Below are 57671 nucleotides of genomic sequence, written 5' to 3'. Positions count from 1 at the left end.
TGAAAAATGGAGTGGATTACATGGCTTTTAGTTGGAGCAGCTGTCCTTTGGTTAGTTTATCGATTCACAACACCTACTAAAGGAGTTCAAACGATTTCTACAGAAGAAATGAAAATGCAACTCGGCAAGAAAGATAAACAGTATATTGACGTGCGAACTCCAGGAGAATTTAAAGGGAATCATATCAAAGGCTTTAAAAACATTCCATTAAATGAGTTGCCAAAGCGCATGATTGAACTATCAAAAGAAAAAGAAGTACTGGTTATTTGCCAAAGCGGAATGCGCAGCAGCAAAGCTAGTCAATTATTGAAGAAAAATGGGTTTACTACGATAACAAATATTAGAGGCGGCATGAGCAGTTACCGCAAATAAAGGAGAAATTCACAATGAAAACAATGACAACCGAAGAAGTTCAAAAAATAGTAGAAAGTAACCAAGCGATTCACTTAATCGATGTTCGCGAAACAGACGAAGTTGCAGCAGGGAAAATTCCTGGCGCTATTCATATTCCGTTGGGGTTATTGGAATTCCGCATGAGTGAACTAGACAAATCTTCAGAATATATCATGGTTTGCCGATCTGGCGGACGTAGTGGACAAGCTACTCGTTTTCTTGAAGATCAAGGCTATAACGTTGCAAACATGGACGGCGGAATGTTGGATTGGAACGGCGAAACAAACTAATCGTCTGCTGAAGAACTGGCAGAATTTCAAGGAGGAAATTTAATGGTACAAACAGATTTAACATTAGATGCAAAAGGATTAGCATGTCCGATGCCAATCGTCAAAGCAAAAAAAACGATGAAAAATATGGATTCAGGTAAAGTACTTGAAATTCAAGCAACAGATAAAGGTTCAACGGCTGATTTTCAAGCATGGGCAAAAAGTTCTGGACATCAGTACATCGGGACTGAAATTGAAGGCGATGTGTTACATCATTTCCTCCGAAAAGATGGTGCAGGAGCTCCTGAAGAAACCATTACAATACCTGAAATTTCATTGGCAGATTTCACTCGGAAAGTTGAAAACGATGAAGCGATAACGATTTTGGATGTTCGCGAAAAAGATGAATTCGAAGAGGCTCATATTCCCGGAGCAATTCATATCGCATTAGGGGAAGTAGAAGCGCGAATGGACGAACTAACAAAAGAAGAGGCTATCTACATTATTTGCCATTCAGGTAGAAGAAGTGGTATTGCAGGAGATATGATGACTAAAAATGGTTTTAATAGCCTATATAACGTAGTACCTGGCATGAGAGACTGGACAGGGAAAACTGTATAAAAATTTTAACTAAAAATATACCCCTGGAGGTAATTTCGCATGACGGTAACAGCAATGAAAGCAAGTGAAGTAGCAAAAAAAGTAGTAAATAATCAGCCATTATTTATCTTAGATGTACGAAATGGCGATGCCTTTGCAGATTGGAAAATCGAAGGTGGCAATATCCAGTATTTGAATATCCCTTATTTTGATTTGTTGGACGGCGTCGAAGAAGTGGTTTCAGAATTGCCAATAGATAGAGATATCTTGGTAGTGTGTGCAAAAGAAGGATCTTCGGTTATGGTAGCGGAAATGCTGTCAGAAGAAGGCGTTTCTGCAGCGTATCTTGAAGGCGGTATGAAATCCTGGAGTGAACACCTGGAACCTGTAAAAGTTGGAGATTTGAGCAACGGCGAATTGTATCAATTTGTTCGTCTAGGCAAGGGATGTCTTTCTTACATGGTCATTTCTGAAGGAGAAGCCGCTGTAATTGATGCAACTCGCATGGCAACAATCTTCTTGGACTTCGCGCAAGAAAAAGGCGCAACAATCAAGCATGTTTTCGATACGCATTTGCATGCTGATCATATTTCTGGGGGCCGAGCGATTGCAGAAGCAACAGGTGCAACGTATTACTTGCCAGCAAAAGATGCAGAAGGAGTCGTGTTTGACTATGCGGCTTTAGAAAATGGTCTAGAAGTGGCAATTGGAAGCTCGCAACTCGAAATTGAAGCACTTTACTCACCAGGTCACACAATCGGCTCTACTTCGTTTATTGTAGACAAAAAATATTTGATGACTGGCGATATTTTGTTTATCGATTCAATTGGACGACCAGATCTTGCAGGTCTTGCTGAGGACTGGGTAGGGGATTTGAGAGAATCTCTTTACTCACGTTATCAGGATCTAGCAAACGAACTTATTGTTCTTCCAGCTCATTTCATGATTATTGATGAATTAAATGAAGACGGTAGTGTAGCTAAAAAACTTGGCGACTTATTTAAAGAAAACCACGGATTGAATATTTCGGACGAACAAGAATTCCGTGATATGGTTACGAAAAACTTACCGCCACAGCCGAATGCATATCAAGATATTCGCAAAACAAATATGGGTCAGATTACACCAGATGAAGAAATACAGCGTGAAATGGAAATTGGACCGAATCGCTGCGCAGTACGTTAAGTAAAAACAAAAAAATTACAAACAACCTAAAGGAGAGATACTGATGAAATCAACTAAAGTATTAGACGCGAAAGGATTAGCATGCCCAATGCCAATCGTAAAAACAAGAAAAGAAATGAAAGATATGGAAAGCGGAGAAGTTCTTGAAATTTTGGCTACTGATAAAGGTGCACAAGCAGATTTAGCTGCATGGGCAAAGTCAGGTGGACATGAATTAATGGAATCTCAAGTAGAAGGCGACGTCTTTAAATTCTGGATCAAGAAAGGCTAAGAGCTGGATCAAAGGGTATCGTTACGATACCCTTTTCCCTATTAGAAAGGTGATTTAAATGAGCATAGATTTTATCGTTGTTATATTTATCATCGGCTTTGTAGGTTCCTTTATTTCCGGAATGGTAGGAATCGGTGGCTCGATTATCAAGTATCCCATGTTACTCTATATACCAGTAATGCTAGGATATACGGCTTTTAGTGCTCACGAAGTGTCAGGGATCAGTGCCATACAGGTATTTTTTGCGACCATCGCTGGGGTATGGGCATATCGTGGTAGTGGTTATTTAAATAAAACTCTAATTGCTTATATGGGTGGTGCCATTCTCGTCGGTAGTTTTATCGGTGGCTTTGGCTCTACTCTACTATCAGAGCAAGCGATTAATATTGTCTACGCTATCCTCGCGACGATTGCTGTCGTAATGATGTTCATGCCCAAAAAAGGCGTCGATGACATTCCGCTTGATCAAGTGACATTTAACAAATGGCTAGCTGCAGGATTAGCCTTTGCTGTCGGAATTGCTGCCGGAATTGTAGGAGCAGCAGGTGCTTTTATTTTAGTGCCCATTATGTTAATTGTATTGAAAATACCAACACGGATGACCATTGCAACATCGCTTGCCATTACGTTCTTGTCGTCGATTGGTGCGACAATCGGTAAAATTGTCACAGATCAGATTTTATACGGTCCGGCGGCTGTGATGATTGTGGCAAGTATACTCGCAGCACCACTTGGAGCTAAGCTCGGTCAAAAGATGAATACGAAGTATCTCCAATGGATTTTGGCTTTACTGATTTTAGGTACAGCGATTAAAATTTGGACAGATATTCTATAATAGAAAAAGAGGATGCCTTTTCAAAAGGCATCCTCTTTTTCTATTTTTCAGTGCTTTGAGCACTTATGATTTCGATTCGATCGGATGGGTAGGTGTAGTTACCGGTACGTTCAATCTGGGCCACTTCATACATAGTGACTGCTACGTCTTTCGCTTCAACAGGTTTGTATTTTTTCATTTTGCCTTTTAGTACTTTGCTAATGACAGGGCTTAGAAGAGTAGCGGCTTTTTCACCTAAACGAAATTCTTGACGTTCTCCAAGCAACAGAGAAGGCTGGAATATATGCAAGGCAGTCAAGCCCGTTTTCTTCAAATTCAGCTGTAGCTGTCCTTTAGTGCGACTGTAGAAAACTTTTGAGTTGGAGTCGGCTCCTAATGCGGTAATAACCAAAAAGTTTTTTACTTGATGAGACTTTGCCAATTCAGCCATTTTAAGGGGATAGTCATAATCAACTTTTTTGAATGCCTCTTGTGATCCGGCTTTTTTGATTGTCGTACCGAGACAACAATAAACATCGTCGACAGTAAAATAGTCGGCATAGTCATCCAATTTGTCGAAATCGGTAATAATCTGTTCAAGTTTTTCATGTATTAGTTCGAGTGGATGGCGCACCAAAATTCTTACCTGGCTGTAGTGTGAGCTGTTTAAAAGGATATGGAGCAATTCATTGCCAACCAGTCCGCTGGCTCCTGCTAGTAAAGCAGTTTTATTGTTCATCGTAAACGACTCCTTTGTCTATGTGTTTTCGCTTAGAACCTACTATACCCCAATATATAGAGAATTGTCTTTTTGCTTTGAATCTTTGGCTAGAAGAGTACAATGAGATTAAGAATGAACGGAGAGGAAGAAGCGCATGAAACCAGTGATAGTCGCTGAAAAACCAAGTCAGGCCAAGGCCTACGCAGAAGCGTTCAAAACCACGAAACGTGACGGCTTTATTGAAATTACACCGGATGCGATTTTCCCAGAAGGTGCCTATATCACGTGGGGCATCGGACACCTCGTCGAATTAAAAGAACCAAAGGCTTATAATCCGAAATGGGGGAAATGGTCACTGGCTGCACTGCCGATTTTGCCAGACACCTACCAGTTTCAAGTAGCAAGAGGTAAGGCGCAGCAATTTGCCATTATAAAAAAATTGATTTTTCAAACCGATACGGTCATCAATGCTTGTGACGTTGACCGGGAAGGATCCAATATATTTTATAGTATCTATTACCATACGGGAGCTAAAGGTAAAAAGATTCAACGATTGTGGATTAATTCACTAGAAGCTGATGAAGTTAGAAAAGGTTTTCAAGAACTGCGCGATAATCGGCAAGATCTGTTGTTGTACCAAGAAGCGAAAGCGCGTCAAATTAGCGATTGGTTGGTCGGCATGAACGGCTCTCGTTTGTACTCCTTATTGCTTCAAGAAAAAGGCATACGCGAAGTGTTTGCGATTGGACGCGTGCAAACGCCTACTGTTTTTCTGATTTATCAGCGTGAAAAAGAAATTGAAGCATTTGTACCAGAGCCTTTTTATGAAATTGAAGGTCTATTTGATGCGGAAAAAGGACGCTATAAAGGTAAAGTGAAACTAAGAGCGAAGGAGAGAAGAGAAGCAGAAGAACTATTGGCCAAACATGCTGTTGCTGCAAAAGAAGAAGGCGTTGTCACACAAGTAAAAACTACAGAAAAACGTACGCCACCGCCCCAGTTGCACTCTTTATCAACTTTGCAAGCAGTGGCTAATCGGAAATGGAAATACAGTCCTGCTAAAGTTCTGTCTGTTATGCAGGGGCTGTACGAAAAAAAACTTGTCAGTTATCCAAGAACCGATACCCAGCACATTACACCGGGTGAATTTAGTTATTTGGCAGGCCAAGTTGAAAAATATCAGCAATTGATTGAAGCGCCATTTCCGATTGCTTCCAAAGCGCCGAAAAAGCGATTTGTAGACAGTTCCAAAGTTCAGGAGCATTATGCCATCATCCCGACAAAAACCATCCCGACTGCCCGAAAATTAGCGGGACTGGCAACAGACCAGCGTAACTTATATGAGGAAGTATTGCGGACGACGTTGGCAATGTTCCACAAAGATTATCGCTATGCCGAAACCAAGGTGACAACAGATGTTAAAGGGCTGGCGTTTTTCACCACTGGAAAAACAGAGCTTGAAAAAGGGTGGAAAGAGCTATTTCCTTCTGCCAAAGAAACGAAAGAAGAATCGTCTCTTCCTGAATTACGTGAGCAGGAGCGAGTTAAAAGTAAAGTCGATATAAAAGAAAGCATGACAACACCACCAAAGCCGTACACTGAAGGACAGCTAATCGCCATGATGAAAACGTGTGGGAAGTTTGTAGAAGATGTAGGGGATACTGAAATTTTAAAGGAAATTGAAGGACTTGGGACAGAAGCAACGAGAAGTGGCATCATTGAAACAATAAAACGGCATGAATACATCTCAGTCACCAAAAATATTGTTTCGATTACTGGAAAAGGTCGTATTCTTTGTCAATCCATTGAAGGGAATTTATTGTCGAGTCCATCAATGACCGCTAAATGGGAAACTTATCTGAAGAAAATCGGTAAAGGTGAAGGCTCAGCGGAAGTGTTCCTGGCAACCATCGGCAAGTTTATCCAAAAGCTGCTAGACGAAGTGCCGGGACAAATGTTGAAAAACGGATTGCCTGAACAGCTAGCAACACCTGATGCCAAAGATGAGATTGCTCTTTGTCCAAGATGCAAGACTGGCATGATTGTATCGCGAAGAGGTTCGTACAATTGTACCGAATACGCTACTGGTTGCAAGCAATCATTTCCCGCAACGTTCTTGAAAAAGCGGTTAACTGCTAAACAAATTGAATACTTGTGCACGAGAGGCAAGACGCCAGTTATTAAAGGGTTTGTTTCAAAAAACGGTAAGAAATTTAACGCTAAGTTGGTATTAGAAGAAGGTAAGTTGAAAATGGAGTTTTGAAAACCTGTTTCGTTAATTCAACTCGTATCGTAATCGGAAAGTTCGATTGGTTGCAATGAATTAGCGCTTTATCTAATAATGAATACTAAAGAAAAAGCCAGACATCAGCAGGAAAGGAAGTTTCATATGAAATATAATTTTGATGAAATCATTAATAGAAGAGGCACCTACTCTTTAAAGTGGGACGGAGAAGAGTTGATTAAGCAATTCGGATTAACAGAGAGATACGATGAACATACCATTCCATTGTTTACCGCCGATATGGACTTACCTGTTCCACAACCTTTAGTAGATGCTTTGCACAAAACAGTGGACCACCGAATTTATGGCTATTCTGTTTTTCCGGATGAGTATTTCGGTGCGATTCAATCGTGGTTACAAAAACGGCATGACTGGAGAGTGGAAAAAGAACACATCGTTTACAGTCCAGGAACAGTTCATGCGCTGAACATTGCGGTAAAAGCATTTACTAAACGAGAAGATGGCATCATCATTCAGCGTCCTGTTTATCCGCCGTTTACTTCTGTAATTGAAGGGAATGGCCGGAAAGTCATCAATAATGCACTACACGTAGATGAAGAAGGTTATTATTCGATTGACTTCGAGGATTTTGAAGCGAAAGCAAAGGCTGACCATACGACAATGTTCATTTTATGCAATCCGCATAATCCAACAGGTCGAGTTTTCAATAACGAAGAGTTGAATAAAATGGCAGCGATTTGTCATGACAATAATGTCTTAATCGTAGCCGATGAAATCCATGGAGATCTATTGCGTCGCGGCAATGAGTTTATTCCTATGGTGAAAGCGGCTGACCATGCTGACCACATTATTACGTGCACAGCAATTAACAAAACCTTCAATGTGGCTGGGTTGCATTGCACCAACGTCATTATCTCTGACGAAGAGCTTCGTACTCAATTCGCTACTGAAATGGGTATGCAATTGGCATCTCCCTTTGCGATTGCGGCTTTGATTGCGGTTTATAACGAAGGAGAAGACTGGTTGGATCAGCTGACTGACTATGTCGATGACACAATGACGTATGTCAAAGAGTTTTTGGCTGAGCGCATGCCAGAAGTAAAAGTAGCTATTCCTGAAGGAACCTATATTATGTGGTTAGATTTTAGTGGTTACGGCATAACAGCTGAAGAAATTCATGATCGCATATACAATAAAGCCAACGTCCTACTTGAAGATGGCAGTATGTTTGGTGAAGAAGGAGAGTTCTATCAACGGATTTGTACCCCTTCTCCGCGCCCACTGATAGAGGAAGCTTTGGAAAGAATAGCAAAAGAATTTGAAGACATTTCTGGAAAAAGATAACGAGGCAACCCCGTAGTAAATCATAAGTGGGTGCTGATTTCTTTATCTTTAACACGATATTTAGTATGATGAGGGTACTTGAGAAATAAGAGCGTGTTAATCTAAGATGTAGTTTCAACTAGCAACGGTGCTTTTTTCATGTTATCGCTATCTTTATATCTTGGTTAAATAGTTCAGACAATAGAGCTGAAGTAAAAGCCGAAAAGAATGCCTTGAAACAGAGGCAATTCTTTTCGGCTTTTCTAGTTTCTGAAAAAGAAAGGAAGTGGTCATCATTTATTACTTTGTAGATCATAAGAAAAAGAAGATTCACCAACGACAGTTTGCTGGAGATCGGTGCGATTTTGTGGAGACACCTGTAGAAAAAAGGGAATTTACTGACCAAGTCGAATATGTTCAACAGCTGAAGAATAAAGATTTATACGAAATGTGTAAATATTGCCAGCAAGCTCAAAGCATTAGTAGCTAGAAAGGCCGTATTTATGAATAAGCCAGACAAAAAACCATAGACAAGTCCATATTACCTGAGTTTGTCTATGGTTTCATAAGTTGGAAGTTGTTATTTGGCAGGTTCTAGTAATAACAAAGTATAGCCTTTATCAGTGGTGAAGTTCCAATCAAGAAACACTTCTGAAATAGGTTGCTTCAAAATGGCTTCAATCCGAGTTTGTAACAGTAAGCGCCGTTCTAAAGGACGCTTAACTAACTTCAATTCTTCAGTAAATCCTCCACGAATGAGTTCTTTTTCAATTTCGACAAAAATTCCGGTACGCTCGATCAATAATGTGCGGTTGTTGAGCCAGTACAAATCCGTTTTTTCAGGAGTTTTTTGTGCTTTTCGACTAGCTTCCTCCACTTCCTCGAGAACACTTTCCACTTGAACAGCTGAATCCCACTCAAAGTCGGCTGCTGGCGATTTATCGGTCATGACAGCAAGAATCATTCCCGTCTGATCATCTAAATTCCAATCTGCGTAGACATCTTCAATATCCAATGCACCAATTTGCCATAAATCCACTTTTATATCTACAGCCAGTTGATTCATCAAAAGATCACGTGTTTCTAATACTCTGCGATGTTCTTGTTGGTTCAGTAGAATTTTTTCAGGAGGAGATAAAAATCCACGCAGGTGGATCGTGATAAAGGGCGGCTTGACGGTTACGAATACTGAAGTAGGACCTTTTCCGAAATGATTACGCAATAAAGTGGAAATGTAGCTGCCAACTTCAGTATGAATTGTTTTTTCGGTAGGCATGACGTAGTCTCCTTTTTTAGCTGTAGCAATATAAACGACAATCTTTCTTTCATACATCTAATTAAAAGTAGATGGAAAAAGAGTAGTCTGTCTAGTGTGCTTTATTATACGGCAATTGCGTTGTCGTGTACAAAACGATTGCAGCGAATAAAAAAGAGTTACATACGCAGAAATATATAAGGTTATTAGTTTAATAGAAGATCACATTTCATATTTTCCTTTTAGTGGAACAAATAGCACGTGGTTTAAAAGCGTGCTGTGAATTTTGCCTTCAGCATCTTTTTCAATCAGTTGAAGTTCTTGGCTAGCAGAACTTCCTACTGGAATCACCATTTTCCCTCCATGATTTAGTTGTTCAAGTAGTTCTTTCGGAACTTCAGTAGCTGCAGCGGTAACCATTATCCGATCAAAGGGAGCATGCTCTTTCCAGCCCGCGCTGCCATCCCCTAAGTTAAAATGAATATTATCAAGACCTAATTGGGCTAACCGGTCTTTTGAACGATGATGCAACTCCTCAATTCTTTCGATTGTGTATACAGCTTTGGAGAAAGTAGCAAGTAGCGCGGTTTGAAAACCCGATCCAGTTCCAAGCTCCAATACTTTTTGGCTGGGTTCAAGGTCAAGTGCAAGTGTCATTTCGAGCACGAGCGATGGTTGTGAGATTGTTTGTTCAAATCCAATAGGCAAGGCATAGTCAAATGTAGCAAGGTCTTTGTTGGTATCCATGAAAAAGCTGCGATCCATTTGTCTGAAATAGGTGATGATTTCTTTTCTTCGTTCGCTCATCACGTTCACCCCCTTTCTCGTATTGTGTTTTTAGTAAACAAAGCGATAGCTGAGTCATGCATTTTCTGAACAGTCTTGTTACATTGAGTTTAATGAAAAACGAGCAAGCTGTATAGGAAGTAGACTGGAATTTATCCAGAAAAAGAGAGGGCGATTCGTATGGGTTTTCAACAAATGGTTATGAGGTCAATTGAAGAAGGTATTCATCAAAATGATCAGAGATTGGAACTTGCTACTTTTGGGATGGGCTGCTTTTGGGGACCGGAAGCACGCTTTGGTAGCATGCCAGGAGTGGTCCGAACCTGTGTGGGTTTTACTGGCGGAACAACACCAACGCCTACGTACCGGCAAATGGGCGATCACACGGAAACAGTTCATATCAGTTTTGATCCACGAGTCATCAGCTATGAAGCTATCCTTCGAGAATTCTGGCAAAATCATTACCCAAATCGCGATAATTATAAAGGGAGACAATATATTTCTTTAGTCCATTACCATACAGAGCAGCAGCGCAAAACGATTGAAAACATTCGAAAAGAAATGGAAACACAACTCCGTGAGCCAATTGAAACGGAAATTGCACCTTTTGGTGAATTTACGTTAGCTGAAGAACGCCACCAAAAATATTATTTGAAACGGTACCCAAAGGCTTTAGAGCAACTGGCAGAACTTTTTCCTGAAAAGGAATTATTAACAGACTCGACTTTTGCTGCTCGGCTAAACGGTTTTGTAAAAGGCTATGGAACAAAAGACAGTGTGCGAGAAGACATAGCGCAGTGGCGTATCGGAACCGTTGAAAAAAAATGGTTGACTGATCTTTTTTTGAAGTTGAAATGGTAGATGGGCTTTTACCTGAGATTGGATTTTGTCAGAAACTGTAGGAGATTAAAGCGCTAACCCATATAATAGAAAGAAAAGAGAAAAGTAGGAGATGCCTAGTGGATCAAACAACATTGCTGTTAGCTTTACTGCCAATTGTCGTAATTCAATTTGCACTAATGATTTTTGCTTTAATCGATTTGATAAAAAACCCCAATCCGAATGGTCCGAAATGGATGTGGGGAATCCTGATTGTGATCGTCAATATTTTAGGACCGATTCTTTACTTTGTAATCGGGAGGAGAAACTATTGAATATAGTGGAAGTGGAAAAACTAACAAAGCGTTACGGACAACAAGAGGTTGTGAAGCAACTTTCTTTTGTATTAGAAAAAGGCACTGCTACCGCTTTAATCGGTCCGAATGGAGCAGGGAAAACGACAACCTTGTCGATGTTAGCCAGTTTACTGTCTCCTTCAAATGGAACAATTACACTAGCTGAAAATTTGACCATCGGTTTCCTTCCTCAGTATCCTCAATTTTTTCCGTGGTTGACAGCGTTAGAATTTGTGGAAATGGCTGCGAAAATAAGTGGGATTGAAGCGAGAAAAGCGAAATTGCAAGCAACTCGCACCTTGGAATTTGTGGGACTTGAGACGGCAATGAATAAAAAGACAGGCGCTTTTTCAGGGGGAATGAAACAACGCCTTGGCCTTGCGCAGGCTATTGTCCATCAGCCGCAACTTCTTTTGTTGGATGAGCCGATTTCAGCTCTAGATCCGACGGGACGACGTGAAATCATGGATTTATTGAAATCACTACAGCAGGACACAACAATTCTGTACTCTACTCATATTTTAAATGATGCAGAAGAAATGACTGACCAGTTGTTGTTTATGAAAGATGGGTGTTTGATTGAGCAAGGATCTCTAAGCGAAGTCAAGAATCGGCATGCCGCCCCGCACATTCGCATACAGTTTCAAAATCAGACTCAAGCGTTAGACTTTGCTAGGAGACAGTCATGGGAATCTGAGGTGAAAGAGAGTTTTGTGTTTTTGCCTGTTCATGAAAACTATCCAAACATGCAGCAAGTTCTTCGTATTCTGGCTTCTGAACAACAGGGCATTATAGGGGTTGAATCACAAGCGGCTTCGCTAGAAGAAATCTTTTTAAAGGTGGTCGCTGCCAAATGAAGCAATTTCTTATTTTAACGCAAAAAGAGTGTTTGGAAAATATACGGAATTATAAAATTTTCTGGATACCCGCAGTTTTCATTCTTTTAGGGATTACCGAGCCTGTAGTCAATTATTTCCTTCCTCAAATCTTGGAGTCCTCCGGCGGTTTACCAGATGGCGCAGTGTTAGAATTACCAACACTTATGCCAGAACAACTATTGATAGCAGTCATGGAACAATTTCAAACGATTGGTATAGCTGTACTGATTTTAGCTTATATGGGAAGCATAGCTGGAGAACGAAAAAGCGGGACAGCCACTTTGCTGTATGTTCGACCACTTTCTTTTTCAGCTTATTTTCTAAGCAAATGGTCAGTCGCATCTGTTGTTTCCTTGGGTAGTGTCTGGCTTGGCTTTCTGGCGGGCTATTACTACACATTCCTTTTTTTTGGAGAAGTTGGATTTGGCAAGCTTGTTCAACTAATGGGAACTTATAGCATTTGGGTAGTGCTCATTCTAACGATTGTTTTAGCAGCAAGCGCCGTTTCACCAAATGGTGGAATTGCAGCGGCGGTTGCATTTGCAATATACCTGATCTTGCAATTAACGGATAGCTTATTCGGTACGACTTGGTCGATTTCACCGGTGAAAATCCCACAGTACGGAGCGGCTTGGTTAACGGGATCTTCCGATGGAGGTAGTCTCGTAGGAGCTATAGGGATAGCTATTTTATGTATTTTTCTTTTAAGCGTTTTAGGTAGTGTGGCAGCACGAAAAAATAAAGCCAAGACCAAAGTTTGAGTTGCCACTCACCAATCTACTGAGAAACTTGCACGTTTTTTAGTACAACGAGTAGCATGGATTAAAGGAGTGGGAACAAATGCTACATCATGTAGAACTCAATGTTTCAAATCTAACTGAAGCTAGGTCATTCTATAGCGAACTGCTACCACTACTGGGCTATGTATTATTTCAGGAGTGGGAACAAGGGTTCAGCTACAAATCAGGTCCTACCTATCTTGTTTTTGTTCAAACACAAGAGGAATTCTTACAAACGTCTTTTCATCGCAAAAAAACCGGATTGAATCATTTGGCGTTTCATGCAATTTCATGTGCGCAAGTAGACGAAATGACTGAAAAAATGAGACAATTGGGTGTGCGAATTTTATACGAAGACCTTCATCCCTATGCAGGTGGACCAAATTGTTATGCAGTTTTTCTAGAGGGACCTGATCGTTTGAAAATCGAAATTGTAGCACCGATTTAAGTAGATTAAAAGATGGAGCCGACTCCAATTGTTCGAATGAGAATTGAATAGAGGTTAGTTTATGAAAAAAATGATCGGACTTATGTTGTTAGTGTTACTAGTGGGGAGTGGCATTTGGGTCAGTAACAAGTGGGTGCAAACTACGGAATACACGGTAGCTTCTAAAGAGTTGCCAGTTGCTTTTGATGGAGCAACTGTTGTTCAGGTATCGGACTTGCACAATGCCACCTTCGGAAAAGATCAATCTTCACTGATTGAAAAGGTATCGGCAGCCAATCCGGACGTCATTTTTTTGACGGGCGATCTTATCGATAGTAATCGTTATGATTTGGAGGCTAGCTTGGTGTTAGTTGATGCGCTTGTGGAGATGAGTAAAGTGTATTACGTGACGGGAAACCACGAAGTGGCTTCCAATAAGATTGAGGAAATAACAGCTGCGTTGCGTAAACGGGACGTCGTGGTTTTGGAAGATGAGCAAGTTGAATGGAAAAAAGCACAATCGTCAATCCAGATTGCAGGAATTAACGATCCTTTGACAGAGCCTGAGATACACGAAGACGAAGCTACACAGGGGAGTCTTGAGCATGCGCAACTGACTGACAATTTTACCTTGTTGCTAGCACATCGTCCTGAATATTTTCCGATTTATGCAGAAGCTGGAGTAGATGTAGTGTTTTCAGGACATGCCCACGGCGGACAAATTCGAATTCCTGGCCTTGGCGGTTTAGTTGCTCCAGGACAAGGCTGGTTTCCGAAAGTAACGGAAGGGATCTTTGACAAAGATCAATCGAAAATGGTTGTTAGCCGTGGCCTTGGCAATAGTACTTTTCCCGTTCGTATTTTTAATCTGCCTGAAATTGTCGTAGTGACATTGAAGAAAGAGTAAAGCAAAAGTCGACGCAGCTTTTCTTTCTTCAATAATCATCTGACCATCTTTTTGAATCTAGAGATGCCTGATAGTCTGAGATAATGAACGCAAACAAGGAGGTCTACTTAACGTGATTAAAAAAAGAGAAGTGACATTGCACCGCTACTCCTCCAAACGATCAATCGGTTACGATTTGCCAACACATCAGCTGGAATTTACACGATTGCCTATAGAAATTATTGAAAAAGATGCCAACGATCCGTTAAAGCATTTTATTATTATTAAAGCACGCGGAGAAGATGCCGGTTTTTTCGAATTGGATGAATCGGAAGACCGTAAAAAATATTCGAACAACCCAAAAGCCTTATTGTTGAGAGGGTTTTCTGTGAATCCAAAATATCAGGGGCGAGGAATTGCGACAGGGTCTATCTATGCACTGCCAGAGTTTATGGAAATGGAGTTTCCAGATTTTGATCAAGTGGTGCTAGGCGTCAATGCGCGTAACATCCCTGCACAACGCTTGTATCAAAAAGCGGGATTCGAAGATACAGGTAGACGAATTATGCGCTCTAAAGGAGAGCAACTTGTAATGTCTTTATACACCAATAAAGCCAAGTGAGATATCGTTTCTCACTTGGCTTTATTGATTTTTTAAAAGAATCACGTTTCTAGGGCTTCCAGTTTTTTATCCGAAATAAAGATACTTATGCAAGTTGCAGCCTGGATTAAAAGGCAAAGTACAGCTAGGGCAAATAGATGCACAGGCTAAATATTCATCGATAGTAAGTTCATGCCCACAGCTCCCGCACAGCACTGCTTTTTCTTGGAACCGGTCTTTTGGCCAAACTTGGTGGTTGCCACAGCCTATAGCTTGGTGGCATTCGAAGCAGGGGAAGTATTGCTGACAGCAAAAAAACTTGATGGCAATTCGATCGATGGCTGAATGGTAATGAGCACAACGTGTTTCCGCATCTACGCTGACGCCTTTCACTGTGTGGTGATGAGACATAGTAACTCGTCCTTTCTGAAATGGCGATATGCTTTAAAATAGACAGTTGTTTGAGGGATATAGAATTCGAGTTGGCTGGAGTTCGTCGGAAATATCAGCTAAATTTATATGGTTCAGTTTCTTTCTATGCTACTATTAAAAAGACGAAACTACGAATCTAATTCTTCGGGGCAAGGTGAAATTCCTTACCGGCGGTGAGCAGGAAACTGCAAGTCCGTGACCCGGTTGGACGATGGCAAGCATAGGCCACTATGTTTTAAACGTCCAAACGGTGGAGCTGGTGAAATTCCGGCACCGACAGTTACAGTCTGGATGGGAGAAGAATTTAGAGATCGGCTTCGTTATGTGCCTCTTCTTTTCAATGTGTTGAAATTGAAAGGAGGAATTTGTATGACCAAACACCTTTATCAGGGAGTAGTCTCTGGAAATACAAGTCAACGGTCTTTAACCCTGCTCATTCTCTCAGTGGAAAACGAGCTTCTTCAAGGTACGAAAAATGGCCGTCTACTTGGCCAACTTGATAAAGAAGCAGGGCACATTGTGTTATGGATTCAAACCCTTCTGAAATATTCTTTCCTCACCACCCATACGCCCCATGGTGGAAAGCACCCGAAAACTCGTAAGACCCCAATTGAATACACTTTAGCGAACAGATTGGAGGAGTATGCCTAAATGTTTACAGGTATTGTTGAAGAACTTGGACATGTTGCCTCAGTTCGCTCTAAGCCACAAGCAATGGAGTTAACCATTTCCTGTGCGCTAATTTTAGAAGACGTTAAGCGCGGAGACAGTATTTCCATTAACGGAGTTTGTTTAACTGTATCGACCTTTACTTCTAATACTTTCACAGTTGATGTGATTCCAGAAACGGTCAAATCTTCAACGATGAAGGAATTGAAAGCAGGTTCCCGGGTAAATCTTGAACGCGCTATGCCAGCTAATGGACGTTTTGGCGGTCATTTTGTTAGTGGACATATTGATGGCGTCGGCGTTATCCGATCTGTGAAAAAAGAAGCAAATGCGATCACTAAAACAATCGAGCTTGAACCTCAGTTGTTGAAGTATATGATGCTAAAAGGATCGATCGCAGTAGATGGTACTTCTTTGACTATTTTTGCTGTTAGCCATAATACTGTGACGATTTCTCTTATTCCGACGACGCAAGAAGATTCGCTATTAGGAGAAAAAGGCATTGGTGAAAAGGTCAATATCGAATGTGATTTATTGGCAAAGTATACCGAGCGAATTCAAACAGCAGAACCGAAAATCAGCAGAAGCTGGCTAGCAGAAAACGGATTTTAAAAGGAGGCGCAACACAGATGTTTTACACGGTAGAAAAAGCCATTGAAGATTTAAAGAATGGTAAAGCCATTATTGTCATTGATGATGAAGATCGAGAAAATGAAGGCGATTTTGTTGCTTTGGCAGAATTCGCTTCACCTGAAATCGTCAATTTGATGGCGACCGAAGGAAGAGGTTTGATCTGCGTACCACTTGCCCAATCAATCGCCCAAAACTTACAAATTGGTCTAATGACGGACCATAATACAGATGAGTATGGTACTGCTTTTACAATCAGTGTGGATCATAAAGATACGACGACAGGCATTAGTGCTTTTGAACGCTCTCATACAATTACAAGCTTAGTCAAGCCAACTGCGAAAGCAACAGACTTTAAACGTCCGGGTCATGTTTTCCCGTTGATCGCAAAAGATGGCGGCGTCCTTGAACGAACAGGACATACTGAGGCAGCAGTAGATCTAGCGAAGCTTGCAGGTTCACCTCCAGCAGGAGTTATATGTGAAATTATGAATGCTGATGGAACGATGGCGCGTGTTAACGATTTGTTACAAGTGTCAGAACGTCTCGGTCTTGGTATTTTAACGATTAAAGATTTAGTAACGTACCAACAAGAACAGCAAAACATGACAACTTATTAATCTACTAGAGGAGATGGACTTAAATGACGATACATTTTGAAGGATATTTAAATGGTGAAGGTTTACGAATTGGAATTGTAGTTGGTCGTTTTAATGAATTTATTACAAGTAAATTATTAAGTGGGGCAGAAGATGCTTTAAAACGTCATGGCGTTGGAGAAGAGGATGTATCGATTGCTTGGGTACCTGGAGCTTTCGAAATTCCGCTTGTAGCGAAAAAAATGGCGATGAGTGGAAATTTTGATGCCATTGTTACGTTAGGAACAGTCATCAGAGGCGCAACTCCTCATTTTGATTATGTTTGCAGCGAAGTCGCTAAAGGTGTTTCAAGAGCGAGTGACCATGCAGATATTCCAGTCATTTTTGGTGTTTTAACAACAGATTCTATTGAACAGGCGATTGAACGCGCTGGAACAAAAGCTGGAAACAAAGGTTGGGAATCAGCAGCAGGTGCTATTGAAATGGCAAACTTGATGAAAAAATTATAATTTATGACTCCTGAGCTTTTGCTCAGGAGTTTTTTTGAGGTTAAAAGACGAGATTTGGGGAATGTGATAGGTAAAGGAAGTGTATGATGGTTATAAAGAAGCGAAACATTCTAGGTTTTGAATTCGAACCAATGAAAATCACAAGAGGATGATGAGTATGGAAAAAACAATTTACTTAATTAGACATTGCCAAGCAACCGGACAGGCACCGGACGCGGACTTGACTGCAATGGGGCAAAAGCAAGCAGAAGAATTAGCAAGATTTCTTCAACAACGACAGATTATCCATTTTGTTTCGAGTCCGTTTACACGGGCTATCCAATCGATTGAACCGGCAGCAGACCAACAAGATTTACCGATTCGAATTGATGAGCGTTTGGCTGAACGAGTGTTGAGCTCTGAAGATTTGCCAGACTGGATGAAAAAATTAGAAGAGTCTTTTAATGATGACAACGTAAAATTCACTGGAGGCGAATCAGGGAAAGAGGCAGCAGACCGTGCCATGGAAGCATTGAGTGAAATGGATGACATGACTGCAGCGGTAACTCATGGCAATTTGTTGGGCTTACTATTAAAACGAATTGACGACGATTATGGGTTTTTGGAGTGGCAAAAGCTGACTAATCCTGATATTTATAAAGTGATAATAAAAGATGGCCACCTTTTTGCACATCGCGTGTGGAAATAAGTACATAGAAAAACCGGCAGTACTTTCGCTGCCGGCTGCTTAGGTTTAAAGTGTATTGCCTTCATTCGGAATTGGATTGTTCTTAAGCATACCGGCCAAATGATAAGTATTGTAGGCAAGTCGTTGAATCGCTGCTTTAGTAAACTCATTTTCTCTGCCAGCATCCATATAAGAAGCTCCAGGACCTGCTTCACCAACCCAATAAGCATCAACGTTCGGTGGAATGACAAACCCGATATGAGAAAGGGCGTAAAGAACGGATGCAGCAGCATGCTTAGCGCCGTCTTCGTTACCCGTGATTGCAACACCGCCAACTTTATTGTAGAAAACGGATTGTCCTTTATCATTGGTGACACTGCTACTGCCATAAAGACGTTCAATGGTTTGCGTAGCCAATGAACTTTTTTCTCCGAGCCATAAGGGTGTACCGATAATGACAATGTCTGCTGCCATGACTTTTTCAAATACTTTAGGCCATTCATCGCCTTCACCCATATCTTCTTGAACACCGTAAGCAACGTCATAATCGGCCAAGCGGACAATTTCTGATTCTACTCCTAGTTGATTGTAATGAACTTGAACATCATTGATGAAACCTTCTGTGTGAGAAGGGTCCTTTGAACTTTTTAGTGAAGTATTGATGAAAAGTGCTTTTAATGTTTGCATCGTATCGCTCCCTTTAGGTAGTCAGGTTCTAAAAATGACGTTAACAATCGTTTTTCCGATAGAGTGTTAAGCAAATCAGTCCACGCTTATGTAATAAGCATCAAAATAATTTGCACGATATCTTCTTGAACAACTGTAGAAAATAAGAGCCTGCTTATCATTAAGTCTGTCTTGCCTTGCATATACATTTAACTATTCCCTTTTTAACTAACTATATGCAACATTCAACTTTAAATGATCGTCTTTAGAAATGAGGTGTTTTAAATGAAGAAAACAGCTGTCATGCCATATATACTCATTTTTTTCTTATTGTTTATTAAAATAAGTGCTTTTCGCGTGCTCATTTTTGACGCGAAATCCTTTTGGCATATTGCTTTGGTTGAATTTCCACTATGGGCTTTCTTGCTGTCAGTGGTATTACTGGTAGCTCATAAAAAACTGTGGCAAGCAGTATGGATTTTTAACTTATTGGTCTCCATCATCTTCTTCACTGTCACACTTTATCTGCGCTATTATTCTACGATTCCTTCTTACTATGATTTACAACAAGCGACTCAGTCTAGCTCTGTCAGCAATACCATTGCGATGCTATCAACTCCATGGGATTTCTTGTTTTTCCTAGATGCTGTTTTGCTCGTATTCCTTGCTCGTCGTTGGAGAAAACCGGTGAAATTGCCGGCGATAAAACATATAGCTATTAGCATGGCGGTCATATCAGCAATATCAATTGGTTACGCTATCGAGCAGCCAGTTATTGACGTTTCCTATTTCGCAAAAGAAAACGGCTTTCTCCAATCTCAAGTAGTTCAACTGTATAATCGCTCGACCGATACGGCTCATGCCTCTTCGACTAAGTTATCGGAAAAAAAACTGGAGGAACTTAAAGGCAATAAATATGTGAAAGTGAGTGAACAAGAAAGTTTTGGAAGGGCTGAAGGACGAAACTTATTCGTTATTCAAGTAGAGTCTTTACAGAATTTCGTCATTGGCAAGACGTTGAATGGCCAAGAAATTACACCAAATCTTAATAACCTGTTAAGTGAAAGTGCTTATTTTTCAAACGTTTTCCAACAAATAGGAGCTGGTACGACTTCTGACGCGGAATGGATTGTTAACACTGGTTTGTATCCGCAAGGAATGATTCCTACAGCCAATAGTCTTTCAGGAAAGGAAGCACCTTCACTTGCACGAACATTGAAAAAAGAGGGCTACGGTTCTGCTACCTATCACGCAGATGATGTGACTTTTTGGAATCGTGACGTTCTTTATCCGGTTCTTGGTTATGAAGAGGTGTTCTCGATTGATGACATCCCGAACGTTAAAAATGTCGGTTTTGGTCCTGCGGATGAAGTGCTGTTTCGTTTTGCTGCAGATGAACTTCCACGCCAGCTCAAAACCTATGAACGCATTTACGCGAATATTGTAACCGTTACGAGTCATACACCATTTGAATTGCCATCATCTATGCAGCATCTAACTTTGCCAATTGAATACGAAGGCATGTATGTTGGAAATTACCTGCAATCAATTCGTTACGCAGACGAACAGATTGGTTTTTTCATTCAGGAACTAAAAGATCGTGGAATTTATGACGAATCCCTAATTGTTATTCTAGGTGATCATTCAGGTATGCATGGTACATTAGTGACTGAAGAAGACCAGCAGTTATTGAGTGACTTTCTCGGACATGACTACTCATTAAAAGATCAATTTACTATTCCGCTTATTTTTACTGGGGGAAACTTGTTTGAAGAAAAAGAACTGACGCGTTTGGGCGGTCAGACAGACATTATGCCAACTGTGTTAGCATTACTCGGAATTGAACACAATGCCCCGGTGATGGGACACAATCTGTTTGAGTACAAAAAGAATTTACTGGGTATGCGTTATTACATGCCAGGAGGTTCTTATATTCAGTCTGAACAATTGTACAAAGCGCCTGGCGCGAAACTGCCAGGTGTACTACACGATTTGAAAACGATGGATGAACGTAGAAAAAATAGTGATGCGAAAAAACATCGTAAAGATACAGAAACTTTGATGAACTATGCAGATACTTTGCTGACAGACTATATGAAGGACTAAGTTCGCTCGTCTAAAAAAAAGATTATAATAGTCAGTAGATGAGAGACGAGGGGGGCTGTCTATGGTGAAAGAATTCGAAAAAGAAGTGATGCACGCTATGGATAAGATGTTTGAAAATGAAATGAAGAAAGTCAATGACTCACTCAGTCAAGATCTGTTAATTTCCTTGATCGGTGAAGTGAATGCAGGAAAATCTTCTACCATCAATAAGATTATTGGAGCAGAAGTTGCGAGCACCAATCCGATGCCTGGAGAAACAGTTAGCGTGGATCCCTATAACATTCACGGGTTGGAAAACATTAAATTTATGGATACTCCCGGATTGAATGATCCTAATGACGAGAATCCTAAAAAAACCTTAGAGTTTGTACAGAAATCTGATATTGTGCTGTTTTTCTTAAACGCTGCCGGAACAGTATTTTCTGAAAGCGAAAAAGAGAAGTTTAATGAAATCGAAAAACACAATAAAGACATTTTGATTGTCTTAAATAAAATTGATGCGGCGGAAAACATACCATCCATCGTTCAATTCATCCAAGGACATACAGGTCATAAATACAAAGTCATTCCAATTTCCTCGAAAACAGAAGAGAATTTGGAGACTTTAAAAAAGGAAATTCTTTTTTTGCTCGAAAAGAAGGGGAAGGATTTGCTCTTCGCTAAAAGCTTGAAAGAAAAATCCTCTGCGGCTACGCGTTGGATTATCGGTGCTGGCGTTTCAGCGGGCGTCATCGGAGCATGACCTATCCCTGGATCAGATGTAGTACCGCTAACGTCTTTACAAGTCGGGCTGATTATCAAGTTATCGAAACTTTACGACAAACCGTTAACTAAAAAAGCAGCGAAAGACATGATTGTGATTACCGCGACACAAACAATCGGTCACACGATTTACCGGCAGGCATTAAAGTTCATTCCGGGAGCAGGATCTATTATTGGGGGCACAGTTGCTTCGTCCATGACGCTAGCACTTGGCTATGGTGTGAAGTATGCTTATGAAAATAACATGGCTATTGACTACGACATGATCGGAGACTTATTCGTAAAGCTGAAAAAACGTGAGAAAAAAGCCTGATGACTAAAAATCGCCCCTCTCCTGCAGAGGGGCGATTTTCAATTTGCTTGCGTCTTTCGAATTTGTCATTTACCTTTAGAAGAAAGGTTGGCGGAGGTGCGGGATGAAGATATTGGTTGTAGAAGATAATCCAAGTGTTAGTTCGATGCTGGAGCTGTTCTTTTCGAAAGAAGGCATTCAAGGTGAATTTGCAGCTGATGGACTAGAAGGCTACCAGAAATATAAAGAGGGCACACACGATTTGTTAATCTTGGATTGGATGCTTCCAGGAATGGACGGTATCTCATTGTGTCGCAAAATCCGTGAAGAAGGAAGCGCAGTTCCGATTATTATGCTGACTGCAAAAGATAGTGAATCTGATCAAGTGATTGGTTTTGAAATGGGAGCTGATGACTATGTCACAAAACCGTTTAGTCCGTTAACGTTGATGGCGCGTATTAAAGCAGTTACTCGCAGGACTCAAAAGATGGAAGCCACTTCGGATCTCATCGAAACTCTCCATTTTACTGTGAATAAGGAAACTCGGAGTGTCTTAAAGGATGCACAAGAAGTTGATGGTTTAACGCCTAAGGAATTTGATTTGTTGGTGTTTTTCTTGCAACACCCAAAACAAGTGTTCAGTCGTGAACAGTTATTGGAACAAGTATGGGGCTACCAGTTTTACGGTGATGAACGAACAGTGGATGTTCACATTAAACGACTTCGGAAAAAGATAAATGGCGGAGACAAGCTATTCCATACCGTATGGGGAGTGGGCTATAAATTTGAAGAACACGCGAATTAAATATTTCTATCAGCTGATTGCTAGTCATATGAGTATTTTGCTGATTGCTTTTTTGATTTTGAGTGTTTTGTTCGTTCGTTATGTAGATGACTTTGCGTATAACGAAAAAGCACAGGAATTGGAGAATTATGGTGAACAAATTATTGATGAGCTCGGTCACAAGCGACCGGGCACTAACTTGCAGTCATATGTCTCAATCTTAAAAGCACAAAATATCAGTTTTATCGTTTTTGATCAGCAAAGTCGTATTTTGTATCCGGTGTCTGGCTCTTTTCCACCTGTTGAGCTGACACCAAAAGAATGGAACGTTATTGAACAAGGCGAAACTCTTATCGTTAATCGTGATGTTGAGCGGTTCGATTTTACGGTAACATTTGTAGCGATGCCTTATTTTGAAAATGACCAATTGGCTGGTGGCGTCTTGCTTGCTTCCCCTGTTAGTGGGGTAAGTGAAATGATCGCTGAGTTAAATAAAACCTTGACCACTGCTATTTTAATTGCGTTTGCGATTGCTTTGTTGTTTAGTTTATGGCTTTCTAAAATGCATGTTAGCCGAATTCAGCGAATGCAAAAAGCGACTTCTATGATTAGTGAAGGTCATTATGATGTCAATTTGCCTGAATCGAATTTTGATGAGTTCGGTGATTTAGCACATGACTTTAACAAAATGGCTGCGAAGCTCCAGCAATCGAATGAAGAAATCGATCGGCTGGAAAATCGTCGCCGTCAATTTATGGCAGATGTGTCACATGAAATGAGAACACCACTGACCACCATTGCGGGCATCATGGAAGGGCTTCGTAACAACATGATTGAAGAAAGCCAACGGGAAAAAGGCATTCGTCTAGCGAGTGAAGAAACAAAGCGCTTAATGCGTCTCGTTAATGAAAATTTGGATTACGAGAAAATTAGATCTAATCAAGTCGTGCTAACAAAAGAAGAAATTGATGCAGATGAGCTATTAGAAATTATCCAAGAACAGCTTTATCAGCAGGCAAAAGATAAAGGCAATACAATTGTCATTCACACGAATCCAGGAGATATTATCTATGGCGATATGGATCGTCTCATTCAAATCCTGATGAACATCGTCAAAAATGCGATTCAGTTTACCGAAGGAGGTACCATTTTCTTAACCACTCATTCTGAACCCGACCACATGTCGATTATTGTTGAAGATAACGGGGCGGGAATTGATGTCGAGGAAATTGATTTGATTTGGCGTCGTTTCTATAAAGCAGATTTATCGCGCGGAAGTGGCCAATTTGGATTGGGCTTATCGATTGTTAAGCAATTGGTGACGCTGCATGATGGAGAAATTGATGTGGAAAGTAAAAAAGAGCAAGGCACGAAGTTTATTATCCGCTTGCCACATAAAAAATGACTTGGGACAAACAGTCTCAAGTCATTTTTTTGAAAAAAATAGTTGATTGTTAAAACTCTAGTCATAGTTTATTCATAATTGCTTGATAAGCTAGAGATAACAACTTAGGAAAAGAGGAAATAAGTATGAAAAAACTTTTATACATTGGAATTGGCGTACTAGCGGCAAGCGCAATTTTTGTGATGGTTGCATTTTCAGGGGACGACTCAGTAGCTTCAGTAGGAGATAAAGAAATCACCAAAGAAGCCTTGTATGACAAAATGGTCGCTTCTGCTGGTGCAGCGACACTCGACGCGATGATTTCAAACGAAGTGGTCAATCAAGAAGCGGATAAAGCAGACATTAAAGTGACTCAAGAAGAGCTCGACGCAGAAATGGCAGTCTATGAAGAAAGTTATGGTGGGGCGGAAGCACTTGAACAAGCACTGGCGTCAAGCGGAATGTCGATAGCAGATCTGGAAGACGAAATGAAAATTTACTTGAAAGTTGAAAAAATCGTCGGACCAGATATTAACATAACAGATGAGCAAATCAGTACGTATTTTGAAGAAAACAAAGAGTCTTTTGAACAGCCTTCAAAAGTTGCAGCAAACCACATTTTGGTAGGCACTCAAGAAGAAGCAGACGAAGTCAAAGCGAAGCTTGATGATGGGGATGACTTTGCCGAACTAGCAGCAGCATATTCTACAGATACAAGCAATGCTGACAATGGCGGTGCACTAGGTGAATTTGGTGCAGGAGAAATGGCAGCAGAGTTTGAAGCAGCAGCATTTAGTATGAAAGTTGATGAAATCAGTGAGCCTGTAGAAACGGAATATGGCTTCCACATCATCCAAGTGACTGGAAAAACAGATGCAGCAGATGCAAATTTAGAAGACAGCAAAGAACAGATAAAAGAAACTCTATTTGATGAAGCATTAAATACAAAATATGCTGAATGGCTAGCTGAAAAAATCGAATCATACGATATCGTCAATACTTTAACAAAATAGAGGAGGAGAACACATGGGGTATTATAATTCATCTGAACCTAAAGGAAACAAAAAAGGCTATTTTGCTTCAAGCTTTACAGGGTTACTTGCAGGGGCGTTGTTAGTAGGAGTCATTTTGCCGAGTGTGACTGATGGAGAAGTGGCAGGGACTGAACCGACGTCCACCAGTCAGGCGGTCAGTGGCTTGCAAACAACATCTTCAGTTGTCACTTCAGATGTAACGAAGGTTGTTGAGAATACAACAGATGCAGTGGTCGGGGTTTCCAATTTACAAGTAGCACAACAAGATCCTTTCGCTGCACAAACTAGTGAAAAAGAGCAATCGCAAGAAGCGGGTGTCGGATCTGGCGTCATTTATAAAAAAGATGGCGACACTGCATATGTTGTGACGAATAACCATGTAGTAGAAGGCGCAGAAAAAGTGAAGGTCACGTTATCAGATGGGACAGAACTTGATGCAGAAGTACTGGGAACAGATGTCTGGACTGATTTGGCGGTGTTGAAAGTTCCAGCTGCGAGTATCAAAACGGTAGCAGAATTTGGAGATTCGTCGGTATTACAAGCAGGTGAGCCAGTTATCGCTATTGGTAATCCATTAGGCCTGCAGTTTTCAGGGTCAGTAACGACAGGTGTCATTTCAGGAACAGAGCGCTTAGTGCCAATTGATATAAACCAAGACGGCACAGAAGACTGGCAGTCAGAAGTTCTTCAGACCGATGCCGCTATTAGTCCCGGAAATAGCGGGGGCGCGTTGATTAATGCACAAGGGCAAGTAATTGGCATCAACTCCATGAAAATCGCTCAAAGTGCTGTAGAAGGAATTGGCCTGGCGATACCGATCAATACAGCCATTCCAATTATCTCAGATCTGGAAACGCAAGGAACGGTAAGCCGACCATCAATGGGAGTTGCGATTTTGGACTTAGCAGAAGTCCCTGCACAATATCGCGGCAATCAATTGAACTTGCCAGCTGAAGTTGAAGGGGGCATCGTCGTTCAATCGGTAGTTGAAGGTTCAGGAGCGTCAACAGCAGGGCTAGAAGCATATGATGTCATTGTTGAACTAGACGGAAAACCAGTGAATTCTGTATTGGAACTTCGTCAATACTTGTACAACGAAACGAAAGTCGGAGAGACGCTGAAAGTGAAAGCTTATCGAAACGGAGAGCTTCAAAATTTTGAGCTGACATTAATGGAAAATAGCTAAAACACGAAGAAAAAAGGGGAGCTCTCAAAAAGTCATGCACAATGACTTTTGAGGGCACCCCCTTTTTATTATGGATAAGTTGAATTGCCTGAAAAAAATTAGTTAGAAACGCCAAACCAATCTGTTCCAATTCCGAAGCCGATGAGGATGAGAACCAGTATAACAAAGATGATAATACCGAGTTGCAATGGCTTGTAACCGGTAACTTTCGGTTCTTGTAATCCTTGTTTATCTTCAGGTGGACGGCGTTTTGCTTCTTCTTCGGTCTCTTTCATGTATTTCTTTTTGTCGTCGTTGCTCATTTGAATGCCTCCTCGAAGGTGCTAGTAGTTTTCTTTACCCTGTTAAGAAAAAGTTCAATCCATGAACTTTTCTTCTGACTGCAACTCACGTTGAGTGAGTTTCTGAGCCAGTTCACGACCGAAAAGCTGTGAAGATTGCGGATCGCGACCTGTTAGAATTTGTTTGCTCCCCCAGACCACATAGGCGTCGTGATTGCTCTCTTCGTGGTAATTGCCAATCTTCTTTAATTCATCTTCAAGGCTAAAAGGTAATAGTTCGACAACCTCTTTTGGTTCTTTGTTATTTGGGTAGCCGGTTACTTTCAGCCCTTCTAAAAGATGGCGACCGTCCCTAGTCTTTGTATAAACCAGTGGTGCCGGTCCGTGACAAACAGCGGATACAATACCGCCCAATTCATAAACGACATTAATCACAGCGTGTAAGTCTTCGTTGTGTGCTAAGTCAAACATCGCCCCATGTCCGCCAACGATCATAATGGCGTCGTAGTCGCTAGCTTTAACATCAACTATCGGTGTCGTCTTATCTGCCATACCTGATTCGTATTGCTTTTTGTAGATACCATCTGGATCGTAATCTTTACTTATACTGATTGGATCTACAGTAGGTTTACCGCCCTCAATAGAAGCAAGTCCGACAGTATGTCCTTCTTTTTCAAGCTCTAGTGCAGGAGCAAAAAGTTCTTCTGCCCACCATCCTGTTACGTAATTATGTTCTTCGTTTATATAGCCATTTGACAGTACTGCCAATACTTTCGCCATTCTTTTTTCCTCCTGTTTGGAAAAGTCTTTGTTCTTTCATTTACCCTGTAAAGAAATCCTGAAACGTAATGGATACAGAGTGTTTGGATTTGAGTTCGGAGATATGCTAGGATTATTACATGAAACGAGAGAAGAGGTAGATCACTTGAGAGAGTTAAACCAAAAAACCCAAGTGACTTTGCTTGAAGCTATGCTCGATGGCAGCAAAGTTGGGACAATTGTGACTGATCCGTCACAGCAGGACAATCCAATCATTTATACAAATAGAACCTTTATCGAAATGACCGGATATACGCAACAAGAAGTAATTGGGGAAAACTGTCGTTTCTTGCAGGGACCTGAAACATCAAAAGAAGATACTGAAAAAATGAAAAAAGCTATCGCCAATAAAGAAAAAGTGATTGTGACTTTATTAAATTATCGCAAAGACGGTTCTCCATTCTGGAACCGGCTAGTAATTGAGCCTGTCTGGATAGACGAGAAGCTTTATTTTATCGGCACGCAAACGGACATTACGTTAGAGCGTGCTCAACAACAGGCGATTATGGCGAACGAAGACGAGATTGAAAAATTGATGCTCCCTATTTTGTCCGTACAGGAAAATGTTGCGACCGTTGCACTTGTTGGAACTATGGACATTCAGCGCTTTGAAATGTTGAAGGTGAAAATTTGCGAATATGTTCAACAGCATCGTATTGAATATGCAATTATCGACATCACCGGTCTGACTTGGAACGAAAAATCACCGCTTTATTGGTTTTCACAAATTTACGAAGCACTTCGAATTATGGGAAGTAAACTTTATGTAACAGGCATTTCTGCGGTTGCTGCTCAGCAGTTTGTCAATAATTTAGATCGTGACAGTCGCTTAGTTACATTTTCAACAATTGAAAAAGCATTGAATTTTATTGCACAAGAAGAAAGTGGAAAAAGTCGCTTGAGACAAAATAAGTAATGACGACATTTGCTAAAAACAGCCCCGGCGTATGCCGGGGCTGTTGTATTTTACGAACTAATATAATCTCCACCATTAATATGAATCGCTTGTCCTGTTACGTAGGTAGAGTCTTTAGAAGCTAGATATACGTAAGCTGGCGCCAATTCAGAAGGTTGCCCACGTCGCTCCATTAATGTGTCGTTCCCTTGGTTTTTGACTTTTTCTGCATCAAAAGTTGAGGGGATAAGAGGTGTCCAAATAGGACCAGGTGCAACTGAATTTACGCGGATGCCTTGTTCTGCAATGTTAGCAGACAACGAGCGAGTAAAGCTTGTAATTGCTCCTTTGGTTGACGAATAATCAATTAGTCCAGGAGCACCGCGGTAAGCAGTTACGGATGAAGTATTGATGATACTGTCTCCTTTTTGAAGATGTGGGAGAGCAGCTTGAGTTAAATAGAACATACTAAAAATGTTAGTAGAGAAAGTTTCCATTAATTGATCAGGGCTAATCGCTAGAAAGTCATCTTGTGGAAACTGTTTTCCAGCATTGTTCACTAACACATTCAATTGGCCGAATTCAGAAATAACGTCTACTATAAGCTGATTGCAATTTTCAACGTCACTGACATCGGTGGCAAATTTAATTGCCTTTGCTCCGTAAGACTCAATCGCTGCTATTGTTTTTTTTGCATCTTCGTGTTCGTCGAGATAGGCGATAGCGATGCTGGCACCTTCTTTAGCATAGGCCACTGCTACTGCGCGACCGATCCCACTGTCTCCGCCTGTAATAAGTGCGACTTTTCCTTCAAGTTTTCCAGAACCTCTATAGTCTTTGTCATCATAAATCGGTTCAGGGTTCATTTGCTTCTCGGACCCCGGCTGTGTAGATTGTTCTTGAGGTTCAACTTGTTCATCTATTTTTTCGAATTCATCTCTCGCCATTGTAAATCCTCCTCTAGTTTAAGTAGTACTAGTTGCATTATTCCCGTTGGTAATCCACTTAAACACTGGAGAGCAGAACTAGATTAATCAGAGTTCAAAAAAGGCAGTGCCCGTTTAGAGAGGGCACTGCCGATGTTTAAGCGATCGTTATTCTGCGGCAATGACGCCACAGGCAATGCGGTCTCCAGAGTCACCAGAAGGATCGGTTTTTTGATCATCTTCTCCTGCGTGGATAACAAGCGCAGTTCCGCCTTCTTTGAGTAGTGAATCCTCTTCGCCAATTTCAAGCGTCACATTTTCGGCAACAAATTCTTGTGAGACGTTGCCGTCTTCGCCTACTTCAAGGTTCGGCAAGTCACCGGCATGCGGACCGTCAGCGTTGTCCATACCATGCATCGTACTTTCTGGGTTAAAGTGATCACCAGCTGATTTGAAGTCAGGAACTTCACACATACCTTCTTGGTGGAAGTGAATACCATGCATGCCTTGTTCTAAATTTTCTGCTTGAAGTGCGACTGCGACACCGCTGTCTTCTTCAGTCAATTCAGCAGTGCCTATCGCATCACCGTCACTGTTCATTAATTCGACGGTTACCATCAGGATTTCGCCATCGTTATTGGTAGCTGCTCCTTCAGTTGAATCTTCACTGCTGTTGCTGTCATCGTTCGTTTCTTCTGTTGCGCCATCAGATTCCGTAGGCGGATCTTCTGTCGTGTCATTGCCACATGCTGCTAAAAGGACTAAAAAGCTTACGATTAAACCGAACAACAACCAACGCTTCATCTGAATTCCTCCTTTAAGATCGTATTACCCTTCCTTACACGTTAAAGAGAGAGAGTAAACGCAATTTTTCAAAACAACTTCTTTTGTAGGAGAAGAAATTCCAATAAAGGGAAGCTCATTTTCTATAAGAGGAATAGATGAAAAAATGCTCCACTTCTGACTAATCACGAAAGTCAGAAGTGGAGCACTTAAAGCAGTAGTGAAAGAAATCGCACTTATCGATAAAAATTTAGGTGAAATCAGTCGGTTTTCTAGTTTTTCTTTTGCGAAAAACTAGTGCAAAACCAAAAAGGGTGGATACTAAACTTACAGCTGCAGCTGACTTAAAAAAGGGCGGTCGATAAGCAAGCGAAATGTCGTTATCGCCTGCCTCTAGTGGAATTGCCATAAAGGCAAAGTCGGCTTTTGCTACCTGTACTTTTTTGCCATTTACGTGTGCTTGCCAGCCGCGTTCATACGGAATGGATAGCTTTAAGAAGTCATCGTTGTCTTTATTGGCATAATCCAAGCGAACCTGACTGCCATCAATTGATAGATTGCTAGACAAGTCTGGTTGAGCAGCTTGTTTGCGCAAGGATTCATAGGAAGCAGAATAAACTTGGATATCGGTTATGTCATAGCTTCCTTTTGGAAGACGAATTTCAATGGATTCATCAGCAGGTATGCGAATTGTTAAGTCGTCTACAAATGTTTTGTAAATAGACTGATTGGACTTTCTTGTTGTTTGGTAATCATTCACTTCAAGTAGGAAGCCTTGATCGGCTGCCTTTGTTTCTAAATGGAAAGAAACAAATAAGTCATCACCGGATAGCGGTAGGTTTTCTACGGTTAAGTTCAAGCCGCCTGTTCTCTCTACGACTGTTAGGACATCGTCATGATAAGTAGCCCCAATTGTAGCTTGGTCAAAGGCAAGGATGTTTTCATTCGACTCTGGCAAAGAATCCGTATCTTGACTGCGATCTAGTACAACCCCAGTCAGCATCGCTTGTTCACGCATTAGCGGAGATAGCTTAGCCAATTGCTGTTCTTCGTAAACTGTGGAAGTCGACCGTGCAAACGGCAAAACGTAGTCGTTTTCATAGACGATATACTTTTCGGAAGAATGGATCTCATTAAAGCCATAAGGAATATTGGTGTCTCCACGCGAGCGAATCACGTATTTGCCTTGTAGCATGCTGTACAAGTTGGCGCGGTTGCCGAGTGTGGCGTAACGACTAACACTTTCACGTCCCATATCAATTTCAAGATCATACAAATAAAAATACAATAAGTTTTTGTTTAAAATACTAGAATATGCACTTAGTCCTTGGAAGTCTTGAACGATTGGCGTGTTATTGCGGACACCTTCCATCCAATCAATTCGATAAAGTTCGTCGCTTTCTTTTGTGTGAATAAACTCAATGAGTGTATTGATTTCAGGGTCATCATAGTCGACTCCCGTTATCAATTCTTCGCTAACTTGTGAGATATCACCTTCATCCAGAATTTTTTCGGTTTGATAAAGGTTAGCAAACAGCAAAGTCCAAACTAAAACGGATGCCATTAACAGCCATTTGACTATATCTTTATTGAAATTTACGTATAGAGCTAGCAGCAACAATGTCATGATGAGCGCGCGAATCGCAAGCGTTGAGAACTCTGAGTCCATTTCAAAATACTCGTCGTTTCGAACGTAATAAACAAAACTTAAAATCGTTAGTATCGCTGGAAGTAGAAAACGCCATCGTGTAAATTTATGCAATTGATCAAATGCGACCGCAACGGCTCCGCCCATAACTAAGGATAAAAAATATTCCCAACGGTATTGCGGAGCAGAAAAGCCGTTAAAGGCACTGCCAATCATCGGACTATTGTGCATAATTATCGCGACGATTCCAAGTAGTGCAAACAACCGGAATGTTTTATGGTTATACAGAAACCAGCAAAACAATACGAGGACGAAAAATGCAGGCAAGACAATAATTGAGCTACTGAACAAAATATTATCAAGTAGTTCATTTTTCCAAAGAATTTCTTGCTTAAAATCGGGTCTATGGTTGTTTAAATAGGCATAGACAGCAGGCACAAAAGAAACTGCACTGATACCTGCACCAATCAGTCCGGCGATCAAAAAGCTCATTATACTTTTCTTTTTGGTTTGTTCATTCGTAGAGAGTGGGATAAACAGACGGAACAGAATATAAAGTGCAGTTAACAAAAAATTGATATAAGCAAAATAGAAATTGTCAATCATTGATACGGCGATAGCTACTAAAAACCAACCAGGCTTTTGTTCGCGGAAGATTTTTTCGACACCAAACAATAGCAGTGGAAGCCATAAATAGGCATCTGCGAAAAATTCCCAATACGTAGCGTGGCGAAAATACATTCCTGATAAACCATAAAGACAAGCACCTATAAAAGCAGCAGGTTTTGAAATGTTCATATACATAAATAATCGAGTAGTGATAAATAGCACAGCGGCCAGACGAATAATGCTGATGAAAACAGCGGCATTTGCCCAAAACAAGACGTCAGTTGTCTGGATAATATTCGCAAATTTTAAAAGGGCAACGATCATTATTGAAACTAGGAACACAATAGATGTAGAAAAATAATAAGACAGTTCGCTGAATGTGCCAGCTCCTAATCCAAAATCAAACGAGTAGAAAAACTCTCCCCGTGTATATTGTTCAAATAGAAGATCCTTAAAAGGGAGCATTTGAGAGAGTCCATCGTTAATACCTACCATGAAATGCCCATTTGCCCATTGGCGGAGAAAAACAGTATGACCGATTGCTGACAGCAGCAAGCTGAAAAACAATAGAACAAGAGCAGGGCGCAGTTTTTGCATAGAGTCACCGTCTTTTTTTCTTATTTTGGAGAAGGCGTATCTTTAAGAATTTTACTCGATACGACAAATGTTATTGGAACTGTAAACAATACGGCTGCAAAAGGAGCGATATTGCTATTGAGGTGAAGAAATTCTACGAAAATAAAAATTAACACAGTAGAAACCGACATGTTAACGACTTGAGTTAATGGAAAGTATAAGTATTTCTTAAGTGTAGGCTTTATGCGATACGTGACATAGCAGTTTAAGAAAAAAGAGATGTTCAAACTGATTAAGAATCCGACAAGATGTGCCAGAAGGTAAGGCAAATTGAAAACATTGTGAAGCAACAAGTAAATCGAGTAATAACTCAAGGTATTAAGGACCCCAACAAAGACGAAGCGAGTAAATTCAGTATTCAGCGCTTTAGGATTCATTGTATTCATCCGCATTGCTAATATCTACAAGAAAGTGTGGGCGTTGTTTGGTTTCATTGTAAATACGTCCAATATATTCACCGATAACTCCGAGACTGATCAGTTGAATGCCTCCTAGTAACAAGATTGCTGTAATTGTCGTAAAGTACCCGGGAGCTCCGATACCTTCTTGCATAATATTGTATAACGTAAAAAAGATATAAATGAGTGACAGAAACAAAACCAAAAAGCCTGAGTAAAAACAAACGCGTAAAGGCTTCATATTAAATGAAATGATGCCGTCGATGCCGTAATTGACGAGACTAGCAAATGACCATTTGGAGTCGCCGTCAGTGCGCAACACATTTTCGTAGTTGATGGTCTTTTTGCTGAGCCCAATCCAAGAAAACAAACCTTTGGAGAATCGATTACTTTCGCTCAACGTTAAAATGGCATTAATGGCTTTGCGACTTAGAAGCCGGAAGTCTCCTTCCCCGTCTTGCAGATCAACATCAGTAATCGAGTTGATCAGCTTATAGTAAAGTGAAGAGAATAGCGAACGAACTTTAGAATCGCCCGTGCGTGAACGTTTCGCCACAACTTGGTTAAAACCTTCCTCGTAGCCGGTAACCATTTCCCCAATCAAAGTGGGAGGGTGTTGTAAATCACTATCCATAACGATGGCGGCGTCGCCTTTAATGCGCTTCAAGCCGGCGAGCATGGCAGACTCTTTTCCGAAATTACGTGTCAATGAAATGTATTTTACATTCTCATGCACTTCGGCTAATTTTAAAATCTCTTGGAGTGTGGAATCGCTGCTGCCGTCATTGATGAACATAATCTCATAACGATATGGAAGCGCCTCAAGTTCCTGCGCCAACTTGGCATACATGGAAGCGATATTGGCTTCTTCATTAAAAGCCGGAACGACAATAGAGATAAGCTTCATTATTGGTTGCTCCTTTCAAACTGCTTTTGAAAATAATTTTTTAGCTAGTATTGGCTACCTTAATTAAGAACTATGCCTGAAAATGAAACTTCTTAGCGTTAGATACGTATTAGTATACGTCAGGTGTTTTAAGAAAGCATTTGTCTGAAAATTCAGCGTGAACTTACAACCTGTAAAACTTCAGAACGTGAAATTTGAAAAGACAATGCCTGAATTTTCGGGTTTTCTGGTAGGTTCTATTCGTTGAATTTTACATGGCGGACCAATACCATTAAAATAGAATACATACTGATGAATGGAGAGTGTTAAGAATGGCGATCAATCTCGTAAAAGGTCAAAAAATCGATTTAACAAAAGGACGTTCATCGCTTTCAAGCATAATGGTTGGATTAGGATGGGATCCTGTCGCAACTAAAAAAAGCGGAGGCTTTTTAAGCGGCCTATTAGGTGGCGGCGGTGGCGGTGCTGAAGTGGACTGTGACGCATCTGTCTTATTGCTAGACGAAAATGGCAAGCTGACAGCCAAAGAAAACTTAATTTATTTTGGTAACAAGAAAAGCAAAGATGGCAGCGTAGTTCATTCGGGCGATAACTTAACTGGAGAAGGCGAAGGCGACGATGAAGTTATCAATATCGACTTGAAACGTATTTCACCTTCTGTTCATCGCTTAGTATTTGTTGTGAATATCTATAACGCTAAACAGAAGAAACAAGATTTCGGCATGATTGAAAATGCCTTTATTCGCTTAGTCGACAATCAGTCGAAAGAAGAATTGGTTCACTACAACCTTACCGATAATTATGCAGGTAAAATGTCGTTAATTACAGGCGAACTTTACCGTCAAGGTGCAGATTGGAAGTTTTCAGCTATTGGTGAAGGCGCAATCGAACCTGATATCGGATCAATTGCAAACAAATATTCTTAAGGAGTGTTGAGAAAATGGCGATTAACTTATCAAAAGGTCAAAAAGTAGATTTAACAAAAAGCAATCCGGGCTTATCTAAAGTAATCGTAGGCTTAGGTTGGGATACAAACAAATATGATGGCGGACAAGATTTTGACTTGGATTCTTCCGTCTTCCTCTTAAACAGCGAAGGCAAAACGGCTTCAGAAGCTGATTTTATCTTCTATAATAATACAACGGGTGCTGCTGGCGCTGTAGAGCATACGGGTGACAACAAAACGGGCGAAGGCGACGGAGATGACGAGCAAGTAAACGTTAATTTGTCAGCTATTCCAGCTTCAATTGAGAAAGCAACTTTTGCCATCACGATTCACGATGCAGAATCACGCAGTCAAAACTTTGGCCAAGTGAGCAACTCATATGTACGCATCATCAATGGAGACACAAATGAAGAGTTGATCCGTTACGATTTAGGTGAAGACTTTTCAATTGAAACTGCAGTCGTTGTCGGGGAACTTTACCGTCACGGAGGCGAATGGAAATTTAACGCCATTGGCAGCGGTTATCAAGGCGGCTTAGAGTCTCTTGTGAAAGACTTTGGCTTAAACAGCTGAGTTAACGATGGAAAAGCAAGGAGACTATCTCCTTGCTTTTTGTCCATTCATATACGAAATGATAATTTGAACGGGCTGTAGCTAGCAGCATGCCGGGAGGGATCACGCATGAGACATTTTAACGGATTGACCGATTCTGATTTAAAGACTTTTTTTAAACATTCCCCGGCAGAATTTAACCGTGATACGGAACGGGAAACCTTAAGCTTGGCGTTGGGTGCAGCGCTTTATACACCGGGTTCTAGAGTAGATTTTGCTCGGAAAATTTTAACTGGTGATTATAATAACGGCGTATTTGCTGGTCTTACAACACTAATCGTCTGTTTGGAAGATGCAGTAGCTGATACGGAACTAAAACAGGCAGAAAAAAATACAGTGGGCGAGTTCAAAAAACTGGAACAAGCGAATGCAGAGCAACTCATGGCTGGACCAGCTTTGTTTTTGCGGGTTCGCACACCCGAACAATTAGACCAATTAGTAAAAAATGCAGGAACGGCATTGAGTGTATTGACAGGAATCGTTTTTCCGAAATGCTCACCTGTAACGTTGCCATCATTTTTTGAAGCGCTCGACCGTGCTAGTGAAGTGGCTGGTAGAAGGCTGTATGCATTGCCTTTGCTCGAAACGAAAGAAGTGCTGTACAGTGAATCTCGTGAACAAACTTTGTCAGAACTATACAGTATTATGCAATCACAAGCAGAGCGAATTTTGACGGTTCGCGTGGGAGCTACTGATTTTTCTAGCCTCTACGGCTTACGTCGGCCCGCGGAACGGACCATTTACGATGTTCATGTTATTCGAGACTGTTTGATGGCTATCTTGAACCGTTTTGGGCGTGCAGAAGACGGATTCACGGTTTCTGGACCTGTCTACGAACATTTTTCAAGTGGGGAGCGGCTATGGCTTTCTTCTAAACCGGAAGAAACCTTATGGGAAGAAGTTCAACTGGATATTCTAAATGGCTTTAAAGGAAAAACCTGTATTCATCCGTCGCAAATTTCAATCGTCAATACAGGTCATATCGTCACACTTGAAGCTTACGAAGACGCTAAACTAATTCTAAACGAAAGCAGCAAAAGAAATGGTGTCTTGCAAAGTCCTAAACGCAATAAAATGAACGAAGTAAAGCCGCATTTGAGTTGGGCGAAAAAAATTGCCGCTCAAGCGGAAGTCTACGGGGTGCTCAATGAAAACTATCAACCAATCGACGTCCTCAATCATATCCGGGCCAGTCAAGTATCAAATCAATACTAAATTATGGGATAACCTAAACATGAATATCTCAGTTACCTATGCTTATCAAGGTTTATCAGCGGAATCGCTGTTTTCTGTCGCTTTGCGTGTGAATAAAAATCGTCAATTTTTGTTTGTCAGTAAACTAATTGCTAAACATCTAGCTGTTCATCCTTCTTTAGCTCTTGGAACAGGCACTTTATTGGCTTCTTTGCTAATGGAAGAAGTTGGGGTTGGAGGATATCCAGAGACGCCTGCTCTTGTCAAAATGATTGAAACGGGCGTAGTAAATCGCGACATAACTCTGCAATCGCTTGAATTTAAAAAAACGATGCCCAAAAAAACAGTGTTTATTGGCATGGCAGAAACAGCAACAGGTCTTGGGCATTCGGTTTTCCAACATTTTGAGGAATCTGCTTATATTCACACAACACGTGAAGAGGTTATCGGCATTACCCCATCTTTTGTCTTTGAAGAAGAACACTCCCACGCAACGTCCCATAAAGTATATGCGCCTTCAGGTATGCTTGAACAAGCAGAGACGATCGTGTTAATCGATGACGAGATTTCTACGGGTAACACCTTGTTAAATTTTGTGTGTGCATTAGATGATCAATTTCCCGGAAAGAATTACGTGTCTTTATCCATCCTTGACTGGAGAAGTGATAGCCAAAAGGAAAAAATAGATAAAATAATGGCTGAGCGGCAGATTGATTTGAAGGTTTTATCATTAATGATGGGCCAATTTGAATTGTTGCACAGCACAGCGCCTACTGAATCAGAAATGGGTTTGTTGAGTGGTGATGGATGCAGAACTCCACATACCGAACTGGGCAGTGAAAAATTAACAATCGGCTCAAAAACGGGACAACGATATATTTCGCAAACAGGGCGTTTTGGCCTTACAAGTGAGCAACACGATGAAATAGGTAGCTGGGCAAAAACTGCGGTTGAAAAGCTTGTGAGTGTAAGCGATAAGGCATTAGTCATTGGAGTAGGAGAGAATATGTACTTACCTTTGCGTTTTGCCTTAGCACTAGAAGGAAACGCACTCGTCCAAACGACGACACGCAGTCCAATTTTTGCTTCGCCAATGGTCGATTATCCGATTAAGGAAAAAGTTAAGTTTGAGCTACCAGATGCATCCGGAGTTAGCCAATTTATCTATAATTTAAATGAATTGGAAATCGACCGAATTTACTTGATAGTTGAATCCGTCATTGCACTATCCGATTGGCAGCCGCTTCTCACATACTTGGAGAAAAAAGCGCCAGTAGAATGGATTTCTCTAACAACTACTAAAAGGAGTGAAGAAATCGAATGATAGCTACCGGTTTAGTGAAAACGAGTTATCCGAAAGAAGACATCACCTTCCTATTGAAAGATGTAAGCAACGAATTTACTGAAAGTACGTTGGAAGAGCGTGAAAAAGCGGTTCAGACCGGGGCACACTATGCAGAACGACTGCCAATGGAATATCGTCCTTCTGATGAATATACCAATCTTTATCACGAAACAGTAGGTAAGACGAAAGAGCAATTAGGCTATTTGGTTGGACTCGTAACGCGTCGTATTTTCATGAATGCGGGAACAGATGACATTGTGCTCGTATCCCTAGCACGTGCCGGCAGTCCAATCGGTATTCTGATTCGTCGATACGCCGAGCAGGTAATGAAGATGGAGTGGCCGCATTACAGTGTTTCTATTTTACGCGATAAAGGAATTGATGAGAAAGCAATCGATTCAATTCGCGCTGCACATCCGACAAGCCGTATTCAGTTTGTCGATGGCTGGACCGGCAAAGGGGCTATTCAAAAAGAGTTGACTAAAGCAGTTAACAGTCTCAATAAGGAAAAAAACATGAATTTATATGATGACATGGCAGTGCTAGCCGATCCAGGTGCATGCGCAGTATTGTTCGGTACGCGTGAAGATTTCCTTATTCCAAGTGCTTGTCTAAATGCGACCGTGTCAGGTCTGGTAAGCCGCACAATCCTTAACAAACAGTATATTGGTGAAAATGATTTCCACGGTGCCAAGTTTTACGGAGAATTGCTTGATGAAGATTTATCGAATGACTTTATTGATCAAATTACTGCCTGCTTTTTGGAAACGCAAGAACAAGTTAAACAAGAGGCTGTTTCAACTCCTGTAATAGCAGAAAGAACTTGGCAGGGCATGAAGGAAGTCGAAGCAATTGGTCAGCAGATGTATAGTGAAACCGACTTTCATTTGATTAAGCCAGGTGTTGGTGAGACAACGCGCGTACTGCTTCGCAGAAGTCCTTGGAAGATTTTGGTTAATAGTCTAGATAACCCGGATGTTCATCACATTTTGATGTTGGCGGAAGAGAAAAAGGTGCCGGTAGAAGTTGTTCCCGACTTGTTTTACCGAGCGATTGGCTTGATTCGTTCAGGTAAAGAAATATGATGGTACTGTTCGCTAGTGATTTAGATCAGACGCTAATTTATTCCCGCAATTCGATGGGGATGGAAGTAACGGAAGAAGAGTTAGTTGAAGTAGAGCGCTACGAGGGAAAACCACTGTCGTTTATGACGAAAAAAAGTCAATCAGCGCTTTGGCATATTTCTGCTTCGGCATTCTTTTTGCCCGTGACTACACGGACACAAGCTCAATACGAGCGAGTGACGGGTATTTTTAACGGACAGCAAGCACCGCGGTTTGCGATTGTATCTAATGGCGCCGTCATTTTGGAAAACGGCAAACCAATCAAAGAGTGGTCTGAAAAAATTCGCCAGCAGTGTGTCAGTCGGAAAACCATTATTTCAGAATTGCTACCGGAAATTGAACGTCATTTTTCGGAGGACTGGGTACTGAAAGTTAAAGAAGCGGAAGAGTGGTTTGTTTATCTGATTGTCGATCGTGCACGTTTTCCAATAGACAAGCTGGATTTCTACACAACCGTATTTAAAGAGCTTGGATGGGGAATGTCCCTGCAAGGTAGGAAGCTTTATTTTATGCCAGAAAGCATTACGAAAGCAGCTGCCGCGTTGTACATTAAGGAACGTATAGGTGCCAGTTACGTTCTGGCAGCTGGAGATTCGCTACTCGATCTGGATTTACTAGAAAGTGCCGATTATGGCATGGTGGCATCTCACGGCGAAGCAGTAAAAAGTAGAGTTTCAATGTCCGAACATATTCATAAGACCGATACACACGGCATTAAAGTTGGAGAGGAAATCTTGGCTCGTGTTGCTGAGATTTCATTGCAGCGTCAGTAAGCAACAAAGCAAGGAGAGATTCCGATGGTTCAATTGAATCCAATCCCCGCTAAAACCTGGGATCCAGAAAAAATCGGGGAATGGCTGAAAAAACCGATTGTGGATCACAGCGAAACGAAAATTGAAGAAGACCGCATTACGTATCCACAGCTACTCGGACAAGTTATAGGGATGACACTTGATGCCGATGACTATTTCGCGTCTATTTATGACGTCATCGAAGCATCAGATGGACGGATAATTCGACTTTCTGACCGAATGAACAAACATATTGAGCAGGATCGTCTTCGGACACTTCAAGATTTGTTCGAAATGAATAAAAAAGAAAATGGGTTGTCACCCAATCGAATGGTAGCGTTTCTTGATGGCAAAGGACTGCTACCTAGATTAAAAGACGCGGATTTGAACAGACGTCTACGACTTGTATTGATTGATATTTTGAAAGCTTTTCAAACGCAATCCGGAGGAAATACAACACATTCCTCTTTTCGTCGCGTAACGACTGACTTAGTTAAGTGGATGTTTAATCACATAGCACCAGAAATTGAAAAGCTAGAGTTGGAAAAAGGCTTGCCTGGCTTTTTATGGTATGGCAGCGTTTCAGAAAGTGAAACTTGGTTTTTGAAGCTTTCGGCAGCGTTTGGCTTCCATGTCGTTGTCTATGATCCTAAAGGAGAGCGTTGGTTTGAAAAAGCAGTTGGAGCTGAAGGGCTTCATAGCCACAGTTTTCAAGTGAACGCCGAAGCACTTCTTCCTTTTCCAGATGAAAAGCCGAAACGTGTGGGAACGGTCGCCTATCGTGCAACTCAAGAAGTAGACCGTCTTTTGCATCACGATGATTCTGGACTTTATAAACCCTTCCAATTTAAATCGTATTTGACTCGCTCGGTTCGACTTAAAACGACGATGGACGAAGCTTTCATGCTTGCTAAAGAACGTGCAATGGTGCGGCCGTCTTTTTCTGTAGCAAGTGGAAGTGTCAACATTCCTGTCGTTTTTTCTAAGCTGATGGGTATTGAAAAGGACCGCAAACGCTTTTGGGACAATGTTCATAAATTGACTGAGCGGGAAGACACAAAACTAGTTCGAAGCTTTCCTTTTGCGGAAGAACGAAAAGGCAATCAGCAATTCCATTACCGTGCTGCTCTTGGAAAAAACGGACTGTTGGATCCGGAAAAAATAAAAGCTGCGCATTGGTGGAAATACAATAAATTGCCAGATGGTGTTCAGACAGCAATTGCAGCAGCAATCGCGAGACATGCGGAAAAGCCAATTCTCGTGCCTCAACATGGCGAATCATTTGAAGAATTGCAGCTTTATGCTTTTTCGCAATCGATGTCGCTGCCAGATTCGGTAATTCAGTTGATTCAATTATTCGATTATCCGCAGTTCGTACCCACAATGCTCTTTTATAACGAAGAAAAAGACGGTGAGTTGAGCCGTGCCGACGCCAATGCGATTGCGTTGATTCATATATTTGGACTCGACGTCATTATCATCAATCCACAGGGGCATCAAGATATTGAACGCTGGATCGATTCCGAATCGTTCGATACACACTGGCTTGATGAACGGAGCTTTAACGAGCCTTACCGAGAGCCTTCTGTCGTGAAAAAAATATTAAAAAAATGGCTATAGCCAAAAAGGAGTGAAAACCGATGACCAATATGCCAGAACAAATTGAACAACAGGAATTAGTAATGAAAGATGAAAACCAATTAAAGGTTCAACTGAAAAAAGATCCCGAAGTTCTTCAGTTGGCTGCGAAAATCGATCCCAAAAACCAAATCGCTTTACTGGAATTTGGTCGTGAACCAGCGAATGAAATTTCAGCTTTTACTGGAAAAGTATTGAATTCTGTTCAAGCAAATAGCATGGAAGAGTCTAGTGAGTTACTAAAACAATTAGGTAAAATCATGGATAAATTCGATAAAAAGGATTTTGTCGAAAAGAAAGGTTTCATGAGTAAGATTTTCAATAAAGGAAATAAAGTGATTGAACAATTGTTTAACAAGTATCAGACGATGGGATCTGAAATCGATAAAGTATACGTTGAAATTACAAAGTATGAAGGCGAAATGAAAAAGTCAACGACGACTTTAGAAGAACTATACAATCAAAACTTTAATTACTTTATGGAACTGGAAAAATATATCGCAGCAGGTGACATTAAAGTGGAGGAATTGAGAGCTCAAGAGCCAGCAGTCCGTGCAAAAGCGGAATCTGGTGATCAAATGGCTTTGATGGAATTAAACTCCTTGCAAAATGCGATTGAACTTCTAGAACAGCGTGTTTACGACCTGGAAATGGCGAAACAAGTTTCTTACCAGTCGGCACCTCAGATCCGTATGCTCCAGCGTGGTAATACGAAACTAATTGGGAAAATCAACTCGGCTTTCGTGACAACCATTCCGATTTTTAAAACTGGTTTAATTAATGCGATCGCGGCTAAACGTCAAAACCTAGTTGCTGAATCGATGAGTGAATTAGATCGCCGTACGAACGAAATGCTACTCAACAACGCGAATGATATTTCACGTCAAAGTGTAGACATTGCAAGAATGTCCGGTCAACCGAGCATCAAGATTGAAACCATTGAGCAGACATGGGAGACTATTATGCAAGGGATGAATGACACGCGCGAGATTGAGCAAGAAAATCGCAAAATGCGTGAAGAAGGACGTCTCCGCATCGAAGAATTACAGAAGAAGTATGAAGATACTCAACGTAAAGCTAACTAATCGAGGAGGAAAATTACAATGTCAGCAATCAACCTTTCAAAAGGACAGAAGATCGACTTGACTAAAACAAATCCAGGACTCACAAAAGTGGTCGTTGGTTTAGGCTGGGATACGAACAAATATAGCGGCGGAGGAGACTTCGATTTAGATGCATCCATTTTCCTTGTAGGCGAAAATGGCAAATCACGTGGACCGGAAGATTTTGTTTTTTACAACAATCTTGAAGGCGGCAACGGTTCGGTTGTCCACACGGGGGATAACTTAACTGGAGAAGGCGACGGCGATGATGAGCAAGTAATCGTTGATTTGCCGAACGTTCCTGCAGACATCCATAAAGTGGTCTTTACCGTAACCATCCATGAAGCAGATAGCCGCAGCCAAAACTTTGGTCAGGTTTCCAATGCTTTTATCCGTATTATGAATGAAAGCTCGAACGAAGAATTAATCCGTTATGATCTTGGAGAAGATTTTTCGATTGAAACGGCGTTAGTGGTTGGAGAATTGTATCGCCACGGCAACGAATGGAAATTTAACGCAATTGGCAGTGGCTATCAAGGCGGCCTTGCGGCATTAGTAAATGATTTTGGGTTAAATTAATTGAAAATGGGTCTGTCCCAAAAGTCATGAAAAAATGACTTTTCGGGACAGCCCCATTTTACATTTATGAGAAAAGGCTGATGTCCATTTCGACGGACGCTTTCCGCGGGCACGGCCTCAGCCGGCTACGCCGTCTTCACCACGCGTCGCTCCGTTCCCATCAGCCATTCGAAACCTAAATCAGGATATAAAAAAACCGTTCATTTCTTTAAAGTGAAAATTTCCATACTATCGTTACAGAAAGGCCGATTTTATGTAAAATCCAAAGCAGACTTCCCCGTATGAAGGATTACTAACGGCTTTTTTTGACAGCCATGGCTAAGATTCTATCTGTCGAGTCCATTACATCAAATAAATCCTCTAAATTGAGCTTTCCACAAAACTCTTAGTGAAACATTTGTTTACCTTATAAACAGCAGGTAAGCAACTAGGTCGATTTACAATCTCCTTTTTATTCTGTACATACTTAGCGTAGCCTTTGATGTTCACTATCAATCGATTGATTGATGTGTACACGTCCATTGACGTAAAATCATCCTCTTACAGCAACTTAATTAACATTAAATTATGAATATTCGATACAAGTTTTTTTATCTATGCTATCCTCGAAAAGAAAGATATAAAACTGAGAGGGTGACAAGCGATGGCAACGATCGATCGAATCAGAGAAATCAGGCGAACTCTTCACGAAAACCCAGAGTTGGGTGGAGAAGAGTGGGCAACTTCAACACTGATACAAGAAGAGTTGCAAAAAGCCGGTATTTCATTCAAAACAGGTTTTGCAAAAACGGGTGTTTTAGGTGTAATCGAAGGTGGCAGCAAAGGTGGAACAGTCGCATTACGTGCTGATATTGATGCCCTGCCAATCTTGGAAAAGACGGCTATCGACTTTAAATCTAAAGTCGATGGCAAAATGCATGCATGTGGCCATGACGCGCACACTTCAATGTTACTCGGAACTGCCTTTAAGCTACAAGAAATGAAAGATCAATTGTCTGGTCGTGTTCTACTTATTTTTCAGCCCAATGAAGAAACATCACCAATCGGTGGAGCAAGACCAATGATGGAAGATGGATTGTTTGATGAATTTCAGCCTGATGTCATCTTTGGACAGCATGTTTGGCCTGATCTGCCAGTCGGACAGATTGGCGTGCGTGATAAGGAAATGATGGGGGCTTCTGATACCTTATCTTTCACAATAACAGGTGCCGGGGGACATGCCAGTATGCCTCATCAGGGAAAAGACGCTATTGTTATAGCAGCAGAGTTCATCTCATCGCTACAGTCGATTGTCAGCCGTAATGTAAATCCATTAGAATCTGCAGTAATTACTATTGGCACAATCAATGGCGGATATCGCTACAACGTAATAGCAGATCAAGTAGTCTTAAAAGGGACAGTTCGTACCTATAGCAAGAAAGCTAAAGAGACAGTAAAACGTCGTCTAGAAAATCTTGTGAAAGGTTTTGAAATTGCGTACGAAGTAGAAATCGATTTTGATTATGTCGATGGCTACGGAGCCACGATAAACACTCCTAAATGGGCAGAGTTAGTACGCGGAAGTGCAGCTCAACTATACGGAGATGATGCGTTGCCTGTGTTGGATCCATCTATGGCCGGAGAAGATTTCTCTCGTTTTCTAGAAAAAGTACCGGGAGCTTTTTATTGGCTTGGTTGTTCGAAGGAGGACGTGGAACAACCTAAACCTTTGCATGATCCGGAATTCTTTTTTGAGGAAGCAGCTTTAGAAATTGGAGTCGAAACGATGACGAAAGTGACAGTTAATGCACTAAATATATTGAAAAAATAATTTTTTTCGAGAGCCAATAATAAGTAGTTAGGAAAAGTTTATTACCGGAAACACTTGATTATTCGTTCGTTATTTGGCTATAATGTTCAAAATATTAAGTTTTTAGATGAAGAGGGGGCCTATTATGAAAAAACAGGTACAAAATGGAGACAAGCAAGGAATTTTCATCCGCTTTCTCAATATCATTGAAAAGTTGGGCAACAAACTACCTGATCCGTTCATGATTTTTGTGTATTTAGCAGTCGTTGTCATAATCGCATCTTTTATCTTTAGCTTATTCGATGCTTCTGTTGTCCATCCAGGAACTGGAGAAACCTTGGCTATTCAGAACTTGTTATCGGGACTAGGACTTCAATATATTGTAACTTCCATGTTGGAGAACTTTACAGGATTTGCTCCGTTGGGAACTGTATTGGCTATTATGCTTGGAATCGGCTTAGCTGAAAAAGTGGGTTTATTGGAAATCGTAATCCGTAAAACTATTTTAAAAGCACCCGCATCGCTCGTTACATATGCTATTGCATTCGTAGGAATTATGGGGAATATCGCATCTGACGCGGCTCAGATTTTAATACCGCCTCTAGCAGCAATGGTGTTTTATAAGATTGGTCGTCATCCACTTGCGGGCTTGGCCGTTGGATTTGCCAGTGCTGGAGCTGGATTTACAGCGAATTTATTGATTGTCGGAACAGATGCGTTGCTGTCGGGTATCTCGACAGAAGCAGCAGCTATTCTTAACGATCAGATTATTGTTACACCAGCGGATAATTGGTACTTCAATATTGTTTCAGTTTTTGTGCTGACGGTGGTTGCGGCTTTAGTGACAGAAAAAATCATTGAACCAAAACTTGGGGAATATGAAGGCGACAAAATAATTGATGTCAGTGCTGAAGAAAATCCGAAAGCCAATAAAGGATTGCGGAACGCGGGATTAGCTGGACTGGCTTATATTATGATGATAATCATCCTAATTGCATGGCCAGATTCAACTTTGCGTAACGAAGAAGGTGGATTGATACCATCCCCGTTCTTGACTGGAATTGTACCGTTTATACTAGGCTTATTTATTGTGCTTGGTGTTGCTTATGGGAAAACCGTTGGTGTCATTAAAAACTCTCGTGATGCAGTAAACTTTATGGGCGAATCTATTAAAGATATGTCAGGATTTATTGTACTTATATTTGCAGCTTCTCAATTTATCGCTTACTTCACATGGACAAATATTGGAACATGGATCGCGGTAAATGGTGCAGAATTATTGACTCAAATCAATTTCACTGGAATATATCTCATTATCGGATATATCCTCTTTACGTCCATGCTGAATTTCCTGATTTCTTCAGGATCTGCTAAATGGGCTCTAGAAGCACCCGTTTTTGTGCCACTGTTTATGCAATTGGGTTATCATCCGGCATTCACGCAGATGGCTTATCGGATTGGAGATTCTTCCACCAATATTGTGACTCCTCTAAATCCATATTTTATCGTCGTCTTGTCGTTTGTAAGAGAATACGATAAAAAAGCAGGAATGGGAACTTTAATTTCGTTGATGATTCCCTATACACTGTCTTTCCTTATTGTTTGGATTATCATGTTCCTAATTTTCTTCTATGCAGGATGGCAATTTGGCCCAGGAATCACACCTTATTTATAAAAAAATTTACTTTATGAGGAGGATAATAAGTGGTAGAAATAGTAATCGATGACCAGCTGCAAGAACATATGATTGAATGGAGACGTGATTTCCATAAGCATGCAGAATCTGGATTTTTAGAGATGCGCACTGCTTCTCTTGTTGCAAGGCAACTGTCCAAACTTGGGTATTCACTAAAAATAGCTGAAGAAGTGATGAAAGCTGACCAGCGAATGGGTATGCCAAGTCCCCAAAAATTGGATGAGCATTATAAATGGGCTGAACAAAATGGAGCCGATCTGGAATGGTTGCCGAACTTCAAGAATGGCATGACAGGAGTCGTCGCTGTGCTTGAAACTGGAAAACCAGGTTCGGTCATTGCTTACCGTTTTGATATGGATGCGTTGGATATTCAGGAGGAAATGGCTGAAGGTCATTTTCCATTCGATCAAGGTTTCCAATCAGTCAACGCTGATAAAATGCATGCCTGTGCACATGACGGTCATACTTCGATTGGGCTTGGCTTTGCGAAAACCTTAATGAATAATAAAGAAAAGCTGACAGGTACAATCAAATTGATTTTCCAACCAGCAGAAGAAGGGACACGTGGAGCAAAATCAATGGTAGCGGCAGGTGTCGTTGACGATGTTGATGTCTTCATCGCTATGCACCTTGGTACTGGAGTTCCAACAGGTGAATTTGTGGCAGGCAATTCGGGTTTCTTAGCAACTACAAAAATCGATGTTATTTTTAAAGGTGAAACTTCTCACGCAGGTGGTAAACCGGAAGACGGGCGCAATGCGCTAATGGCGGCCTCTTCTGCAGTTCTTGGTTTATATGGTATTCCTCGCCACTCAGCAGGGGCTTCACGAGTCAATGTCGGGGTTCTGAATGCGGGCTCTGGTCGTAATATTATTCCAGGGTCTGCTCAAATGAAAATTGAAACGAGGGGAGAAACTTCTGAAATTAATGACTATATTCGATCGCAGGCGTTTGCAGTGTTATCAGGTGCTGCGGCAATGTACGGCGTAGAAGTAGCAACAGAAGTTGTTGGGGAAGCCAAAAGTAGCATTCCGAGTAAAGAACTTGTCGACATGTTGTACGATGTTGCCCAAAGTTCACCATATTTCACTAAAACAATTGACTGGTCTACCGATTCGGCAGGTTCCGAAGATGCAACGTATTATATGGAACATGTTAAAGCAAATGGAGGGTTGGCCACATATTGTGTCGTGGGTAGTGATTTGGCAGCTGGGCATCATAATGAACGGTTTGACTTTGATGAAAAGTCGATGCTGTCAGCCGTCGACATACTATACCGTTCTGCATTGAAATTAAATAAGGTATAAAGAAAAGACGGCAGGATTTCCTAGGCCACTGAAAATTCTTCTCTCGAAACTAGGAGAGACAAAAAAAAGAAGACAGATTGGCAGATTATCCTGTCTTCTGTCTCCTTTTTTTATTTTGCGCTGAGTAACTCAAGTCTTCATTTCAATTTCACAGTAAAATTGTCATGCCGTTGAGTGTAGCTTCGGATGACGTGCGATGTCCATACCAATTCTTCAATTACAGTGTTCTTAGCTTCAGTTTTATATCGCTCTTTGGCGGTCTGCCTGAAGAATTCACTTTCTTGGAATGCAAGTTGATTTACATACTCGGTTGATTTAATGGTTATGGAATAGGTCTTACTTTTAGCTCTTTCTTTGTAACAGCCTTCTCTCAGCAGACAGCTTTTGACTGCTTGCTCTTTTTTTATTTCACAGCAGAAGGCTTGACGTCTTTAGGAATAGGACAAATATAGGGTTCTTTTTTTCGCTTTTCCGTATGTTCGGCTTTGATTGCCTGAAGATCTTCAGGGTGGGTAAATAAATGAATGGCGGTGTTTGCCATAGCTTCAGATGATAACAACATGCCATTATGTGCAAATGAACTAATGCCTTGTGTTACCATCTGCCAAGTATGAAGAGGAGTACCGATAGCTGAAGTAGCAGTCGTTAATTGAGCAGTCGGAACAACCCAACTAACATCAGATACATCAGTGGAGCCAGCCATAACTTCAGCGGAAGGAATATACTCAGAAATAATATCCGACAGGTATTTGCCCTTGAACTCGCTACTGTCTCCGCTATAGCCAAACGACTTCATACCAGCAAGGGAATTTTCTTTTTCGCCTTCAGATAAAGTCTTCCAGATGTCTTTGGCGAATTGCTGTTCTTCTTCGGTGGGCTGGATAGCTCCAGCTTCATGTAATTTTTCGTTTAGAATTAATTCCAATCTTCGATTTGGTTCGTAGTTGGAACAAGCTTTATCGAAGATGATGGTCATTTCAGTTTCCGTCATCAATGCGGCACCTTGAGCGATTTTACAGATGCGTTTATAAATATCATCAACTTGAGCGACTTTAGGCGCGCGAATTAAGTATAGTACTTCCGCTTCTGACTGAACAACGTTTGGTGAAAATCCGCCGCTATTGGTAATGGCGTAATGCATTCTTGCTTCTTGGACGACGTGTTCACGCAAGTAATTGACGCCCACATTCATCAACTCAACTGCGTCTAGGGCGCTGCGTCCTAAATGTGGAGAGTTAGCTGCATGTGAAGCTACACCTTTGAACCGGAAATAGACTTGGTAATTAGCAAGACTCGATAAACTCATGATGGAATTAGCATAAGAAGGGTGCCAGGTTAAAGCGATATCCAGATCATCAAATATTCCTTCACGTACCATAAAAGTTTTGCCGGAACCGCCTTCTTCTGCTGGACAGCCATAGAATTTCACTGTTCCGTTAGTATTATTATCGATAAGAAACGCTTTTACGGCAAATGCTGCTGCCAGAGCGCCAGTTCCAAGCAAGTTATGACCACAGCCATGGCCAATGCCGCCTAATTTTATGGGTTCTTGTTTTGTTGAGTTAGCTTTTTGGCTAAGTCCAGATAAGGCATCGAATTCACCAAGAAACCCGATGACTGGTTTACCGCTACCATAGGATGCGATAAACGCGGTTTCAATACCGCCAACGCCATATTGAACGGAAAACCCTTCTTTTTCTAGTTCATTAGCTAAAAAAGAAGCAGATTCAAATTCCAAATAGCGTGTTTCGGGATGTTCCCAAATGTATTGGCTAATTGATTCAAAATGATTTCTGTTAGTTAATAAATATTGATGAACAGAAAAATCAGTGGACATGCCGGCATCTCCTTTGGAATAAATTTATACTCAGTATAGCAAAAAGACATGTAAATCTAAAATGAAAATTGAATTGATATATTTTGTTGAATTATAAAAATATTTTCTTTTTTCTACACTTAGTGCCTTCTAGGTTTATATAGGATGGAAACGTTTCCAAAGAAAACTAATTATTTTTTATATATTGACAATGGATTTTCACCTGTATATGATGGAGTCAATTCAAATATACAGAATAACTATGTTGATGGAGATACGCTTCGTGTAGAGAAATCTTAAGAGAGCTGATGGTTGGTGAGAATCAGTGATTTCGACATTTAGCAGCACTCCTGAATAGATGGATTGAATACCCCAGTAGGTCCATCCGTTTCATGTCCGTTACGCATGTGAACCAATGAGGCTGTCTATTTTGTGACAGTGAATTAGGGTGGTACCGCGAATCAGACTCTTCGCCCCTTACATTTTTTATGTGAGGGGCGAGGAGTCTTTTTTGTCGTCTTTCTACAATTACTGGCCCAAATATTGGGTAATCGAGAGGGGAATAGAGTTTATTATGCTAACAGACCAACATATTTTGCGAATCCCAGGACCAACGCCAATTCCGCCAAGCGTGCAACGCGCTATGGCTCAACCAATGATCGGGCACCGCGGACAAAGTACATCCGAAATGATCAGCGACATCAGACCGAGATTAAAACGTGTTTTTGGAACGAAACAGGAAGTTATGATTTTAACGGGTAGCGGAACCGCGGGACTAGAAGCGGCGGTTGTTAATACAGTAGCTCCCGGCGAAGAAGTTTTAGTTCTTGTAACAGGAGCATTCGGAGAACGGTTTGCAAAAATTTGTAAAGCATATGGCATTCAAACTCATGTTTTCGAAGTGGAATGGGGCTTAGCAGTTGACCCACAAGCAGTAAAAAGCTTCTTATTGGAGCATCCTGAAATCAAAGTGATTTTCTCGACTTTCTGTGAAACATCAACGGGTGTCTTGAACCCAGTCAAGGAGTTAGCTGCTGCAGTTAAAGAAGTGTCTGACGCACTTGTTATCGTCGACGGCGTCTCTTGTGTAGCCGGTACAGAAACTGAAATGGATAAATGGGGAATCGATGTTGTGGTGACGGGTTCACAAAAAGCCTTTATGTTACCTGCAGGTCTATCGTTTATCGCAGCAAGTGATCGTGCTTGGAAGAAAATCAAAGCTAATCCGCAACCACGATTTTATCTAGATCTTCAAAAACATCGCGACAATCTATTAAAAGATACAACACCATTTACTCCAGCACTGTCGATTTTATTCGGCTTGCAGCAAGTATTAGAGTTGTTAGAAGAGGAAGGACTCGAACAAGTATATGCGAGGCACCGTCTGATGAAAAATATGACACGTGCTGCATTCAAGGCACTCGGCATACCGTTGCTGACTTCTGACAAAGATGCATCACCAACCGTCACAGCTGTAAAGCCGGATGACTTTGATGCAGAACAATTCCGCCACGTGATGAAAAAAGAATTTGCTCTTGAAATAGCAGGTGGCCAACAGCATTTAGCGAAAAAGATTTTCCGGATCGGTCACATGGGCTATTGTTCTCCGGCAGACATGTTGCAAACATTGGCTGCAATGGAAATCGGTTTAATGAAAATTGGCAAGAAAATCGAACTTGGCAAAGGAATTGCCGCTGCACAGCGAGTCTTTTTGACAGAAGGAGAGAATAACTAAATGACTTTTCACATACTAATCAGCGATCCACTTAGCGAAGAAGGCATTTATCCTTTGCGTCAGGCAAACGGCGTAAATATTGTGATCGAAACCACCTTAACGCCGGAACAACTAGAAGATCGTATTGATGGGTTTGACGCTTTGCTTGTTCGAAGCCAGACGCAAGTAACGCGTGAATTGATTGAAAAAGCGTCTAACTTGAAGATTATTGGACGTGCAGGTGTTGGCGTAGACAATATTGATTTAGAAGCTGCTACAGAACATGGGATTATCGTCGTTAATGCACCGGACGGCAATACAAACTCAGCTGCAGAGCATACGATGGCCATGATGATGTCGATGGCGCGCAAAATTCCGCAAGCCTTCCATGCCTTGCGCAACCAGCAATGGGACCGTAAATCTTACGTAGGTGTCGAGCTAAAAAATAAAACGCTTGGAGTAGTTGGATTTGGTCGAATTGGTCAGGAAGTAGCAGCACGCGCTAAAGGACAACGGATGAACATCATTGCCTATGATCCTTTTCTAACGGCTGAAAAAGCGGAAAAGCTTGGAGTGGATTTTGGATCGGTTGAGGATGTACTGAAAGTAGCGGATTTTGTTACAGTTCATACACCACTTTTGAAAGATACAAAGCACTTGATTAATAAAGAAGCATTTGAAATTATGAAAGATGGCGTCCAGATTATTAATTGTGCACGTGGTGGAATTATTGATGAAAATGCACTGTTTGATGCTGTGAAGTCTGGCAAAGTGGCTGGAGCCGCGCTTGATGTATTTGAGCAAGAGCCGATGGTTGATTTTCGTTTATTGGATTTGCCTGAAATTATTGCAACACCCCATTTGGGTGCGAGTACGTTTGAAGCGCAAGAAAGCGTAGCAGTGGATGTCAGTATGGACGTCGTCAGTTACTTTACAACAGGAACTGTCCGGAATTCAGTGAATTTGCCATCCGTACCGAAAGAAATTATGAAAAAAATTGAACCTTATTTTGATTTGTCAGAGCGATTGGGTGCTTTTTTGACGGATCTGACAGGTGCCACTGCTGAAGAAGTCACCATACGCTATGCTGGAGAATTAGCTAATATGGATGTTAGGCCGTTAACGCGTAACATGTTAAAAGGCATGTTGAAGCGTCATCTTGGTAAACAAGTTAATAATGTGAATGCCTTGTACCTTGCCAATCAAAAAGGTATTGTCGTTACTGAACAAAAGACTACAGAATCAAAAGGCTTTACGACGTTAATCACAGTAGAAGTAAAGACTGCGAATGGCGTTAGAAAAGTGGCTGGAACTTTATTAAATGGACAAGGAGCTCGCATCGTTAAAGTGGATGATTATTTAGTGGATGTCGTGCCAGAAGGTCATCTCTTGTACGTTCGCCATAATGACCGTCCAGGTGTCATTGGTCGCGTGGGTACGCTACTAGGCGTTGAGGATGTCAACATTGCTACTATGCAAGTAGGGCGTTCAATTATTGGTGGAGATGCGATTATGATGTTGTCTATTGATAAACCAGCAGACACAAGTAGTTTAGCGAAATTAGCAAAATTAGATGAAATCCAAGGCGTTACTGCTATCAACTTATAATAAATAGAAAGGGCTGTCACCATAAGTCATTTTTTATGACATTTGGTGACAGCCCTTTTGCTATTCCTGGAAAGATCGGCTAATTGCTAGTGTAACAAACGCTTTGTTATGAATAGTCACGTATTTCTCGCTTTTTGATTACAGTTGTTCTAATAACTGAAGCAATTCTTCTAAATGTTGAATTTCGTAAGTTGGAATGATTGTTTCATGGGGCGCTTTCTGCTCGCGGTTGATCCAAACAGAGCGAATCCCTGCTTTTTCAGCACCGATGATGTCCGTCATTAAGTTATCGCCAACCATCAGCACTTCTTCGGCTAGAACATTAGATTTCGATAAGGCATACTGGAAAATACTCGGATCGGGTTTGCCTTTTCCATACGCACCAGAGACAATAATGTGGTCAAAAAATGGTGCGATTTCAGGTGTGATTTCAAGTTTGAGCTGCTGTAAGCTAGGCGAGCCGTTGGTCAATAAGAGCAATTGGTAATGTTCTTTCAAGTCTGCCAATACTTTTAAGCTTTCTTCATACAGTACAGGATTTCTTTTACGTGCTTTCGGAAAAAAGTCGGCTAGTTGACTACCGATCTTAGCACAGTTTTCAATACCAATATGCTGTAAACCAAGCGTCCAAGCATCTTGGCGATAAGTTGGCACGATGGTTTTCATCTGTTGAAAATCTGTACCTTGATCGTCAAAGTTTCCCCATAGACCTTCAAAAGGATTGATGCCAATCATTTTGGTGAAAGCATATGTATCATATCCTGCGTAAAGCTCAGTTGCTACCATTCTTACCGCTGTTTCCAAACCGGAACAGTCTTGACCAGTTAGTTCTTCGGCAAAACTACACGTTTCCTGGAACGCTTTTTCAACACTTTTCTTATCCCACAACAAGGTATCGTCTAAATCGAAAAAAATCGCTTTGACCATCAGTGTAAGCTCCTCCTGACAAGTTCTTTAGTTTGTTCAAGTGTACTGGAAAAATGAACAAAAACATAGGGAGTTCAGAATTCTGTCACTGAACATTACAAAGCGTGGATGCTATTATATGTGCAGGGAGTGAAAACAATGACAATCAGCAATTTGACTATGTCTTTATGGGAAGAAGCCATTGACTATATAAGTATTTGTTTTGATGAACTGGGCAAGAGCGAACACCAAAAAGCAGATAGATTGCTTGAAGTCAAAATGGAAATCACCAATACGGGGACTTATACACACAGTTATGAAGAATTAGAACACGGTGCACGGATGGCGTGGCGTAATAACAATCGCTGTATTGGTAGGTTATTTTGGAATTCACTAACAATTTTTGATGAACGACATCAAACATCTGCAGAAGGTGTTTTCGATGCACTAATTCGCCATATTGATTTTGCAACAAACGATGGAAAGATTCGTCCAGCCATTACCATTTTTCGACCGGCCACAAAAAATGAGCAACCGATGAGGTTATGGAACCATCAGCTCGTTCGGTATGCAGGATATGAAACTGAAAACGGTATTATTGGAGATTCAAGTTCGATAGAATTCACTAAACAATGTCAAAAGCTTGGCTGGCAAGGAGAAAGAACAGCTTTTGATATTTTGCCATTAGTGATAGAAATGCCAAACCGTGAGCCTGCATTAAAAGAAATTCCACGACAATCGATTAAAGAAGTTGAAATCGATCATCCAGAAATCTTAGCATTTTCACAGCTCGGTTTGAAATGGTATGGAGTACCGCTTATTTCGGATATGTTGCTTGAAATTGGCGGCATTGAATACCAAGTAGCGCCTTTTAACGGCTGGTATATGGGAACAGAAATTGGTGCGAGAAACTTAGCGGATGAAGATCGGTATAATGCCTTGCCAGAACTAGCAAAATTGATGAACTTAAATACACAGTCAAACCGTTCTCTATGGAAAGACAAGGCTTTAGTTGAATTGAATATCGCGGTATTGGAATCATTTCATAAAGCTGGTGTGACCATTGTCGATCATCATACAGCAGCAAAGCAATTTAAAAATTTTGAGAAAAAAGAACAAGCAGAAGGACGAGATGTAACCGGCAACTGGGCTTGGCTGATTCCGCCCATGTCTCCAGCAACAACTCACATTTTTCATAAACCTTACAGAAACAACGTGGTTAAACCAAATTATTTTCATCAACAAACTCCTTATCAAATAAACTAAAGAAATTCTACAACCATACGTTAGAACGGGCAGTGATATCCTTTAAATGGATAAAAACTGCTTTTTTTAACCGCGAAATACGTTACATTTAAATGATTTGTATTATAATAGTAGTTAGTAACTATCATCTAGTGTAAGACATTATAGAGAGAAGGAAATTTAATGGGACGTAAATGGAATAATATTAAAGAAAAGAAAGCATCTAAAGATGCCAACACAAGCCGAATTTACGCGAAATTCGGACGTGAAATATATGTAGCAGCCAAACAAGGCGAACCAGATCCAGAATCAAACCAAGCCTTAAAAGTAGTGTTGGAACGAGCAAAAACGTATAGCATTCCGAGAGCAATTATCGACCGAGCAGTGGACAAAGCTAAAGGTGGATCAGAAGAAAGCTTCGACGAATTACGTTATGAAGGATTTGGACCAAACGGCTCAATGGTCATCGTAGATACTTTGACAAATAACGTTAACCGTACGGCTTCAGACGTCCGTGCAGCTTTTGGCAAAAACGGAGGCAATATGGGCGTCAGTGGTTCAGTTGCTTATATGTTCGATCACACAGCGGTATTTGGTATTGAAGGCAAAACAGCTGACGAAGTTCTTGAGTTGATGATGGAAGCGGACGTTGACGTGCGTGACATTATGGAAGAAGAAGACGGAGTTATTGTCTATGCAGAACCTGATCAATATCATTTAGTGCAAGAAGCGTTTAAAACTGCCGGCATTACAGAATTCACTGTAGCTGAATTGACAATGCTTGCTCAAAACGAATTACCCTTGACGGAAGATGCACAGGAACAATTTGAGAAAATGATTGATGCAATTGAAGACCTGGAAGATGTTCAGCAAGTTTATCACAATGTAGATTTAGATGGATAATTCTGAAAAAGTATAGTTAACGATATTTTCCGAAGCTTATCTTACGGTTCCGCGAGGCTGGAACCGAGTCTTCTTATCTTCTTTTTATAAGTAAAAGTGAGGTATTACCTTGTTTAACGATCTAAGGAAACACTTTGAGTAAAATCAAAGTGTTTCTTTTTTACGGATTATAATCTGATAATTTGGAATTTGACTTGTAATTCAAAAATAGAACGACTATACTAAAATTGAAGAAATAGTATAAATATTTCGTCTTTTTATTTAGAGATAAATGTAAGGGCTTTCAAAAAGTTTCTTAGTAAGAAATTCTGACTTTTAAAAAATTTGAAGCATAATAAAAAATTGGGGGAAACATAAATGCTGAAAGAGTTATCACCGAAGGCAGATGAGTTAAGAACAAAATTACTAAGGTTTATGGAAAATTATGTGTATCCAAACGAAGCTACAGTTGAGAAATATCGACAACAAGCAGAGGATCGCTGGACCATTGCACCGATTATTGAAGAACTGAAAGAAAAAGCAAAAGAACAAGGGTTATGGAATTTGTTTTTGGACCATCCCGAATACGGAGCTGGATTATCGAATTATGACTACGCTCATTTATCCGAGATTATGGGACGTTCGTTAATTGCACCTGAGTTGTTTAACTGTAATGCACCAGATACTGGAAACATGGAAGTGTTTGTGAAATACGGAACAGATGAGCAGAAAAAGCAGTGGCTTGAGCCTTTACTGCGCGGAGAAATTCGTTCGTGCTTCTCGATGACCGAGCCTGCTGTTGCTTCTTCTGATGCTACTAATATTCAAAGTAGCATTGCGCGCGACGGCGATGAATACGTGATTAACGCGAAAAAATGGTGGACAACTGGAGCAATGGATCCTCGTTGTAAAATTGCAATTGTTATGGGTAAAACAGATCCAAATGCAGCAAAACACCAGCAGCAATCGATGATTCTCGTGCCTTTTGATACACCTGGAGTCGAAATCATCCGACCACTGACGGTCTTTGGATACGACGACGCACCGCAAGGTCATGCTGAAGTTCACTACAACAATGTACGTGTTCCAGTATCAAATATGCTGCTAGGTGAAGGGCGCGGCTTTGAAATCGCGCAAGGGCGTTTA

General features: G+C 41.0%; 59 protein-coding genes, 2 pseudogenes, 1 riboswitch and 1 other annotated feature (1 of these 63 cut by a window edge). Of the genes and pseudogenes, 46 read left to right on the top strand and 15 right to left on the bottom strand.

The features are described from left to right. Positions 1-6: 6 nt before the first annotated feature. From FQ085_RS04890 to FQ085_RS04865, 6 genes are read left to right on the top strand one after another with little or no spacing between them, the layout of a single operon-like run. Complete coding sequence (locus FQ085_RS04890; protein ID WP_149456059.1) at positions 7-372, top strand: rhodanese-like domain-containing protein; 366 nt, start codon at positions 7-9, stop codon at positions 370-372. Between the two features lie 14 nt (positions 373-386). After that, entirely contained in the window at positions 387-683 is a 297-nt protein-coding gene (locus FQ085_RS04885; RefSeq protein ID WP_149456058.1) for a rhodanese-like domain-containing protein, read from the top strand. Between the two features lie 42 nt (positions 684-725). Beyond that, positions 726-1283: a sulfurtransferase TusA family protein gene (locus FQ085_RS04880; protein ID WP_058384240.1), complete on the top strand. Its 558-nt coding sequence runs from the start codon at positions 726-728 to the stop codon at positions 1281-1283. Positions 1284-1322: 39 nt separating this feature from the next. Beyond that, complete coding sequence (locus FQ085_RS04875) at positions 1323-2447, top strand: MBL fold metallo-hydrolase (RefSeq protein ID WP_149456057.1); 1125 nt, start codon at positions 1323-1325, stop codon at positions 2445-2447. A 43-nt stretch (positions 2448-2490) separates the two neighbouring features. After that, positions 2491-2718 (top strand): sulfurtransferase TusA family protein, encoded by a 228-nt coding sequence (locus tag FQ085_RS04870; protein ID WP_049693148.1) that lies wholly within the window; start codon positions 2491-2493, stop codon positions 2716-2718. A gap of 58 nt (positions 2719-2776) precedes the next feature. Then, positions 2777-3553 (top strand): sulfite exporter TauE/SafE family protein, encoded by a 777-nt coding sequence (locus FQ085_RS04865; RefSeq protein ID WP_058384242.1) that lies wholly within the window; start codon positions 2777-2779, stop codon positions 3551-3553. A 40-nt stretch (positions 3554-3593) separates the two neighbouring features. On the opposite strand, the gene FQ085_RS04860 is transcribed toward FQ085_RS04865, so the two are convergent. Continuing rightward, a complete protein-coding gene (locus FQ085_RS04860; protein ID WP_149456056.1) occupies positions 3594-4271 on the bottom strand; it encodes an oxidoreductase in 678 nt (225 codons plus the stop codon). 136 nt (positions 4272-4407) lie between these two features. Here FQ085_RS04860 and FQ085_RS04855 point away from each other — a divergent pair, with 136 nt between their 5' ends. The 3 genes from FQ085_RS04855 (at position 4408) to FQ085_RS04845 (ending at position 8311) form a co-directional block, all read left to right on the top strand. Then, on the top strand, positions 4408-6516 hold the full coding sequence (locus FQ085_RS04855; RefSeq protein ID WP_149456055.1) for a type IA DNA topoisomerase: 2109 nt from the start codon (positions 4408-4410) through the stop codon (positions 6514-6516). 126 nt (positions 6517-6642) lie between these two features. After that, positions 6643-7842: a MalY/PatB family protein gene (locus FQ085_RS04850; protein WP_149456054.1), complete on the top strand. Its 1200-nt coding sequence runs from the start codon at positions 6643-6645 to the stop codon at positions 7840-7842. A gap of 265 nt (positions 7843-8107) precedes the next feature. Further along, positions 8108-8311: a hypothetical protein gene (locus tag FQ085_RS04845; protein WP_058384246.1), complete on the top strand. Its 204-nt coding sequence runs from the start codon at positions 8108-8110 to the stop codon at positions 8309-8311. Positions 8312-8401: 90 nt separating this feature from the next. On the opposite strand, the gene FQ085_RS04840 is transcribed toward FQ085_RS04845, so the two are convergent. Further along, positions 8402-9097 carry a Na-translocating system protein MpsC family protein gene (locus FQ085_RS04840; RefSeq protein ID WP_058384247.1) on the bottom strand — a complete coding sequence of 232 codons (696 nt, stop codon included), beginning with the start codon at positions 9095-9097 and terminating at the stop codon, positions 8402-8404. A gap of 201 nt (positions 9098-9298) precedes the next feature. Next, positions 9299-9883, bottom strand: coding sequence for a protein-L-isoaspartate(D-aspartate) O-methyltransferase (locus tag FQ085_RS04835; protein WP_149456053.1), 585 nt, complete (start codon positions 9881-9883; stop codon positions 9299-9301). 159 nt (positions 9884-10042) lie between these two features. Between FQ085_RS04835 and msrA the strand changes: the two genes are divergently transcribed. From msrA to FQ085_RS04800, 7 genes are all read left to right on the top strand, one after another. Further along, positions 10043-10723: a peptide-methionine (S)-S-oxide reductase MsrA gene (gene msrA / locus FQ085_RS04830; RefSeq protein ID WP_058384248.1), complete on the top strand. Its 681-nt coding sequence runs from the start codon at positions 10043-10045 to the stop codon at positions 10721-10723. Between the two features lie 98 nt (positions 10724-10821). Then, positions 10822-11016 carry a PLD nuclease N-terminal domain-containing protein gene (locus FQ085_RS04825; RefSeq protein ID WP_049693140.1) on the top strand — a complete coding sequence of 65 codons (195 nt, stop codon included), beginning with the start codon at positions 10822-10824 and terminating at the stop codon, positions 11014-11016. Beyond that, complete coding sequence (locus FQ085_RS04820) at positions 11013-11894, top strand: ABC transporter ATP-binding protein (protein WP_058384249.1); 882 nt, start codon at positions 11013-11015, stop codon at positions 11892-11894. Before FQ085_RS04825 ends, FQ085_RS04820 begins: the two co-directional genes overlap by 4 nt. Continuing rightward, positions 11891-12676: an ABC transporter permease gene (locus FQ085_RS04815; protein WP_149456052.1), complete on the top strand. Its 786-nt coding sequence runs from the start codon at positions 11891-11893 to the stop codon at positions 12674-12676. Before FQ085_RS04820 ends, FQ085_RS04815 begins: the two co-directional genes overlap by 4 nt. A 79-nt stretch (positions 12677-12755) precedes the next feature. Further along, a complete protein-coding gene (locus tag FQ085_RS04810) occupies positions 12756-13142 on the top strand; it encodes a VOC family protein (RefSeq protein WP_058384251.1) in 387 nt (128 codons plus the stop codon). Between the two features lie 61 nt (positions 13143-13203). After that, on the top strand, positions 13204-14028 hold the full coding sequence (locus FQ085_RS04805; protein ID WP_058384252.1) for a metallophosphoesterase: 825 nt from the start codon (positions 13204-13206) through the stop codon (positions 14026-14028). 112 nt (positions 14029-14140) lie between these two features. Beyond that, positions 14141-14629: a GNAT family N-acetyltransferase gene (locus tag FQ085_RS04800; RefSeq protein ID WP_058384253.1), complete on the top strand. Its 489-nt coding sequence runs from the start codon at positions 14141-14143 to the stop codon at positions 14627-14629. Between the two features lie 66 nt (positions 14630-14695). Here FQ085_RS04800 and FQ085_RS04795 read toward each other — a convergent pair whose 3' ends face one another. Further along, positions 14696-15019 carry a CHY zinc finger protein gene (locus FQ085_RS04795; RefSeq protein WP_082707536.1) on the bottom strand — a complete coding sequence of 108 codons (324 nt, stop codon included), beginning with the start codon at positions 15017-15019 and terminating at the stop codon, positions 14696-14698. Positions 15020-15176: 157 nt separating this feature from the next. Continuing rightward, positions 15177-15347, top strand: a riboswitch (FMN riboswitch). A gap of 62 nt (positions 15348-15409) precedes the next feature. Between FQ085_RS04795 and FQ085_RS04790 the strand changes: the two genes are divergently transcribed. From FQ085_RS04790 to FQ085_RS04770, 5 genes and pseudogenes are all read left to right on the top strand, one after another. Further along, complete coding sequence (locus FQ085_RS04790) at positions 15410-15691, top strand: hypothetical protein (protein ID WP_058384254.1); 282 nt, start codon at positions 15410-15412, stop codon at positions 15689-15691. Next, positions 15692-16321 carry a riboflavin synthase gene (gene ribE / locus FQ085_RS04785; RefSeq protein WP_058384255.1) on the top strand — a complete coding sequence of 210 codons (630 nt, stop codon included), beginning with the start codon at positions 15692-15694 and terminating at the stop codon, positions 16319-16321. 17 nt (positions 16322-16338) lie between these two features. Then, a pseudogene (gene ribB, locus FQ085_RS04780) lies at positions 16339-16947 on the top strand (3,4-dihydroxy-2-butanone-4-phosphate synthase); the annotation flags it as partial. 35 nt (positions 16948-16982) lie between these two features. Then, complete coding sequence (gene ribH / locus FQ085_RS04775; RefSeq protein WP_058384256.1) at positions 16983-17447, top strand: 6,7-dimethyl-8-ribityllumazine synthase; 465 nt, start codon at positions 16983-16985, stop codon at positions 17445-17447. Positions 17448-17604: 157 nt separating this feature from the next. Further along, positions 17605-18135 (top strand): histidine phosphatase family protein, encoded by a 531-nt coding sequence (locus FQ085_RS04770; RefSeq protein WP_058384257.1) that lies wholly within the window; start codon positions 17605-17607, stop codon positions 18133-18135. Positions 18136-18180: 45 nt separating this feature from the next. On the opposite strand, the gene FQ085_RS04765 is transcribed toward FQ085_RS04770, so the two are convergent. Beyond that, positions 18181-18801 (bottom strand): flavodoxin family protein, encoded by a 621-nt coding sequence (locus FQ085_RS04765; RefSeq protein ID WP_058384258.1) that lies wholly within the window; start codon positions 18799-18801, stop codon positions 18181-18183. A gap of 264 nt (positions 18802-19065) precedes the next feature. On the opposite strand from FQ085_RS04765, the gene FQ085_RS04760 reads away from it, so the two are divergent. From FQ085_RS04760 to FQ085_RS04735, 7 genes are all read left to right on the top strand, one after another. Next, positions 19066-20886: an LTA synthase family protein gene (locus tag FQ085_RS04760; protein WP_149456051.1), complete on the top strand. Its 1821-nt coding sequence runs from the start codon at positions 19066-19068 to the stop codon at positions 20884-20886. Between the two features lie 61 nt (positions 20887-20947). Beyond that, positions 20948-21628 (top strand): GTPase, encoded by a 681-nt coding sequence (locus tag FQ085_RS04755; RefSeq protein ID WP_262499756.1) that lies wholly within the window; start codon positions 20948-20950, stop codon positions 21626-21628. 108 nt (positions 21629-21736) lie between these two features. Next, on the top strand, positions 21737-21961 hold the full coding sequence (locus FQ085_RS18260; RefSeq protein WP_262499755.1) for a hypothetical protein: 225 nt from the start codon (positions 21737-21739) through the stop codon (positions 21959-21961). A 103-nt stretch (positions 21962-22064) separates the two neighbouring features. Beyond that, complete coding sequence (locus tag FQ085_RS04750; protein ID WP_149456050.1) at positions 22065-22745, top strand: response regulator transcription factor; 681 nt, start codon at positions 22065-22067, stop codon at positions 22743-22745. After that, on the top strand, positions 22726-24129 hold the full coding sequence (locus FQ085_RS04745; protein ID WP_262499754.1) for a sensor histidine kinase: 1404 nt from the start codon (positions 22726-22728) through the stop codon (positions 24127-24129). The genes FQ085_RS04750 and FQ085_RS04745 overlap by 20 nt, the downstream gene beginning before the upstream one ends. A gap of 125 nt (positions 24130-24254) precedes the next feature. Further along, positions 24255-25121 carry a peptidylprolyl isomerase gene (locus FQ085_RS04740; protein WP_058384262.1) on the top strand — a complete coding sequence of 289 codons (867 nt, stop codon included), beginning with the start codon at positions 24255-24257 and terminating at the stop codon, positions 25119-25121. A gap of 13 nt (positions 25122-25134) precedes the next feature. Next, positions 25135-26328, top strand: coding sequence for a S1C family serine protease (locus tag FQ085_RS04735; protein WP_058384263.1), 1194 nt, complete (start codon positions 25135-25137; stop codon positions 26326-26328). A 98-nt stretch (positions 26329-26426) separates the two neighbouring features. On the opposite strand, the gene FQ085_RS04730 is transcribed toward FQ085_RS04735, so the two are convergent. Together FQ085_RS04730 and FQ085_RS04725 are read right to left on the bottom strand one after the other, a co-directional pair. Then, positions 26427-26630 carry a hypothetical protein gene (locus FQ085_RS04730; protein WP_058384264.1) on the bottom strand — a complete coding sequence of 68 codons (204 nt, stop codon included), beginning with the start codon at positions 26628-26630 and terminating at the stop codon, positions 26427-26429. Between the two features lie 54 nt (positions 26631-26684). Next, positions 26685-27389, bottom strand: a complete 705-nt coding sequence (locus FQ085_RS04725) for a type 1 glutamine amidotransferase domain-containing protein (protein ID WP_058384265.1) — start codon at positions 27387-27389, stop codon at positions 26685-26687. A gap of 145 nt (positions 27390-27534) precedes the next feature. Between FQ085_RS04725 and ytvA the strand changes: the two genes are divergently transcribed. Then, a complete protein-coding gene (gene ytvA, locus FQ085_RS04720) occupies positions 27535-28344 on the top strand; it encodes a YtvA family blue-light photoreceptor (RefSeq protein WP_262499753.1) in 810 nt (269 codons plus the stop codon). 50 nt (positions 28345-28394) lie between these two features. Here ytvA and FQ085_RS04715 read toward each other — a convergent pair whose 3' ends face one another. The 5 genes from FQ085_RS04715 to FQ085_RS04695 all read right to left on the bottom strand — a co-directional run bounded on the left by FQ085_RS04715 (position 28395) and on the right by FQ085_RS04695 (position 34230). Further along, positions 28395-29270: an SDR family oxidoreductase gene (locus FQ085_RS04715; protein ID WP_149456049.1), complete on the bottom strand. Its 876-nt coding sequence runs from the start codon at positions 29268-29270 to the stop codon at positions 28395-28397. Between the two features lie 147 nt (positions 29271-29417). Next, entirely contained in the window at positions 29418-30053 is a 636-nt protein-coding gene (locus tag FQ085_RS04710; RefSeq protein WP_058384268.1) for a superoxide dismutase family protein, read from the bottom strand. Between the two features lie 229 nt (positions 30054-30282). Continuing rightward, entirely contained in the window at positions 30283-32886 is a 2604-nt protein-coding gene (locus tag FQ085_RS04705; protein ID WP_149456048.1) for a YfhO family protein, read from the bottom strand. Positions 32887-32906: 20 nt separating this feature from the next. Beyond that, positions 32907-33302, bottom strand: coding sequence for a GtrA family protein (locus tag FQ085_RS04700; RefSeq protein WP_058384270.1), 396 nt, complete (start codon positions 33300-33302; stop codon positions 32907-32909). Then, entirely contained in the window at positions 33292-34230 is a 939-nt protein-coding gene (locus tag FQ085_RS04695) for a glycosyltransferase family 2 protein (RefSeq protein ID WP_058384271.1), read from the bottom strand. Before FQ085_RS04695 ends, FQ085_RS04700 begins: the two co-directional genes overlap by 11 nt. 311 nt (positions 34231-34541) lie before the next feature. Here FQ085_RS04695 and FQ085_RS04690 point away from each other — a divergent pair, with 311 nt between their 5' ends. From FQ085_RS04690 to FQ085_RS04635, 12 genes are all read left to right on the top strand, one after another. Then, complete coding sequence (locus FQ085_RS04690; RefSeq protein WP_058384272.1) at positions 34542-35156, top strand: TerD family protein; 615 nt, start codon at positions 34542-34544, stop codon at positions 35154-35156. A gap of 14 nt (positions 35157-35170) precedes the next feature. Then, on the top strand, positions 35171-35749 hold the full coding sequence (locus FQ085_RS04685; protein WP_058384273.1) for a TerD family protein: 579 nt from the start codon (positions 35171-35173) through the stop codon (positions 35747-35749). Positions 35750-35857: 108 nt separating this feature from the next. Continuing rightward, positions 35858-37003 carry an HpcH/HpaI aldolase/citrate lyase family protein gene (locus tag FQ085_RS04680; RefSeq protein WP_149456047.1) on the top strand — a complete coding sequence of 382 codons (1146 nt, stop codon included), beginning with the start codon at positions 35858-35860 and terminating at the stop codon, positions 37001-37003. Between the two features lie 19 nt (positions 37004-37022). Further along, positions 37023-38306 (top strand): phosphoribosyltransferase domain-containing protein, encoded by a 1284-nt coding sequence (locus FQ085_RS04675; RefSeq protein WP_262499752.1) that lies wholly within the window; start codon positions 37023-37025, stop codon positions 38304-38306. Next, positions 38303-39412, top strand: coding sequence for a cysteine protease StiP family protein (locus FQ085_RS04670; protein ID WP_058384276.1), 1110 nt, complete (start codon positions 38303-38305; stop codon positions 39410-39412). The genes FQ085_RS04675 and FQ085_RS04670 overlap by 4 nt, the downstream gene beginning before the upstream one ends. Beyond that, complete coding sequence (locus FQ085_RS04665; protein ID WP_149456045.1) at positions 39409-40224, top strand: HAD family hydrolase; 816 nt, start codon at positions 39409-39411, stop codon at positions 40222-40224. The genes FQ085_RS04670 and FQ085_RS04665 overlap by 4 nt, the downstream gene beginning before the upstream one ends. A gap of 24 nt (positions 40225-40248) precedes the next feature. Then, complete coding sequence (locus FQ085_RS04660) at positions 40249-41862, top strand: YceG family protein (protein WP_149456044.1); 1614 nt, start codon at positions 40249-40251, stop codon at positions 41860-41862. 20 nt (positions 41863-41882) lie between these two features. Then, the gene (locus tag FQ085_RS04655; protein ID WP_058384279.1) at positions 41883-42965 is read left to right on the top strand and encodes a toxic anion resistance protein; all 1083 of its coding nucleotides are present in this window, start codon (positions 41883-41885) and stop codon (positions 42963-42965) included. Between the two features lie 18 nt (positions 42966-42983). Then, positions 42984-43562, top strand: a complete 579-nt coding sequence (locus tag FQ085_RS04650; RefSeq protein ID WP_058384280.1) for a TerD family protein — start codon at positions 42984-42986, stop codon at positions 43560-43562. Between the two features lie 643 nt (positions 43563-44205). Continuing rightward, positions 44206-45372 (top strand): M20 metallopeptidase family protein, encoded by a 1167-nt coding sequence (locus tag FQ085_RS04645; protein ID WP_058384281.1) that lies wholly within the window; start codon positions 44206-44208, stop codon positions 45370-45372. A gap of 124 nt (positions 45373-45496) precedes the next feature. After that, positions 45497-47026: an AbgT family transporter gene (locus FQ085_RS04640; protein WP_179946120.1), complete on the top strand. Its 1530-nt coding sequence runs from the start codon at positions 45497-45499 to the stop codon at positions 47024-47026. 29 nt (positions 47027-47055) lie between these two features. After that, positions 47056-48354: an amidohydrolase gene (locus FQ085_RS04635; RefSeq protein ID WP_269465411.1), complete on the top strand. Its 1299-nt coding sequence runs from the start codon at positions 47056-47058 to the stop codon at positions 48352-48354. A gap of 212 nt (positions 48355-48566) precedes the next feature. On the opposite strand, the pseudogene FQ085_RS18525 reads toward FQ085_RS04635, so the two are convergent. Beyond that, positions 48567-48740: pseudogene (locus FQ085_RS18525) on the bottom strand (IS5/IS1182 family transposase); the annotation flags it as partial. A 17-nt stretch (positions 48741-48757) separates the two neighbouring features. After that, a complete protein-coding gene (locus FQ085_RS04630; protein WP_149456043.1) occupies positions 48758-50191 on the bottom strand; it encodes a M20 family metallopeptidase in 1434 nt (477 codons plus the stop codon). Between the two features lie 235 nt (positions 50192-50426). Next, positions 50427-50651 (top strand) — a binding site (T-box leader). Positions 50652-50744: 93 nt separating this feature from the next. On the opposite strand from FQ085_RS04630, the gene FQ085_RS04625 reads away from it, so the two are divergent. Both FQ085_RS04625 and serA read left to right on the top strand, forming a co-directional pair. Beyond that, positions 50745-51905: a pyridoxal-phosphate-dependent aminotransferase family protein gene (locus tag FQ085_RS04625; RefSeq protein WP_058384284.1), complete on the top strand. Its 1161-nt coding sequence runs from the start codon at positions 50745-50747 to the stop codon at positions 51903-51905. After that, a complete protein-coding gene (serA, locus tag FQ085_RS04620; RefSeq protein ID WP_058384285.1) occupies positions 51906-53492 on the top strand; it encodes a phosphoglycerate dehydrogenase in 1587 nt (528 codons plus the stop codon). A 138-nt stretch (positions 53493-53630) separates the two neighbouring features. Here the strand turns inward: serA and FQ085_RS04615 are convergent, their stop codons facing one another. Further along, entirely contained in the window at positions 53631-54419 is a 789-nt protein-coding gene (locus FQ085_RS04615; RefSeq protein WP_149456042.1) for an HAD family hydrolase, read from the bottom strand. A gap of 138 nt (positions 54420-54557) precedes the next feature. Between FQ085_RS04615 and FQ085_RS04610 the strand changes: the two genes are divergently transcribed. The 3 genes from FQ085_RS04610 to FQ085_RS04600 all read left to right on the top strand — a co-directional run. Beyond that, positions 54558-55664: a nitric oxide synthase oxygenase gene (locus tag FQ085_RS04610; protein ID WP_149456041.1), complete on the top strand. Its 1107-nt coding sequence runs from the start codon at positions 54558-54560 to the stop codon at positions 55662-55664. Between the two features lie 162 nt (positions 55665-55826). Then, positions 55827-56546 (top strand): YebC/PmpR family DNA-binding transcriptional regulator, encoded by a 720-nt coding sequence (locus FQ085_RS04605; protein ID WP_058384287.1) that lies wholly within the window; start codon positions 55827-55829, stop codon positions 56544-56546. Positions 56547-56903: 357 nt separating this feature from the next. Beyond that, positions 56904-57671, top strand: partial view of an acyl-CoA dehydrogenase family protein gene (locus tag FQ085_RS04600; protein WP_149456040.1) — the 5' portion only. The gene runs 459 nt beyond the window's last position; the window shows 768 of its 1227 coding nt (coding positions 1-768); it begins with the start codon at positions 56904-56906; the stop codon falls past the right edge of the window.

The organism is Planococcus sp. ANT_H30, from assembly GCF_008369335.1.
Classification (GTDB): Bacteria; Bacillota; Bacilli; order Bacillales_A; family Planococcaceae; genus Planococcus; species Planococcus kocurii.
The sequence above is the reverse complement of the archived record's forward strand: the minus strand, read 5'-3'. Positions and strand labels throughout refer to the sequence as shown.

What these genes read in the sequence shown, in the direction of transcription:
- FQ085_RS04715 (WP_149456049.1), bottom strand. Translation starts at nt 29,270, where the DNA reads ATGGCGAGAGATGAATTCGAAAAAATAGATGAACAAGTTGAACCTCAA.
- FQ085_RS04880 (WP_058384240.1), top strand. Translation starts at nt 726, where the DNA reads ATGGTACAAACAGATTTAACATTAGATGCAAAAGGATTAGCATGTCCG.
- FQ085_RS04725 (WP_058384265.1), bottom strand. Translation starts at nt 27,389, where the DNA reads ATGGCGAAAGTATTGGCAGTACTGTCAAATGGCTATATAAACGAAGAA.
- FQ085_RS04805 (WP_058384252.1), top strand. Translation starts at nt 13,204, where the DNA reads ATGAAAAAAATGATCGGACTTATGTTGTTAGTGTTACTAGTGGGGAGT.
- FQ085_RS04750 (WP_149456050.1), top strand. Translation starts at nt 22,065, where the DNA reads ATGAAGATATTGGTTGTAGAAGATAATCCAAGTGTTAGTTCGATGCTG.
- FQ085_RS04605 (WP_058384287.1), top strand. Translation starts at nt 55,827, where the DNA reads ATGGGACGTAAATGGAATAATATTAAAGAAAAGAAAGCATCTAAAGAT.
- FQ085_RS04755 (WP_262499756.1), top strand. Translation starts at nt 20,948, where the DNA reads ATGGTGAAAGAATTCGAAAAAGAAGTGATGCACGCTATGGATAAGATG.
- FQ085_RS04640 (WP_179946120.1), top strand. Translation starts at nt 45,497, where the DNA reads ATGAAAAAACAGGTACAAAATGGAGACAAGCAAGGAATTTTCATCCGC.
- FQ085_RS04660 (WP_149456044.1), top strand. Translation starts at nt 40,249, where the DNA reads ATGGTTCAATTGAATCCAATCCCCGCTAAAACCTGGGATCCAGAAAAA.
- FQ085_RS04840 (WP_058384247.1), bottom strand. Translation starts at nt 9,097, where the DNA reads ATGCCTACCGAAAAAACAATTCATACTGAAGTTGGCAGCTACATTTCC.
- FQ085_RS04665 (WP_149456045.1), top strand. Translation starts at nt 39,409, where the DNA reads ATGATGGTACTGTTCGCTAGTGATTTAGATCAGACGCTAATTTATTCC.
- FQ085_RS04740 (WP_058384262.1), top strand. Translation starts at nt 24,255, where the DNA reads ATGAAAAAACTTTTATACATTGGAATTGGCGTACTAGCGGCAAGCGCA.
- FQ085_RS04685 (WP_058384273.1), top strand. Translation starts at nt 35,171, where the DNA reads ATGGCGATTAACTTATCAAAAGGTCAAAAAGTAGATTTAACAAAAAGC.
- FQ085_RS04710 (WP_058384268.1), bottom strand. Translation starts at nt 30,053, where the DNA reads ATGAAGCGTTGGTTGTTGTTCGGTTTAATCGTAAGCTTTTTAGTCCTT.
- FQ085_RS04705 (WP_149456048.1), bottom strand. Translation starts at nt 32,886, where the DNA reads ATGCAAAAACTGCGCCCTGCTCTTGTTCTATTGTTTTTCAGCTTGCTG.
- FQ085_RS04690 (WP_058384272.1), top strand. Translation starts at nt 34,542, where the DNA reads ATGGCGATCAATCTCGTAAAAGGTCAAAAAATCGATTTAACAAAAGGA.
- FQ085_RS04815 (WP_149456052.1), top strand. Translation starts at nt 11,891, where the DNA reads ATGAAGCAATTTCTTATTTTAACGCAAAAAGAGTGTTTGGAAAATATA.
- FQ085_RS04735 (WP_058384263.1), top strand. Translation starts at nt 25,135, where the DNA reads ATGGGGTATTATAATTCATCTGAACCTAAAGGAAACAAAAAAGGCTAT.
- FQ085_RS04630 (WP_149456043.1), bottom strand. Translation starts at nt 50,191, where the DNA reads ATGTCCACTGATTTTTCTGTTCATCAATATTTATTAACTAACAGAAAT.
- FQ085_RS04730 (WP_058384264.1), bottom strand. Translation starts at nt 26,630, where the DNA reads ATGAGCAACGACGACAAAAAGAAATACATGAAAGAGACCGAAGAAGAA.
- msrA (WP_058384248.1), top strand. Translation starts at nt 10,043, where the DNA reads ATGGGTTTTCAACAAATGGTTATGAGGTCAATTGAAGAAGGTATTCAT.
- FQ085_RS04870 (WP_049693148.1), top strand. Translation starts at nt 2,491, where the DNA reads ATGAAATCAACTAAAGTATTAGACGCGAAAGGATTAGCATGCCCAATG.
- ribE (WP_058384255.1), top strand. Translation starts at nt 15,692, where the DNA reads ATGTTTACAGGTATTGTTGAAGAACTTGGACATGTTGCCTCAGTTCGC.
- FQ085_RS18260 (WP_262499755.1), top strand. Translation starts at nt 21,737, where the DNA reads ATGATTGTGATTACCGCGACACAAACAATCGGTCACACGATTTACCGG.
- FQ085_RS04865 (WP_058384242.1), top strand. Translation starts at nt 2,777, where the DNA reads ATGAGCATAGATTTTATCGTTGTTATATTTATCATCGGCTTTGTAGGT.
- FQ085_RS04860 (WP_149456056.1), bottom strand. Translation starts at nt 4,271, where the DNA reads ATGAACAATAAAACTGCTTTACTAGCAGGAGCCAGCGGACTGGTTGGC.
- FQ085_RS04625 (WP_058384284.1), top strand. Translation starts at nt 50,745, where the DNA reads ATGCTAACAGACCAACATATTTTGCGAATCCCAGGACCAACGCCAATT.
- FQ085_RS04695 (WP_058384271.1), bottom strand. Translation starts at nt 34,230, where the DNA reads ATGAAGCTTATCTCTATTGTCGTTCCGGCTTTTAATGAAGAAGCCAAT.
- FQ085_RS04850 (WP_149456054.1), top strand. Translation starts at nt 6,643, where the DNA reads ATGAAATATAATTTTGATGAAATCATTAATAGAAGAGGCACCTACTCT.
- FQ085_RS04645 (WP_058384281.1), top strand. Translation starts at nt 44,206, where the DNA reads ATGGCAACGATCGATCGAATCAGAGAAATCAGGCGAACTCTTCACGAA.
- FQ085_RS04855 (WP_149456055.1), top strand. Translation starts at nt 4,408, where the DNA reads ATGAAACCAGTGATAGTCGCTGAAAAACCAAGTCAGGCCAAGGCCTAC.
- FQ085_RS04875 (WP_149456057.1), top strand. Translation starts at nt 1,323, where the DNA reads ATGACGGTAACAGCAATGAAAGCAAGTGAAGTAGCAAAAAAAGTAGTA.
- FQ085_RS04670 (WP_058384276.1), top strand. Translation starts at nt 38,303, where the DNA reads ATGATAGCTACCGGTTTAGTGAAAACGAGTTATCCGAAAGAAGACATC.
- FQ085_RS04765 (WP_058384258.1), bottom strand. Translation starts at nt 18,801, where the DNA reads ATGCAAACATTAAAAGCACTTTTCATCAATACTTCACTAAAAAGTTCA.
- FQ085_RS04680 (WP_149456047.1), top strand. Translation starts at nt 35,858, where the DNA reads ATGAGACATTTTAACGGATTGACCGATTCTGATTTAAAGACTTTTTTT.
- FQ085_RS04810 (WP_058384251.1), top strand. Translation starts at nt 12,756, where the DNA reads ATGCTACATCATGTAGAACTCAATGTTTCAAATCTAACTGAAGCTAGG.
- FQ085_RS04700 (WP_058384270.1), bottom strand. Translation starts at nt 33,302, where the DNA reads ATGAATCCTAAAGCGCTGAATACTGAATTTACTCGCTTCGTCTTTGTT.
- FQ085_RS04890 (WP_149456059.1), top strand. Translation starts at nt 7, where the DNA reads ATGGAGTGGATTACATGGCTTTTAGTTGGAGCAGCTGTCCTTTGGTTA.
- FQ085_RS04770 (WP_058384257.1), top strand. Translation starts at nt 17,605, where the DNA reads ATGGAAAAAACAATTTACTTAATTAGACATTGCCAAGCAACCGGACAG.
- FQ085_RS04795 (WP_082707536.1), bottom strand. Translation starts at nt 15,019, where the DNA reads ATGTCTCATCACCACACAGTGAAAGGCGTCAGCGTAGATGCGGAAACA.
- FQ085_RS04760 (WP_149456051.1), top strand. Translation starts at nt 19,066, where the DNA reads ATGAAGAAAACAGCTGTCATGCCATATATACTCATTTTTTTCTTATTG.
- FQ085_RS04615 (WP_149456042.1), bottom strand. Translation starts at nt 54,419, where the DNA reads ATGGTCAAAGCGATTTTTTTCGATTTAGACGATACCTTGTTGTGGGAT.
- FQ085_RS04675 (WP_262499752.1), top strand. Translation starts at nt 37,023, where the DNA reads ATGAATATCTCAGTTACCTATGCTTATCAAGGTTTATCAGCGGAATCG.
- FQ085_RS04885 (WP_149456058.1), top strand. Translation starts at nt 387, where the DNA reads ATGAAAACAATGACAACCGAAGAAGTTCAAAAAATAGTAGAAAGTAAC.
- FQ085_RS04610 (WP_149456041.1), top strand. Translation starts at nt 54,558, where the DNA reads ATGACAATCAGCAATTTGACTATGTCTTTATGGGAAGAAGCCATTGAC.
- FQ085_RS04790 (WP_058384254.1), top strand. Translation starts at nt 15,410, where the DNA reads ATGACCAAACACCTTTATCAGGGAGTAGTCTCTGGAAATACAAGTCAA.
- FQ085_RS04655 (WP_058384279.1), top strand. Translation starts at nt 41,883, where the DNA reads ATGACCAATATGCCAGAACAAATTGAACAACAGGAATTAGTAATGAAA.
- FQ085_RS04835 (WP_149456053.1), bottom strand. Translation starts at nt 9,883, where the DNA reads ATGAGCGAACGAAGAAAAGAAATCATCACCTATTTCAGACAAATGGAT.
- serA (WP_058384285.1), top strand. Translation starts at nt 51,906, where the DNA reads ATGACTTTTCACATACTAATCAGCGATCCACTTAGCGAAGAAGGCATT.
- FQ085_RS04650 (WP_058384280.1), top strand. Translation starts at nt 42,984, where the DNA reads ATGTCAGCAATCAACCTTTCAAAAGGACAGAAGATCGACTTGACTAAA.
- ribH (WP_058384256.1), top strand. Translation starts at nt 16,983, where the DNA reads ATGACGATACATTTTGAAGGATATTTAAATGGTGAAGGTTTACGAATT.